At 71.7% G+C, this 57671-nt stretch carries 45 protein-coding genes, 6 tRNA genes and 1 riboswitch (1 of these 52 running past the window's edge); of the genes, 29 read left to right on the top strand and 22 right to left on the bottom strand.

Features of this window, described 5'->3' with window-relative positions; translation table 11 throughout:
- The 7 genes from purL to purM all read left to right on the top strand — a co-directional run.
- On the top strand, positions 1-1865 hold the 3' portion of the coding sequence (gene purL, locus ACIBL4_RS34585) for a phosphoribosylformylglycinamidine synthase subunit PurL (protein ID WP_399415735.1). Its footprint begins 394 nt before the window's first position; only the last 1865 of its 2259 coding nucleotides appear in the window; its start codon lies beyond the left edge, outside the window; the stop codon is at positions 1863-1865.
- 104 nt (positions 1866-1969) lie between these two features.
- Positions 1970-2470, top strand: a complete 501-nt coding sequence (locus ACIBL4_RS34580) for an ArsR/SmtB family transcription factor (protein ID WP_399415734.1) — start codon at positions 1970-1972, stop codon at positions 2468-2470.
- Positions 2471-2534: 64 nt separating this feature from the next.
- The gene (locus ACIBL4_RS34575; protein ID WP_399415733.1) at positions 2535-3368 is read left to right on the top strand and encodes a M23 family metallopeptidase; all 834 of its coding nucleotides are present in this window, start codon (positions 2535-2537) and stop codon (positions 3366-3368) included.
- Positions 3369-3378: 10 nt separating this feature from the next.
- Positions 3379-4176 carry a sterol carrier family protein gene (locus tag ACIBL4_RS34570; protein WP_399415732.1) on the top strand — a complete coding sequence of 266 codons (798 nt, stop codon included), beginning with the start codon at positions 3379-3381 and terminating at the stop codon, positions 4174-4176.
- A gap of 37 nt (positions 4177-4213) precedes the next feature.
- Complete coding sequence (locus ACIBL4_RS34565) at positions 4214-4993, top strand: META domain-containing protein (protein ID WP_399415731.1); 780 nt, start codon at positions 4214-4216, stop codon at positions 4991-4993.
- Positions 4994-5056: 63 nt separating this feature from the next.
- A complete protein-coding gene (gene purF / locus ACIBL4_RS34560) occupies positions 5057-6586 on the top strand; it encodes an amidophosphoribosyltransferase (RefSeq protein WP_399415730.1) in 1530 nt (509 codons plus the stop codon).
- Between the two features lie 45 nt (positions 6587-6631).
- Positions 6632-7699, top strand: a complete 1068-nt coding sequence (purM, locus tag ACIBL4_RS34555) for a phosphoribosylformylglycinamidine cyclo-ligase (RefSeq protein WP_399415728.1) — start codon at positions 6632-6634, stop codon at positions 7697-7699.
- Between the two features lie 93 nt (positions 7700-7792).
- Here the strand turns inward: purM and ACIBL4_RS34550 are convergent, their stop codons facing one another.
- Together ACIBL4_RS34550 and ACIBL4_RS34545 are read right to left on the bottom strand one after the other, a co-directional pair.
- A complete protein-coding gene (locus tag ACIBL4_RS34550) occupies positions 7793-8044 on the bottom strand; it encodes a DUF3073 domain-containing protein (protein WP_020277200.1) in 252 nt (83 codons plus the stop codon).
- A 299-nt stretch (positions 8045-8343) separates the two neighbouring features.
- A complete protein-coding gene (locus ACIBL4_RS34545) occupies positions 8344-9447 on the bottom strand; it encodes a Leu/Phe/Val dehydrogenase (protein WP_397624714.1) in 1104 nt (367 codons plus the stop codon).
- Positions 9448-9670: 223 nt separating this feature from the next.
- Between ACIBL4_RS34545 and ACIBL4_RS34540 the strand changes: the two genes are divergently transcribed.
- The gene (locus tag ACIBL4_RS34540; protein WP_399415727.1) at positions 9671-10516 is read left to right on the top strand and encodes a hypothetical protein; all 846 of its coding nucleotides are present in this window, start codon (positions 9671-9673) and stop codon (positions 10514-10516) included.
- 608 nt (positions 10517-11124) lie between these two features.
- Entirely contained in the window at positions 11125-11331 is a 207-nt protein-coding gene (gene bldC, locus ACIBL4_RS34535; protein ID WP_003949541.1) for a developmental transcriptional regulator BldC, read from the top strand.
- A gap of 462 nt (positions 11332-11793) precedes the next feature.
- Here the strand turns inward: bldC and ACIBL4_RS34530 are convergent, their stop codons facing one another.
- From ACIBL4_RS34530 to ACIBL4_RS34495, 8 genes are all read right to left on the bottom strand, one after another.
- Entirely contained in the window at positions 11794-11982 is a 189-nt protein-coding gene (locus ACIBL4_RS34530) for a DUF6274 family protein (protein WP_399415726.1), read from the bottom strand.
- Between the two features lie 211 nt (positions 11983-12193).
- A tRNA-Asp gene (locus tag ACIBL4_RS34525) sits at positions 12194-12268 on the bottom strand.
- 93 nt (positions 12269-12361) lie between these two features.
- Positions 12362-16330 carry an ATP-dependent RNA helicase HrpA gene (gene hrpA, locus ACIBL4_RS34520; protein ID WP_399415724.1) on the bottom strand — a complete coding sequence of 1323 codons (3969 nt, stop codon included), beginning with the start codon at positions 16328-16330 and terminating at the stop codon, positions 12362-12364.
- Between the two features lie 36 nt (positions 16331-16366).
- Positions 16367-16807 carry a hypothetical protein gene (locus tag ACIBL4_RS34515; protein ID WP_399415723.1) on the bottom strand — a complete coding sequence of 147 codons (441 nt, stop codon included), beginning with the start codon at positions 16805-16807 and terminating at the stop codon, positions 16367-16369.
- Between the two features lie 123 nt (positions 16808-16930).
- A tRNA-Phe gene (locus ACIBL4_RS34510) sits at positions 16931-17004 on the bottom strand.
- 24 nt (positions 17005-17028) lie between these two features.
- A tRNA-Asp gene (locus ACIBL4_RS34505) sits at positions 17029-17103 on the bottom strand.
- Between the two features lie 37 nt (positions 17104-17140).
- Positions 17141-17213: transfer RNA gene (locus tag ACIBL4_RS34500), tRNA-Glu, on the bottom strand.
- A gap of 79 nt (positions 17214-17292) precedes the next feature.
- Complete coding sequence (locus ACIBL4_RS34495; protein ID WP_399415722.1) at positions 17293-18867, bottom strand: metallophosphoesterase; 1575 nt, start codon at positions 18865-18867, stop codon at positions 17293-17295.
- An 83-nt stretch (positions 18868-18950) separates the two neighbouring features.
- Here ACIBL4_RS34495 and ACIBL4_RS34490 point away from each other — a divergent pair, with 83 nt between their 5' ends.
- The 5 genes from ACIBL4_RS34490 to ACIBL4_RS34470 all read left to right on the top strand — a co-directional run bounded on the left by ACIBL4_RS34490 (position 18951) and on the right by ACIBL4_RS34470 (position 23274).
- Complete coding sequence (locus ACIBL4_RS34490) at positions 18951-19301, top strand: metallopeptidase family protein (protein WP_059420586.1); 351 nt, start codon at positions 18951-18953, stop codon at positions 19299-19301.
- Positions 19302-19388: 87 nt separating this feature from the next.
- Positions 19389-19925, top strand: coding sequence for a hypothetical protein (locus ACIBL4_RS34485; RefSeq protein WP_399415721.1), 537 nt, complete (start codon positions 19389-19391; stop codon positions 19923-19925).
- Positions 19926-20258: 333 nt separating this feature from the next.
- Positions 20259-22376: a DEAD/DEAH box helicase gene (locus ACIBL4_RS34480; RefSeq protein ID WP_399415720.1), complete on the top strand. Its 2118-nt coding sequence runs from the start codon at positions 20259-20261 to the stop codon at positions 22374-22376.
- A gap of 157 nt (positions 22377-22533) precedes the next feature.
- Positions 22534-22606 (top strand) — tRNA-Lys (locus ACIBL4_RS34475).
- Between the two features lie 209 nt (positions 22607-22815).
- Entirely contained in the window at positions 22816-23274 is a 459-nt protein-coding gene (locus ACIBL4_RS34470; RefSeq protein ID WP_399415719.1) for a MarR family winged helix-turn-helix transcriptional regulator, read from the top strand.
- A gap of 20 nt (positions 23275-23294) precedes the next feature.
- Here the strand turns inward: ACIBL4_RS34470 and ACIBL4_RS34465 are convergent, their stop codons facing one another.
- Both ACIBL4_RS34465 and ACIBL4_RS34460 read right to left on the bottom strand, forming a co-directional pair.
- The gene (locus ACIBL4_RS34465; protein WP_399415718.1) at positions 23295-24155 is read right to left on the bottom strand and encodes an RNA polymerase sigma factor SigF; all 861 of its coding nucleotides are present in this window, start codon (positions 24153-24155) and stop codon (positions 23295-23297) included.
- A 329-nt stretch (positions 24156-24484) separates the two neighbouring features.
- A complete protein-coding gene (locus ACIBL4_RS34460; protein WP_399415717.1) occupies positions 24485-24979 on the bottom strand; it encodes a MarR family transcriptional regulator in 495 nt (164 codons plus the stop codon).
- Positions 24980-25133: 154 nt separating this feature from the next.
- Between ACIBL4_RS34460 and ACIBL4_RS34455 the strand changes: the two genes are divergently transcribed.
- The 5 genes from ACIBL4_RS34455 (at position 25134) to ACIBL4_RS34435 (ending at position 29335) form a co-directional block, all read left to right on the top strand.
- Entirely contained in the window at positions 25134-26312 is a 1179-nt protein-coding gene (locus ACIBL4_RS34455) for a PP2C family protein-serine/threonine phosphatase (RefSeq protein ID WP_399415716.1), read from the top strand.
- A 140-nt stretch (positions 26313-26452) separates the two neighbouring features.
- Positions 26453-27352 (top strand): STAS domain-containing protein, encoded by a 900-nt coding sequence (locus ACIBL4_RS34450; protein ID WP_399415715.1) that lies wholly within the window; start codon positions 26453-26455, stop codon positions 27350-27352.
- 83 nt (positions 27353-27435) lie between these two features.
- The gene (locus ACIBL4_RS34445; protein WP_399415892.1) at positions 27436-27822 is read left to right on the top strand and encodes an STAS domain-containing protein; all 387 of its coding nucleotides are present in this window, start codon (positions 27436-27438) and stop codon (positions 27820-27822) included.
- Positions 27822-28265, top strand: a complete 444-nt coding sequence (locus ACIBL4_RS34440; RefSeq protein WP_356928503.1) for an anti-sigma regulatory factor — start codon at positions 27822-27824, stop codon at positions 28263-28265. Before ACIBL4_RS34445 ends, ACIBL4_RS34440 begins: the two co-directional genes overlap by 1 nt.
- Positions 28265-29335, top strand: a complete 1071-nt coding sequence (locus tag ACIBL4_RS34435; protein ID WP_399415714.1) for a SpoIIE family protein phosphatase — start codon at positions 28265-28267, stop codon at positions 29333-29335. The genes ACIBL4_RS34440 and ACIBL4_RS34435 overlap by 1 nt, the downstream gene beginning before the upstream one ends.
- A 68-nt stretch (positions 29336-29403) precedes the next feature.
- Here ACIBL4_RS34435 and ACIBL4_RS34430 read toward each other — a convergent pair whose 3' ends face one another.
- The 3 genes from ACIBL4_RS34430 to ACIBL4_RS34420 form a co-directional block, all read right to left on the bottom strand.
- A complete protein-coding gene (locus ACIBL4_RS34430) occupies positions 29404-29982 on the bottom strand; it encodes a MarR family winged helix-turn-helix transcriptional regulator (protein WP_399415713.1) in 579 nt (192 codons plus the stop codon).
- 99 nt (positions 29983-30081) lie between these two features.
- Positions 30082-30723, bottom strand: coding sequence for a GTP cyclohydrolase II (ribA, locus tag ACIBL4_RS34425; protein ID WP_399415712.1), 642 nt, complete (start codon positions 30721-30723; stop codon positions 30082-30084).
- A gap of 166 nt (positions 30724-30889) precedes the next feature.
- Positions 30890-31405 carry a MarR family winged helix-turn-helix transcriptional regulator gene (locus tag ACIBL4_RS34420; protein ID WP_399415711.1) on the bottom strand — a complete coding sequence of 172 codons (516 nt, stop codon included), beginning with the start codon at positions 31403-31405 and terminating at the stop codon, positions 30890-30892.
- A 105-nt stretch (positions 31406-31510) separates the two neighbouring features.
- Here ACIBL4_RS34420 and ACIBL4_RS34415 point away from each other — a divergent pair, with 105 nt between their 5' ends.
- The 4 genes from ACIBL4_RS34415 (at position 31511) to ACIBL4_RS34400 (ending at position 35454) form a co-directional block, all read left to right on the top strand.
- The gene (locus ACIBL4_RS34415; RefSeq protein ID WP_399415710.1) at positions 31511-32671 is read left to right on the top strand and encodes a dihydrofolate reductase family protein; all 1161 of its coding nucleotides are present in this window, start codon (positions 31511-31513) and stop codon (positions 32669-32671) included.
- Between the two features lie 157 nt (positions 32672-32828).
- Positions 32829-32902 (top strand) — tRNA-Met (locus ACIBL4_RS34410).
- Positions 32903-33201: 299 nt separating this feature from the next.
- Positions 33202-33358, top strand: a riboswitch (cyclic di-AMP (ydaO/yuaA leader).
- 11 nt (positions 33359-33369) lie between these two features.
- On the top strand, positions 33370-34401 hold the full coding sequence (locus tag ACIBL4_RS34405) for a M23 family metallopeptidase (protein WP_399415709.1): 1032 nt from the start codon (positions 33370-33372) through the stop codon (positions 34399-34401).
- Positions 34402-34509: 108 nt separating this feature from the next.
- Entirely contained in the window at positions 34510-35454 is a 945-nt protein-coding gene (locus tag ACIBL4_RS34400; RefSeq protein WP_399415707.1) for an aldo/keto reductase, read from the top strand.
- A gap of 33 nt (positions 35455-35487) precedes the next feature.
- Here the strand turns inward: ACIBL4_RS34400 and ACIBL4_RS34395 are convergent, their stop codons facing one another.
- The 4 genes from ACIBL4_RS34395 to ACIBL4_RS34380 all read right to left on the bottom strand — a co-directional run bounded on the left by ACIBL4_RS34395 (position 35488) and on the right by ACIBL4_RS34380 (position 40913).
- Positions 35488-36891 (bottom strand): PrsW family intramembrane metalloprotease, encoded by a 1404-nt coding sequence (locus ACIBL4_RS34395; protein ID WP_399415706.1) that lies wholly within the window; start codon positions 36889-36891, stop codon positions 35488-35490.
- 75 nt (positions 36892-36966) lie between these two features.
- On the bottom strand, positions 36967-37800 hold the full coding sequence (trmB, locus tag ACIBL4_RS34390) for a tRNA (guanosine(46)-N7)-methyltransferase TrmB (protein WP_399415705.1): 834 nt from the start codon (positions 37798-37800) through the stop codon (positions 36967-36969).
- 402 nt (positions 37801-38202) lie between these two features.
- A complete protein-coding gene (gene lhgO, locus ACIBL4_RS34385; RefSeq protein ID WP_399415891.1) occupies positions 38203-39417 on the bottom strand; it encodes an L-2-hydroxyglutarate oxidase in 1215 nt (404 codons plus the stop codon).
- 74 nt (positions 39418-39491) lie between these two features.
- The gene (locus ACIBL4_RS34380; RefSeq protein ID WP_399415704.1) at positions 39492-40913 is read right to left on the bottom strand and encodes an MFS transporter; all 1422 of its coding nucleotides are present in this window, start codon (positions 40911-40913) and stop codon (positions 39492-39494) included.
- 827 nt (positions 40914-41740) lie between these two features.
- On the opposite strand from ACIBL4_RS34380, the gene ACIBL4_RS34375 reads away from it, so the two are divergent.
- Together ACIBL4_RS34375 and ACIBL4_RS34370 are read left to right on the top strand one after the other, a co-directional pair.
- A complete protein-coding gene (locus ACIBL4_RS34375; protein ID WP_399415703.1) occupies positions 41741-43858 on the top strand; it encodes an asparagine synthase-related protein in 2118 nt (705 codons plus the stop codon).
- 450 nt (positions 43859-44308) lie between these two features.
- A complete protein-coding gene (locus ACIBL4_RS34370; RefSeq protein WP_399415702.1) occupies positions 44309-47605 on the top strand; it encodes a BTAD domain-containing putative transcriptional regulator in 3297 nt (1098 codons plus the stop codon).
- Here ACIBL4_RS34370 and ACIBL4_RS34365 read toward each other — a convergent pair.
- Both ACIBL4_RS34365 and ACIBL4_RS34360 read right to left on the bottom strand, forming a co-directional pair.
- Positions 47602-49614, bottom strand: coding sequence for a sigma-70 family RNA polymerase sigma factor (locus ACIBL4_RS34365; protein ID WP_399415701.1), 2013 nt, complete (start codon positions 49612-49614; stop codon positions 47602-47604). The genes ACIBL4_RS34370 and ACIBL4_RS34365 overlap by 4 nt on opposite strands.
- 594 nt (positions 49615-50208) lie before the next feature.
- Positions 50209-50988: a TetR/AcrR family transcriptional regulator gene (locus ACIBL4_RS34360; protein ID WP_399415700.1), complete on the bottom strand. Its 780-nt coding sequence runs from the start codon at positions 50986-50988 to the stop codon at positions 50209-50211.
- A 375-nt stretch (positions 50989-51363) separates the two neighbouring features.
- On the opposite strand from ACIBL4_RS34360, the gene ACIBL4_RS34355 reads away from it, so the two are divergent.
- From ACIBL4_RS34355 to ACIBL4_RS34345, 3 genes are all read left to right on the top strand, one after another.
- Complete coding sequence (locus ACIBL4_RS34355; RefSeq protein WP_399415699.1) at positions 51364-52743, top strand: NAD(P)/FAD-dependent oxidoreductase; 1380 nt, start codon at positions 51364-51366, stop codon at positions 52741-52743.
- Positions 52744-52916: 173 nt separating this feature from the next.
- Entirely contained in the window at positions 52917-54581 is a 1665-nt protein-coding gene (locus ACIBL4_RS34350) for a SpoIIE family protein phosphatase (protein WP_399415697.1), read from the top strand.
- A 363-nt stretch (positions 54582-54944) separates the two neighbouring features.
- Positions 54945-55169 (top strand): hypothetical protein, encoded by a 225-nt coding sequence (locus ACIBL4_RS34345; protein WP_399415696.1) that lies wholly within the window; start codon positions 54945-54947, stop codon positions 55167-55169.
- A gap of 152 nt (positions 55170-55321) precedes the next feature.
- Here ACIBL4_RS34345 and ACIBL4_RS34340 read toward each other — a convergent pair whose 3' ends face one another.
- A complete protein-coding gene (locus ACIBL4_RS34340; RefSeq protein ID WP_399415890.1) occupies positions 55322-56587 on the bottom strand; it encodes an MFS transporter in 1266 nt (421 codons plus the stop codon).
- A gap of 122 nt (positions 56588-56709) precedes the next feature.
- Here ACIBL4_RS34340 and ACIBL4_RS34335 point away from each other — a divergent pair, with 122 nt between their 5' ends.
- Positions 56710-57258, top strand: a complete 549-nt coding sequence (locus ACIBL4_RS34335) for a MarR family winged helix-turn-helix transcriptional regulator (protein WP_399415695.1) — start codon at positions 56710-56712, stop codon at positions 57256-57258.
- Positions 57259-57671 lie beyond the last annotated feature (413 nt).

Below are 57671 nucleotides of genomic sequence, written 5' to 3'. Positions count from 1 at the left end.
CCATGGGCGCCCGCCCGGTGGCGGTCGTCGACCCGCTGCGCTTCGGCGCGGCCGACCACCCCGACACCAAGCGCGTGCTGCCGGGTGTCGTCGCCGGCATCGGCGGCTACGGCAACTGCCTGGGCCTGCCCAACATCGGCGGCGAGGTCGTCTTCGACTCCTGCTACCAGGGCAACCCGCTGGTCAACGCCGGGTGCATCGGTGTGATGCGGCACGAGGACATCCACCTCGCGAAGGCCTCCGGCGCGGGCAACAAGGTCATCCTGTACGGGGCTCGTACGGGTGGTGACGGCATCGGCGGCGCGTCGATCCTCGCGAGTGAGACCTTCGACGACGCCAAGCCGTCGAAGCGCCCGGCGGTCCAGGTCGGCGACCCCTTCCAGGAGAAGCTGCTCATCGAGTGCACGCTGGAAGCGTTCAAGGAGAAGTTGGTCGTCGGCATCCAGGACCTGGGCGCGGCCGGCCTGTCCTGCGCGACCAGCGAGCTGGCCTCCAACGGCTCCGGCGGCATGCGCGTGACGCTGGACGACGTCCCCCTGCGCGACTCGACGCTCTCGCCCGAGGAAATCCTCATGAGCGAGTCGCAGGAGCGCATGTGCGCGGTCGTCGAGCCGGAGAAGGTCGACCGCTTCCTGGAGATCTGCGAGAAGTGGGACGTCATCGCCACCGTCATCGGTGAGGTGACCGACGGCGACCGCCTGGAGATCTACTGGCACGGCGGCAAGATCGTCGATGTCGACCCGCGCACGGTGGCCCACGAGGGCCCGGTCTACGAGCGCCCGTACGCCCGCCCGTCCTGGCAGGACGCCCTCCAGGCGGACGACGCGAACAAGCTGCCGCGGCCGGCGACGAGCGAGGAGCTGAAGGACCAGGTCCTGAAGCTGGTCGGCTCCCCGAACCAGGCCTCCAAGTCCTGGATCACCTCCCAGTACGACCACTTCGTGCAGGGCAACACGGTCCTCGCCCAGCCCGAGGACTCCGGCATGATCCGGATCGACGAGGAGACCGGCCTCGGCGTGGCCCTCGCCACGGACGGCAACGGCCGGTACGCCAAGCTCGACCCGTACACGGGCGCGCAGCTCGCGCTGGCGGAGGCCTACCGGAACGTGGCGACGACCGGTGCGAAGCCGCTCGCCGTGTCCGACTGCCTGAACTTCGGCTCGCCCGAGGACCCGGCGGTGATGTGGCAGTTCGCGGAGGCCGTGCGCGGTCTGGCGGACGGCTGCCAGCAGCTTGGCACCCCGGTGACCGGCGGCAACGTCTCGCTCTACAACCAGACGGGCGAGGCGGCCATCCACCCGACCCCGGTCGTCGCGGTCCTGGGCGTCATCGACGACGTCACCCGGCGCACGCCGGTCGCCTTCCAGGAGGAGGGGCAGCTGCTCTACCTCCTCGGCGAGACGCGTGAGGAGTTCGGCGGTTCGGCCTGGTCCCAGGTCGTGCACGACCACCTCGGCGGTCTGCCGCCCCAGGTGGACCTGGAGCGTGAGCGGCTGCTCGCCGAGATCCTGATCGCCGCCTCCCGCGACGGCATGATCGACTCCGCCCACGACCTGTCGGACGGCGGTCTGATCCAGGCGGTCGTCGAGTCGGCGCTGCTGGGCGGCAAGGGCGCGCGTCTGATCGTCCCGGACGGTCTGGACGCCTTCACCTTCCTGTTCTCCGAGTCGGCGGGCCGCGCGGTCGTGGCCGTGCCGCGTTCGGAGGAGCTCCGCTTCAACGACATGTGCGGTGCGCGGGGCCTGCCGGCCACCCGTATCGGTGTCGTGGACGGCGACTCGGTGGACATCCAGGGCGAGTTCACGCTCCCCCTGTCCGAGCTGCGCGAGCTCCACGAGGGGACGATCCCGGCCCTGCTGGCGTAGTCACGCACGAAGGCCCCGCCCCGCCTGTCATGGCGACGGGCGGGGCTTTCGCATGTCCGGACGGGATCTTGCACGCAATTACGTAGTTCCGTAATATCCACGGTGTGGAACTGGAACAACGTGTCGCCGACCTCGAACGACGGCTGGCGGCCCTGGAGGGCGCCCACCGCGCCGGACCCCGCCTCGACGCGGGCGACTTCTGGGCCCTGAACGGGCTGAAGGAGCAGCTGTCCGAACTGGGAGCCACCGACGGCGGTGTCCTCTACACCGGCTCCGTACGCCTGCCGACGGGCGAGCAGTACGCGTGGCAGACGGGCGCCTTGACGGACGAGCTGCTCGAGGACGACTGGGCGCCGGTCGCCGAGTCGCTGGCGGCGCTCGGCCATCCGGTCCGGCTCCGGCTGCTCCGCGAGATCATCGGCGGCCGGCGCACCGCGGCGGAACTCGCCGAGCTGGAAGAGGTCGGCACGACCGGCCAGATCTACCACCACCTGCGCCAGCTGACCGGAGCCGGCTGGCTGCACACGACCGGGCGGGGCCGCTACGAGGTGCCGCCGGGGCGGGTCGTACCGCTGCTGGTGGCGGTGGCGACGGCACGTCCGTGAACGGCTGAACCCGCGACCGCGAACCCGTGACCGAGCACCCGTGACCGACCGAACCGGGGGAACGATGTCCGTACGCAAACTCGCCAAGGTCGCCTACCGCGCCCTGCAACTGGTGTTCCTCGGCCTGGTGATCGCCCATACCGCGCTGGACCTGGGCTATCCGTGGTGGTGGAACTTCCTGCCGATCGCCCTGGCCTACGCGATCCTCAGCGTGGCCCACCGGTGGGGCGGCGCGCCGGACAGTCCGCGCGCGGCCCGGGAGCCGGTCGAGGTCGGGCCGCCCGTCACCGGCCGCTGGACCGCGCAGAACAGCCCGGCCGACCGCGTCCCGAGCCACGGCACGCACGCCTACGGCCAGACGTACGCCATCGACGTCGTCGCCGAGCCCGAGCCGGGCGCCCGCCCGGGCTTCCGCTGGCTGTGGCCGCTCGCGCGTCGCAACAGCGCCTTCCCCGCCTACGGCGCGCCGCTCCTCGCGGTCGCCGACGGCACCGTCGTACGGGCCGCCGACGGCCAGCGCGACCACCTCAGCCGTACGTCGCCGCTCGCGCTGCTGTACCTGATGGTCCTGGAGGCGTCCGTACGCGACCTGTCCGGTGCCCGGCGCATCGTCGGCAACCACGTCGTCCTCGACCTCGGCGACGGCACCTACGCGCTCTACGCCCACCTCCAGCGCGGCTCGCTCACCGTCCGCGAGGGGGACCGGGTGACCGCCGGACAGCCGCTCGCCCGCTGCGGCAACTCGGGCAACTCCACCGAGCCCCACCTCCACTTCCAGCTGATGGACGCCCCCGACCCGGACACGGCCCGCGGCGTCCCCTTCACCTGGCGCGGCATCGGCGTCCCCCGCAACGGCGAAGCCTTCGAGACGCCCGCGGCGGCATCGCAGCCCGCATAGGCTGATCTCCATGCCCCCGGCCAAGAAGCGCGCCCGCAGCTACGACCCCGCCAAGATCCGCACCGCGGTGCTCACCCAGTTCGGGAACGTCCGCGAGGCCGTACACACCCTCACGGCCGACCAGCTCGCGCTGCCCACCCGGCTGGGGGACTGGACGGTACGGGAGCTCGCCGCGCACGTGACCATGGCCGTGGAGACCGTCAGCCGCAACCTGGAGCGCGAGGAGCCGGCGAAACCGGAGCTCGCCCTCCTCGACTGGCCCTTCGCCACCGCCGCCCGCGCCCGTGACATCGCCGACGGCACCCGCGACCTGGCCGCCGCCAACCCCGACCTCGACGCCCTCTACGCCCGCACCGAGGAGCGCCTCATGCGGAGCCTGGCGGGCGCGCCCGGCGCCCGCGTCCTGGCCGCCCGCACCGGCGCCATCACCCTCGCCGACTACCTGGTCACCCGCACCGTCGAACTCGTCGTCCACACCGATGACCTGAACGCCGCCGTCCCTGGCCTCGACATCCCCTACGACCGGCAGGCCCTGGCCGCCTGCACCCGCCTCCTCGCCGACGCCCTCGCCGTCAAGGCACCCGGCGGCTCCACCGAGGTACGGATCCCGCCCTACGCGGTGGTGCAGTGCGTTTCCGGCCCGAGGCACACCCGGGGCACCCCGCCCAGCGCCGTCGAGACGGACCCGCTGACCTGGATCCGGCTCGCGACCGGGCGGCTGGCCTGGGCACAGGCCCTCCAGGACGCCCGCGTGAGCGCCAGTGGCGAGCGGGCGGACCTTTCGGCCCACCTGCCGCTGATGGCATAAGAGGAACCGATCCCCCCGGGTCCCCCGTCGAAGTGGCATGGACAGGCACAAGCAGCGCATGACCCTGACGGCCGCCGCCATGCTCGTCCCGCTCATGGCGGCCTGCGGCAACGAGAAGGCGGACGGCGGCAGCGGTTCGGTCCGTGCCGGGAAACCGGTGACGGTGACGGGCGTGCGGTGGAACGTGGACAGCGTCACCGCCGACGGAAAGACCCAGAAGGCCCCCACCGGCGCCCACGTCACCATCGACAAGGGCCGGGCCGAGGGCAGCCTCGGGTGCAACAACTTCAGGGCCGACGCCACCGTCGAAGGCGACCGCATCCGGCTCGGTAGGACCATGTCCACCCAGATGGCCTGCGAGAACACGCCCATGGACTTCGAGCAGACCCTCGTCGGCACGCTCTCCGGCCGGGAGTTTCAGACCCGGGTGGACGGCGACCGCCTCACCCTCACCACCGGCCAGGGGGAGACCGTCCGCCTGACCAAGGCGAAGGACGCCCCGCTGAGCGGCACCAAGTGGACCGTCACGACCCCGGACACCGACGGCCGCGCCCACCTCACCTTCGACGCGAAGAAGGGCACGGTCTCGGGCAGCCTCGGCTGCAACAAGGTGAACGCCGAGGCCACCGTCCGCGACGGCGATATCACCCTCGGCCGCCCGGCGACGACCCGAATGATGTGCGAAGACTCACTCATGTCCGGCGAGAAGGCCCTGCTGCGACTTTTCGACGGGAAGCTGAAGTACGGAGTCGATCACCAAACTCTGACGCTGACCAGCGAAAACGGCACGCGTGTGCGAGCCGTCGCCGAGCGGTGATCCGCTGAAAAGTCCGGTATCCCCAATTCGGACCAGTGGACGACCTCGCCTACACTCGGTGGCGTGCCACGTGGTGACGGACGACTCAACCACGACCTGCTCCCCGGTGAGAAGGGCCCCCAGGACGCTTGCGGCGTCTTCGGTGTCTGGGCTCCGGGCGAAGAGGTCGCCAAGCTCACGTACTTCGGGCTCTACGCCCTCCAGCATCGAGGCCAGGAATCCGCGGGAATCGCGGTCAGTAACGGCTCACAGATCCTCGTCTTCAAGGACATGGGCCTCGTTTCCCAGGTCTTCGACGAGACCTCGCTCGGTTCGCTCCAGGGTCACATCGCGGTCGGTCACGCCCGCTACTCGACCACCGGCGCCTCCGTGTGGGAGAACGCCCAGCCGACGTTCCGCGCGACCGCGCACGGCTCCATCGCGCTCGGTCACAACGGCAACCTCGTCAACACCGCCCAGCTCGCCGAGATGGTCGCCGACCTGCCCAAGCAGGAGGGCGGCCGTACGCCGCGCGTGGCGGCCACCAACGACACCGACCTGCTCACCGCGCTCCTCGCGGCCCAGGTCGACGAGGACGGCAAGCCGCTGACCATCGAGGAGGCGGCCGGCGAGGTCCTGCCCCAGGTGCGCGGCGCCTTCAGCCTCGTCTTCATGGACGAGAACACCCTGTACGCCGCCCGTGACCCGCAGGGCATCCGCCCCCTGGTCCTCGGCCGGCTGGAGCGCGGCTGGGTCGTGGCCTCGGAGTCCGCGGCCCTCGACATCTGCGGTGCCGCCTACGTCCGCGAGATCGAGCCGGGCGAGTTCGTCGCCATCGACGAGAACGGCCTGCGCACCTCCCGATTCGCGGAAGCGAAGCCCAAGGGCTGTGTCTTCGAGTACGTGTACCTGGCCCGCCCCGACACCGACATCGCCGGCCGGAACGTCTACCTCTCCCGCGTGGAGATGGGCCGCAAGCTCGCGAAGGAAGCCCCGGTCGAGGCCGACCTGGTCATAGCGACCCCGGAGTCCGGCACCCCGGCGGCCATCGGTTACGCCGAGGCCTCCGGCATCCCCTTCGGCGCCGGCCTGGTGAAGAACGCCTACGTGGGCCGTACGTTCATCCAGCCCTCGCAGACCATCCGCCAGCTGGGCATCCGCCTGAAGCTGAACCCGCTGAAGGAAGTCATCAAGGGCAAGCGCCTGGTCGTCGTCGACGACTCGATCGTGCGCGGCAACACCCAGCGCGCCCTGGTCCGCATGCTCCGCGAGGCCGGCGCCGCCGAGGTCCACATCCGGATCTCCTCGCCGCCCGTGAAGTGGCCCTGCTTCTTCGGCATCGACTTCGCCACCCGCGCCGAGCTCATCGCCAACGGCATGACGATCGAGGAGATCGGCACGTCCCTGGGCGCCGACTCCCTGGCCTACATCTCCATCGACGGCATGATCGAGGCGACCACCATCGCCAAGCCCAACCTGTGCCGCGCCTGCTTCGACGGCGAGTACCCGATGGACCTCCCGGACCCCGAGCTGCTCGGCAAGCAGCTCCTGGAGACGGAGCTGGCCGCCGGCCCGGCCGCCACGGCCGCCGCCGACGCGATCCGCCGACCGTAGGCAGCCCGCACTACCTGCTGTACGACACGAAGGTTCTCATTAGCCATGTCTGAGACAACTGGTGCCAGCTACGCAGCCGCGGGCGTCGACATCGAAGCGGGCGACCGCGCCGTCGAGCTGATGAAGGAGTGGGTGAAGAAAGCCCAGCGCCCCGAGGTCCTCGGCGGCCTCGGCGGCTTCGCCGGACTCTTCGACGCCTCCGCCCTGAAGAACTACGAGCGGCCCCTGCTCGCCTCCGCCACCGACGGCGTCGGCACCAAGGTCGACATCGCCCGCCGGCTCGGCGTCTACGACACGATCGGCCATGACCTGGTCGCGATGGTCATGGACGACATCGTGGTGTGCGGCGCGGAGCCGCTGTTCATGACCGACTACATCTGCGTCGGCAAGGTCCACCCCGAGCGCGTCGCCGCCATCGTCAAGGGCATCGCCGAGGGCTGTGTGCTGGCCGGCTGCGCCCTGGTCGGCGGCGAGACGGCCGAGCACCCGGGCCTGCTGGGCGAGGACGACTTCGACGTCGCCGGCGCCGGTACGGGCGTCGTGGAGGCCGACCGGCTGCTCGGCGCGGATCGTATCCGGACGGGTGACGCGGTGATCGCCATGGCGTCCTCCGGACTTCACTCGAACGGGTACTCGCTCGTCCGGCACGTCCTGCTGGACCAGGCCGGTCTCGCCCTGGACACCCACATCGACGAGCTCGGCCGCACCCTCGGCGAGGAGCTGCTCGAACCGACGAAGATCTACTCGCTGGACTGCCTGGCCCTGATGCGCACCACCGAGGTGCACGCCTTCAGCCACGTCACCGGCGGCGGACTCGCGGCCAACCTCGCCCGGGTCATCCCAGACGACCTGCACGCGATCGTCGACCGCTCCACCTGGACCCCGGGCCCGGTCTTCGACCTCGTCGGCAGGACGGGGAACGTCGAGCGCCTGGAGCTGGAGAAGACGCTGAACATGGGCGTCGGCATGATCGCGATCGTGCCGCAGGAGTCCACCGAGGTGGCCCTGGCGACCCTGGCCGACCGCGGCGTGGACGCCTGGGTGGCAGGAGAGATCACGGACAGGGGCGAGCACACCACTGGTGCCGCCCTGATCGGTGACTGCGCGAACTGAGGCACGGGGGGCGAACCCCACGGGACCTTGCAGGCAGCACAGAACCCGGTCGGTGACCTTCGGTCACCGACCGGGTACATGCTCAGTGCAAGGTCAAGCGCCGCGACGGTGTTGCGAGGACTGGTCGTCCTCGTCTTCGTCGTCGTCCTCGTAGAGGTCGGCGTACCGTGCGTACAGGTCGTCGTCCTGATCATCGTCCTCGAACGGCCCGCCGTTAGGCGGCTGCGGATTCGAAGGCGATGCACCCAGCTCCTCGGCCAGGCGTGAGAGGTCAGTCCCACCGCTGTTGTACTTCAGCTGGCGGGCGACCTTCGTCTGCTTGGCCTTGGCCCGGCCGCGCCCCATGGCTCGACCCCCTCAACGACGGGGCTCGACGGCCCCAGAGTCTTGACACGCGTTCATGGTCCGGAACGGCCCCTCCGCAGAGAGACCGGTCCGTAGGGCTTCCACGGTACCTGAGCCCGCGCCCATACGGTACGTCGCCCGCATGACGTGCCCGCGCCCAGGACCTTCGAGGCGCCCCGTCCTCGCTGGTCAACCGCGATTTTAACCACTTATCGGCGGTCGACCCGCCGGTAGAAGTGAGAGTTCTCTCTAACTGCCCACCGGCGGGTACCGGCCAAACGTACGAGGGCGCTCCCGAATCAGCGCGCCCGGCGGGCCGCGGCCGCGTCGTGCATGCGCTGCTCGGCGATCCGGTCGGCCGCGGCAGCCGGCGGAATACCGTCTTCCTTCGCACGTGCGAATATGGCCAGCGTGGTGTCGAAAATCTTCGCCGCCTTCGCCTTGCACCGCTCGAAGTCGAAGCCGTGCAGCTCGTCGGCCACCTGGATGACACCGCCGGCGTTCACCACGTAGTCCGGCGCGTAGAGGATCCCGCGGTCGGCGAGGTCCTTCTCCACGCCCGGGTGGGCGAGCTGGTTGTTGGCGGCGCCGCAGACCACCTCGGCGGTCAGCACCGGCACGGTGTCGTCGTCCAGCGCCCCGCCCAGCGCGCAGGGGGCGTAGATGCCCAGACCGTCGATGCGGATCAGCTCGTCGGTGTCCTTCACGGCCATGACGTCCCGGTGCCGCTCGGTGATCCGCCGTACGGCGTCCTCGCGCACGTCCGTGACGAAGACCTCGGCGCCCTCCTTCACGAGGTGCTCCACCAGGTGGTGGCCGACCTTGCCGACGCCGGCGATGCCGACCCGCTTCGCGCGCAGTGAGGGGTCGCCCCACAGGTGCTGCGCGGAGGCCCGCATGCCCTGGTAGACGCCGTAGGCGGTGAGGACGGAGGAGTCCCCGGCGCCGCCGTTCTCCGGGGAGCGGCCGGTCGTCCAGCGGCACTCGCGGGCCACGACGTCCATGTCGGCGACGTACGTACCGACGTCGCAGGCGGTGACGTACCGGCCGCCGAGGGAGGCGACGAACCGGCCGTAGGCGAGGAGCAGCTCCTCGGTCTTGATCCGCTCCGGGTCACCGATGATCACGGCCTTGCCGCCGCCGTGGTCGAGACCGGCCATGGCGTTCTTGTACGACATCCCGCGGGCGAGGTTCAGCGCGTCGGCGACGGCCTCGGCCTCGTTCGCGTACGGATAGAAGCGCGTACCGCCGAGCGCGGGGCCCAGGGCGGTGGAGTGGATGGCGATGACGGCCTTGAGGCCGCTCGCGCGGTCCTGGCAGAGCACGACTTGCTCATGTCCCCCCTGGTCCGAGTGGAACAGGGTGTGCAGTACATCAGCAGGTGCGCCGGTTACGTCGGTCACTGTGGTGACTCCTGAGTAAATTGCGGCGGGTGGAGACCAGCTCCCGTGCGGGTGGCGGGGGCTGTTGGGCATGAGATTAGAGCCTGACGGGCCCGCGGACCGCACAGTGCTCAGGATCACCTCCGACCGGAGTACACCCGTGCGACGATTTGCATAGATTTCCCGCACGTTTGTGAGTGGGTTCCGCAGGTTTTCGCGACGATGGGCGGGGGAGGGAGCAGGCGTGCCCAAGGTGTCCTCGGTGATCGTCCCCTACGCGACCTATCTGCGCGTGTACGAACCGCTGGCCGCCTTCGCGGAGCCGGAGCGCAGCCACTGGGCCCGCTACGCCCGCCGTCCGGACCGTCCCTCGTACCAGGACGAACTCCGCCGCGCTCTGGCCGACTTGGCGCCCACTCCGCCGGTCCTGGTGCCGGTGCACGAGAGCGAGGACGCCTTCGTGCTGGAGGTCGACGGTGTCGTGTGCGTCTGCCCCTGGCGCACCCGGCTGCGCGGCTGGCAGGCCCTGGAGGAGCTCTCCGAGGAGCTCCCGCCGCCCGTCCTGGACGCGGTCCTGCCGCCCTTCCTGCGCCACCAGGCGGCCCAGGACTACGAGCGCTGGCTGGTGGAGAACCCGGACGCCCGGCCGTGGATCCGTACGGCGACCTGGCAGGTGCCGATCAGCTGGTTCGTGCTGGTCACCGACGAGGAGCGCGAGTACGACAAGGGCGACAGCGACGACAGCCCGCCGGTGCTGCGCTACCGCACGCCCATGGTCCAGGCCCGGCGGCGGGTGGCCCGGGGCCTGCGGGCCCTGAAGGAGGCCATGGACGAGGGGCCGCTGATCGACGGCCTGGTGGACGTCGGGCGCTGGCTGGAGGAGTTCCACCCGCGCTCGCTCGTGGAGCTGGACTACGGCGGCCTGGTGCACGCCGTGCCGGCCGGGACGCTCGAGGACGACCACTCGGCGGCGGACGTGGCCGAGGGGATCGCCGCGCTGCGCCGGGGCGACGGGGCGGCCGCCGGGGAGGCGTACGCCCGGCTGGTGACCCGGTGGCGTTCCGTACGGGATCTTCGGTCGGCGAACTGACCGCCGACCCGACCCCTGACCTTCCGTTCCTACGGACCGCTCGCGACCGGTCACGAACAGGCGTTTGACGTACCGCCCGTTTTGGGGTTACGTCCTCGCACCGACGTTGCTGAAGTGCGCTCTGCGTCTACTGACGCCTTGTCAACAACGGACGTAGGTTCCGATCCGGGCGTACCGCTCAAGTAGGCCAAACGTGACGGACTGCACGTACATGGCCCTTGCGCCCCTTGCCCCTCCTCATGCCAAAATAGGACAAGGAGTCCGGGGGGCTCCTTCCGTCCCGATGTGCTGCATTGTGGGCGGAATCTCAGCATTGCACGCTTTGGGGGGTCTGGTGACTCCTGATCGCCCTGTGACTGATCGTCACAGCGGCGTGACTGTCCGCTATGGCATGGTCCATCGGCTTCCGTCGCTGATGAACACCTGGGAGGGCAATTCCATCGGTTTGGCCGACGCGGCTGGACAGATGGTGTAGTTGTAGTGCCGAGGACAAGCCGTTCGTCCTATAACCGACTCGACTCGCGTCCGCCATTTCGGGCAACGCGGGTCAAGGTGCAGAATTTAGAGGAAAGAACCGAGAAGGTTCGGTTCTCCCGAGGAGGCCGCTCATGACCGCTCGCACCCCTGATGCCGAGCCGCTGCTGACCCCGGCTGAGGTCGCCACCATGTTCCGTGTCGACCCCAAGACGGTCACGCGGTGGGCGAAGGCCGGCAAGCTCACGTCGATCCGCACGCTCGGCGGGCATCGCCGCTACCGCGAGGCCGAGGTCCGCGCTCTGCTCGCGGGCATTCCGCAGCAGCGCAGCGAGGCCTGAACAACTGAATAACCGGGCAAACCGGCTGGTCCCCCATCAGCCGTGACGTCCGGAACCACAGCTCCAAGCGACGCGGGTCCTGCCCCAACAGGCCCCAGGCCCACGCCAGTCAGAGTTCTCCAGGCATACAACAGGGTGCGTCGTCGATCGCGCTGGACTCCGCCGGGTCCAGCGCGATCTTTTTTGTGCGCCGGCTGTCGGACTCGTGGCCCGTCTGTGAGCGGCCTTGTCGGAGTCTGGGGAGGGGTGTCGGGTCTCCTGTGTGCGGCACCGTCGAAGGGGTGCAATTGCACATATTAAATTGACCCTTTGTAGGTGGAGGGTAAGTACCGCACTTTTCAAAACTCATGCGGTGACACCCGTCACATACCGAGCGGCTTGTTAGCTCCGCTCCGGGTGCGGTAGTGGAACCGTTCGGCTCCAGCAGTCCGTGTGCGAACGGGTGTTGAGGTCGGCCTCCGGTCAGGCTCGCGCCGGGCTCTCGTTCTCGACGGCCCCCTGGGAGGCCTGGGCGGACTGGGCGGACTCCATGGCCAGCCGCAGCAGGTGATGGCAGATCGGACAGTGGCGAGTGAGATGCCGGTACGACGACGCGGCCGCCAGGTGCGCACGGAGCAGGGCCCGCGTCTCGTGCCTAGCCGATGCCGCCATACGCCACCTCCGGAAGGCCGAACGGGGAACGGCCCTGGTTTCTGGGTACCGAGGGATTGAGAGGCCGTCAAGACGGCGTGAGAGCCCGCGAGGGGGCCTGGCGCAGGCCAGGGGCGCATGGACGCACAAAGAAAGAGCCCGGATCCGATGATCCGGGCTCTCTCACGAAGAAGGGCCCGCGCCCCTTGCGGGGTGCGGGCCCTTCTCACTGCGGTCCTGACGGGATTTGAACCCGCGGCCTCCACCTTGACAGGGTGGCGAGCACTCCAAACTGCTCCACAGGACCAGGTTTCGCGGCGCGATTCGTGCGTTGCGCTGCGAGAAGAGACTCTACAGGAGGGTGGGGTCCTGGTCGAACTCACCCTGCGTGTGCCACCCGTTACGGCACCGCCGCGTCGATCGCCTTCACGATCCGCTTGTCGGAGACGGGGTACGCCGTGCCCAGCGCGTGGGCGAAGTAGCTGACCCGGAGTTCCTCGATCATCCAGCGGATGTCCAGGACCGACGACGGCACGGGCCGCCCCTGCGGCATCTGCTCCAGGAGCCAGGCGTACTCGTCCTGCATCTCGTGGACCTTCTGCATCCGTGTGGTGTCCCGCTGGACGTTCGTCGGCATCTGCTGCAGACGCCGGTCCGCGGCCACCAGGTAGCGCATCAGGTCCGGCATGCGACGCAGACCCGCCTCGGTCACGAAGCCGGGCTTCACGAGGCCGTCCAGCTGCTTGCGCACGTCCTGGAGGTTCGGCAGCAGCGCGGGGCTGCGTACGGCCTTCAGGCGGCGTTCACAGGCCTGCCAGGCGGCCAGGACCTGCTGCACCTGCCCCACCGTGCGGACGGTCGTGTCGACGATCTCGGCGCGCACCTTGTCGTACAGCTTCCGGTACGACTCCTCGTCCCACGCCGGCCCGCCGAAGTCCGCGATCAGCTTGTCGGCGGCCGCCATCGCGCAGTCGTCGAACAGCGCCTGGATGGAGCCGTGCGGATTCGCGGACAGCGCCAGCTTCTGCGGGTTCGTCAGCTTCTCGGAGGCGAACTTCGCCGGGTTCACCGGGATGTTGCGCAGGATCAGGCGGCGGGTTCCCTTCCACATGGCCTGCTGCTGCTCGGCCTCCGTGTCGAAGAGGCGCACGGAGACCGTGTCGCCGTCGTCGACCAGCGCCGGGTAGGCCTTCACCGGCTGGCCGGCCCGCCGGGTCTCGAACACACGGGTGAGCGTGGCGATCGTCCAGTCCGTGAGGCCCTTGCGCTCCAGGGACTCGCCGCCCTGGCGCTCCGCGGTGGCCGCTGCCGCCTGGGAGAGGGCCTTGCGGGCCTTCGGCCGGAGCCTGAGCTTCAGCGCCTCCAGGTCCTTGTCCTCGGCGAGCTTGCGGCGCCGTTCGTCGACGATCCGGAAGGTGATCTTCAGGTGGTCGGGGACCTTTGACCAGTCGAAGTCCTCGGCGTCGAAGGGGACTCCCACCATGAGCCGCAGCTCGCGGGCCATGGTCGTGGTGAGGGGCTCCTGAAGGGGGACCGCCTTGTCCAGGAAGGCCTTCGCGTAGTTCGGCGCGGGCACGTAGTTGCGGCGGATCGGCTTGGGCAGGGACCGGATGAGCTCCGTGACGAGCTCCTCCCTGAGGCCCGGGATCTGCCAGTCGAAGCCCTCGTCCGTGACCTGGTTGAGGACCTGGAGCGGGATGTGGACGGTCACGCCGTCGGCGTCCGCGCCCGGCTCGAACTGGTACGTCACCCGGAACTTGAGGTTGCCCTGGCGCCAGGTGTCCGGGTAGTCGTCCTTGGTGACCTCGCTCGCCTTCTCGTTGATGAGCATCTCGCGCTCGAAGTCGAGGAGGTCGGGCTGTTCGTGCCGCTTGTGCTTCCACCAGGAGTCGAAGTGGGCGCCGGATACGACGTGTTCGGGGATCCGCTGGTCGTAGAAGTCGAACAGCGTCTCGTCGTCGACGAGGATGTCCCGGCGCCGGGCCCGGTGCTCCAACTCCTCGACCTCGGTGAGGAGTCGGCGGTTGTCCGAGAAGAACTTGTGGTGCGTGCGCCAGTCGCCCTCGACGAGCGCGTTCCGGATGAACAGCTCGCGGCTGACCTCCGGGTCGATCCGGCCGTAGTTGACCTTCCGCTGCGCCACGATCGGCACGCCGTAGAGCGTGACCTTCTCGTACGCCATCACCGCGGCCTGGTCCTTCTCCCAGTGCGGTTCGCTGTACGTGCGTTTGAGGAGGTGGCCGGCGAGGGGTTCGACCCACTCGGGCTCGATCTTGGCGTTGACGCGGGCCCAGAGGCGGGACGTCTCGACGAGCTCGGCGGACATCACGAAGCGCGGGGGCTTCTTGAAGAGGGCCGAGCCGGGGAAGATCGCGAACTTGGCGTTGCGGGCGCCCAGGTACTCGTTCTTCCCGGTGTTCCTCCCGCCCTCCCCTCCGGCGTCCTTCACGTCTTTCATGCCGATGTGGGAGAGCAGGCCCGCGAGGAGGGAGACGTGGATGCGGTCGGCCGGGGCGTCGTCCTCGTTGAGGTGGATGCCCATCTGCTTCGCGACCGTGCGCAACTGGCTGTAGATGTCCTGCCATTCGCGGACGCGAAGGAAGTTGAGGTACTCCTGCTTGCACATCCGGCGGAAGGAGGACGAGCCGCGCTCCTTCTGCTGCTCGCGGACGTAGCGCCAGAGGTTGAGGTAGGCCAGGAAGTCGCTGGTCTCGTCCTTGAAGCGGGCGTGCTGCTGGTCGGCCTGGGTCTGTTTGTCTGCGGGGCGCTCGCGCGGGTCCTGGATGGACAGCGCGGCGGCTATGACCATGACCTCGCGCACGCAGCCGTTCTTGTCCGCCTCCAGGACCATGCGGGCCAGCCGCGGGTCGACGGGCAGCTGGGCGAGCTTGCGGCCCGTGTCCGTGAGTCGCTTGCGGGGGTCCTTCTGCGCCGGGTCGAGGGCGCCCAGTTCCTGGAGGAGCTGCACGCCGTCGCGGATGTTGCGGTGGTCCGGCGGGTCGATGAAGGGGAACTTCTCGATGTCGCCGAGGCCGGCCGCGGTCATCTGGAGGATGACGGAGGCGAGGTTCGTCCGGAGGATCTCCGCGTCCGTGAACTCCGGGCGGGCGTTGAAGTCGTCCTCGCTGTAGAGGCGGATGCAGATGCCGTCGCTGGTACGGCCGCAGCGGCCCTTGCGCTGGTTGGCACTGGCCTGGGACACCGGCTCGATGGGGAGGCGCTGGACCTTTGTGCGGTGGCTGTAGCGCGAGATGCGGGCGAAGCCCGGGTCGATGACGTACTTGATGCCCGGGACCGTGAGGGACGTCTCGGCGACGTTCGTGGCCAGAACGATCCTGCGTCCGGTGTGCGGCTGGAAGACGCGGTGCTGCTCGGCGTGGGAGAGCCGGGCGTAGAGGGGCAGGATCTCCGTGAAGCGGTAGTTCTTCTTGGTCAGGGCGTCGGCCGTGTCGCGGATCTCCCGCTCGCCGGAGAGAAAGACCAGGATGTCGCCCTTGCCCTCCTTCTGGAGCTCCTCCACCGCGTCGATGATCGCGGTGATCTGGTCGCGGTCGGCGTCGTCGCCGTCCTCCTCCAGGAGCGGCCGGTAGCGGACCTCCACGGGGTACGTACGGCCGCTGACCTCGACGATCGGGGCGTCGCCGAAGTGCCGGGAGAAGCGCTCCGGGTCGATGGTGGCCGAGGTGATGACGACCTTGAGGTCGGGGCGCTTCGGCAGCAGCTGGGCGAGGTAGCCCAGCAGGAAGTCGATGTTGAGGGACCGCTCGTGGGCCTCGTCGATGATGATCGTGTCGTAGGCGCGCAGCTCGCGGTCGGTCTGGATCTCGGCGAGCAGGATGCCGTCCGTCATGAGCTTGACGAAGGTGGCGTCCGGGTCGACCTGGTCGGTGAAGCGGACCTTCCAGCCGACGGCTCCGCCCAGCGGGGTGTCCAGCTCCTCCGCCACGCGCTCGGCGACGGTGCGGGCGGCGATACGGCGGGGCTGGGTGTGCCCGATCATGCCGCGGACCCCGCGGCCGAGCTCCATGCAGATCTTCGGGATCTGCGTGGTCTTCCCGGAACCGGTCTCACCGGCGACGATCACGACCTGGTGGTCGCGGATGGCGTCGGCGATCTCGTCCTTCTTCTGGCTGACCGGCAGCTGCTCGGGATATGTGATCTCGGGTACGCCGGCGCGGCGCCCGGCCATCCGCTCCTCGGCCTTGGCGACCTCCGCCTCGATCTCGGCCAGCACGGCGGCGCGGGCCTCCGGCTTACGGATCTTGCGCGCACCTTCGAGCCTGCGCCCGAGCCGGTGCGCGTCGCGCAGGGAGAGCTCGGTCAGGCGGGAGGCGAGAGCGCCGAGGGCGGGGGCGGATTGCGTAGACATACGGGATCCAGGATCTCATCCCCGGGAAATTCGTGGCTAACGCTTTTGGTCGCGGGGGTCGGGACGGGTGCCGCCGCCTGTGTCGACGGCGTCGACGATGCGGCGGATGCGCTCCTGCTCGGCCGCTTCGTCTGCCGGGTTGTAGTGCCGCACCTGATCCGACCAGCGGTCGTGGTCGTATCCGTCGCAGTGGTTGAAATCGGCGGCTGTGCTCCGCAGACGCTGCCACTCGCGCACTATCGCCGCACGCTGCCAGGCCTCGGGCTGCTTCACCCTGAGCAGCGAGTGAAGGAAGCCGGCCGAGTCGGAGACCAGGATGAGGAGCGACCGCATCGCAAAGGAGATCTCGCCGGTCGGGCCGACCTCGTCGTACACGCGTCCCAGATGGGTGTTGAGGAAGGTCTCCAAAGCCGTGACGTCCTCGTGCGTCAGGTCTTCGGCATAGAGGAAACCGTGCGTGGAGGACGGGTTCGTCATGCGGTGGGCACCTCCTGGAATGCCGGAACGAAAGCCGTGGGCGTGCCGGTGGGCGTAGGCGACACGAAAGAGCCCCTCTCCAGAGTTAGTGGAGAGGGGCTCAAGCCCTGGTGAGGGCTGCGGTGGCTGGGGCCGGGGTCGAACCGGCGACCTTCCGCTTTTCAGGCGGACGCTCGTACCAACTGAGCTACCCAGCCACGAGGTTTCACGTGAAACCTCAGCGGTCCTGACGGGATTTGAACCCGCGGCCTCCACCTTGACAGGGTGGCGAGCACTCCAAACTGCTCCACAGGACCAAGCGTGTCGTACGACAGTGTCGCACAGGGTGGTGCGTGCCCCCAACGGGATTCGAACCCGTGCTACCGCCTTGAAAGGGCGGCGTCCTAGGCCGCTAGACGATGAGGGCTATCGGCCCGCCTGGGCGCTTCTCAGCGCGTCGGGGACGTGAGAAGCATATGGGATGGCGGAGCTATCGCCAAAACGGTTTAGGGGGAGGCGGAGGGAGTGCCTTCCGACGGGGTGCTCGGGGACGGGCTCGCGCCCGGCTGGTTCTCCTCCGGGAGGTGGCGGCTGACCTCGGCCGTCGTGAGGCCGAGGCCGCCCAGTTCGATCTCGTCCCAGGCCTGGAGATGACGGGTGTCCCGGTCGAAGTACAGGATCGACGCCTCGATGGGGTCCGGGTGCTTGCCCTCGATGGCGCGCAGGCCGCTGCCGCCCGTGGAGCCCTCGATACGGAGCCGGGTGCCGTACTTCAGGATTTCCATCTCGTCGTGGTGGAGGTGGCCGGCCAGCACCAGTGGCACCTCGCCGTCGACCTCGCGGGCCGCCGACGGCTCGTGGGCGATGGCGATGTCCACCGGGCTGCCGGCCGTGCGCTGGTCGCGCAGGGCCGTGGCCAGGCGGGCGCCCGCCAGCTCCTGGGACTGCTGGTTGCCGGGCTGCTTCGAGCGGTCCGGAGTGAACTGGGGGTCGCCGATGCCCGCGAAGCGCAGTCCCTTGATCGTCTTGGCCCGGCCGTCGTCCAGGACGTGGACGTTCTTCAGGCCCCCCAGATAGCGCTGCGTGATCATCGAGTCGTGGTTGCCGCGGACCCAGACGTAGGGCGCCCCGAGGTCTTCGATGGGGTCCAGGAAGCCGTTCTCGGCGGCGGTGCCGTGGTCCATCGTGTCGCCCGAGTCGACGATCACATCCACCTTGTACTGCTCCACCAGCGAGGCGATGATCTTCCAGCTCGCCGGGTTCAGATGGATGTCGGAGACGTGCAGGACCCGGATGGTCGAGGGGTCGGGCGCGTAGGCCGGGAGGGTCGAGGTGGCGTCGTAGAGCTTGGTGACGTTGGTGACGAGGCGGGCCAATTCCTTCTGGTAGACATCGAATTCGGTGACGATGCTGCGCGCGTTGCCGACCAGGGAGGGGGCCGAGGTGAGCAGCCCGGAGAACTTGGGTTCCAGGACGGAGTCGGGGCGCCAGGTGGCGTACGCCGTGCCGCCCGAGGCGGCGAGGAGGGCGAGCGCGAGGCCGCCGGCCGCCAGGGCGCGGCGGGGGCGGCGGTAGACCGCGAGGCCGAGCGCGGTGGCGCCGCCGACGACCGCGACGCTCGAGCGGACGGCCAGGTCGAGGGTGCCGCGTCCGACGTCCTCGGTGACCTCGTCCTGAAGCCCGGAGAGCCGCTCGGGGTGGTCGACCAGGGCCTGGGAGCGCTCCGGGTCGAGCTGGTCGACGTTCACGTCCAGGCGGACGGGGGCGATGTGGCTGTCCAGCTGGAGGGCGCCCAGGGGCGAGATGTTGATCTTGGTGCCGCCGGTGAAGGAGGGTCGCAGCGTCATGGTGGTGTTCATGGGGCCGACCGGGACCCGGACATTGCCCACGACGAGCAGGCCCAGCCAGGCGCCGAGGAGGACGACGGCCACGAGTCCCACCGCACGGGTCCACGGGTGCGGCTGCGGCACGAGTTCGATCGTGGCCGGGGCCTGCCGGGAGCGGTAGCGGCGGGCGAGGGTGCGCGGGGCCTTGCGGATCGGGTTCAGGACACTCAGGACTGCGGCGGGGACGCGGGCCATTGGTCCCGTATGCCCAAGTCCCGGGCAGGATATGCGACGCCGGAAGGCTCTCGTACCGCCCGGTCGTGGCCGACAATGGGCCTGTGCTGGAGATGACGCGCGAGGAGTTCGAGGAGCTGGTCGCCGAGGCGCTCGACCGGATCCCGCCGGAGTTGACGCGACTGATGGACAACGTCGCGGTGTTCGTCGAGGACGATCCGCCCTCGGACGATCCCGAGCTGCTCGGGCTCTACGAGGGGACTCCGCTGACCGACCGGGGCGAGTGGTACGCCGGTGTGCTGCCGGACCGCATCACCATCTACCGGAATCCGACCTTGCGGATGTGCGAGTCGCGGGAGGACGTCGTCGCCGAGACGGAGATCACAGTGGTGCACGAGATCGCCCACCACTTCGGCATCGACGACGCGCGCCTTCACGCCCTGGGTTACGGCTGAGCGGGTTGTGAATACGGGGCGCGTGTCCTCTTGTGGGCGGCGGGAGTTGGAGATGTTGACTCCCTCACCCTTCCCGGAGGTGGCCCCGTGCGCCCCTTGTACGTTCCCGTCCGCCTGGCCGCCACGGTCGTGGCCGTCGCCGCTGCCGCCGGCTGTATGAGCGTCGGCGACGACGACGCGGGAGGGAGCGCCAGGCCGTCGCACTCCGCCGGGCGGCGCGGCGGGGAGGCCGACGGCGGGTCCGCGGCGGCGGGCGGCGGTACCGGGTTCGGTGCGGCGGCGGCCGACGGCGAGCGCGGGCACGGCAAGGGCAAGAAGGGGAAGAAGGGCAAGGGCGGCGGGGCGGGGGGACAGGCGTCTCCGGGCGTGTCGCCGTCCGCCGTGGTGAGCGCGTCCGCGCCCGGGCGCGACAAGCCGGGGAAGCCGGTCAAGCCCACGCCGAAGCCGCCGGCTCAGCCGACGCCCACCCGGACGGCCGAACCCGAGCCCGCGCCGACGCCGACCGAGGTGACGACATCGCCGGAGCCGACGGACAAGCCGGAGCCGTCGTCGTCGGCACACGAACCGCCGGGGCCGCAGCTGGGGCAGCGGGAGCCGGCACCGGAGGCGGGGGCACCGGCGTAGCCCTGCCGGCCGGTGCCGCCGGGCGGGCACCATCGGGCGGGAACAATTCCGGGAGGCGGTCGGTTGGCAGACCACGGGAGGTTCTCCGGGCCACTGGCCGGCGGAGCGTCCCAACTGTCTCCTGCGGAGTCCGGTTTGCCTTGAGGGGCCCGGAGTGCGTATGGTGGCAGATCGTTTGATCCCATCTTGCCCGGCGCCACCGCAGAGCGCGCCGTGTGGCGCGTACTCTCTCCCTTGCCGTGGTGGACCGCATTGAGGCGGTCGTATTGCGAATCGCGAATCACGGAGTTGACGGGCGCGTGCCGACGAGACTCCGGAAGGTTTCGCATTCGCATGTCCATCGCCAGTACTGATCACGTCGTCGTGCCCGAGAACGAGGCAGTCGAGGACGCCCCCGAGGTCACTTTCGCCGACCTCGGTCTCCCCGAGGGCGTCGTCCGCAAGCTCGCGCAGAACGGCGTGACCACCCCCTTCCCGATCCAGACCGCGACCATCCCGGACGCCCTGCTCGGCAAGGACATCCTCGGCCGGGGCCGCACCGGCTCCGGCAAGACCCTCTCCTTCGGTCTGCCCGCCCTGGCGACGCTGGCCGGCGGCCGCACCGAGAAGCACAAGCCGCGCGCCGTCATCCTCACGCCGACGCGTGAGCTCGCCATGCAGGTCGCCGACGCGCTCCAGCCCTACGGCGACGTCCTCGGCCTCAAGATGAAGGTCGTCTGCGGCGGTACGTCCATGGGCAACCAGATCTACGCCCTGGAGCGGGGCGTCGACGTCCTGGTCGCCACGCCGGGCCGGCTGCGCGACATCATCAACCGCGGCGCCTGCTCGCTGGAGAACGTGCAGATCGCCGTTCTCGACGAGGCCGACCAGATGTCCGACCTGGGCTTCATGCCCGAGGTGACGGAGCTGCTGGACCAGATCCCCGCGGGCGGCCAGCGGATGCTGTTCTCCGCGACCATGGAGAACGAGATCAAGACCCTCGTCGACCGGTACCTGAACAACCCGGTCAGCCACGAGGTCGACGCCGCCCAGGGCGCCGTGACGACCATGTCGCACCACATCCTCATCGTGAAGCCCAAGGACAAGGCGCCGGTCACCGCGGCCATCGCCTCCCGCAAGGGCCGCACGATCATCTTCGTCCGGACCCAGCTGGGCGCCGACCGCGTCGCCGAGCAGCTGCGCGACTCCGGTGTGAAGGCCGACGCGCTGCACGGCGGCATGACGCAGGGCGCGCGGACGCGGACCCTGGCCGACTTCAAGGACGGGTACGTCAACGTGCTCGTCGCCACCGATGTCGCGGCGCGCGGCATCCACGTCGACGGCATCGACCTGGTGCTGAACGTGGACCCGGCCGGCGACCACAAGGACTACCTGCACCGTGCCGGCCGTACCGCCCGCGCCGGGCGCACGGGCACGGTCGTGTCGCTCTCCCTGCCGCACCAGCGGCGGCAGATCTTCCGGCTGATGGAGGACGCGGGCGTCGACGCCACGCGCCACATCATCCAGGGCGCCGGCGCCTTCGACCCCGAGGTCGCCGAGATCACCGGCGCCCGGTCGATGACCGAGGTCCAGGCCGAGTCCGTGGGCAACGCCGCGCAGCAGGCCGAGCGTGAGGTAGCCCAGCTCACCAAGGAGCTGGAGCGGGCGCAGCGGCGTGCGAACGAGCTGCGCGAGGAGTCCGACCGGCTGCTCGCGCGGGTCGCGCGGGAGCGGGGCGAGGAGCCCCAGGCGGCGGTGTCCGGGGAGTCCGCGGAGGTTCCGGCCGGCGTCGAGCTGTCGGTGCCGGAGCAGCGGACCGCGCAGGATGTGGAGCGCGCCGAGGCTTCCTCCGCGCCGTACGAGCGTCGGGAGCGGCGCGAGGAGCGCGGCGGGGCCGGGCGTGACCGGTACGCCGACCGGGACCGGTCCTTCGACCGCGACCGCGGTGGCCGCTCCTCCGACCGTCGTGACGACCGTGGCGGGCGTTCGTTCGAGCGTCGTGACGATCGCGGCGGGTTCAACCGTGACCGGGACAGGGATCGCGACCGTGGTGGTCGTTCCTTCGACCGCGACCGTGACCGTGGCGGTTTTCGCCGGGACGACCGGGGCGACCGCGGTGAGCGCGGCGGCTTCCGTCGTGACGACCGTGGTGGTCGCTCCTTCGAGCGTCGTGACGACCGTGGCGGCAGCCGTTCGTTCGAGCGTCGTGACGACCGCGGCGGGCGTCCGTTCGAGCGTCGTGACGACCGCGGCGGCTTCCGCCGGGACGAGCGCACGGGACACCGCGGCAGCGACCGTCCCTTCAACCGTGACCGCCGGGACGACCGTCCGGGCTTCCGCGCCGGCGGGCACGACCGTCCCGGGCACGACCGTCCCGGGCACGACCGTCCGCAGGGCCGGCGTGACGACCACCGCGGCGGTGGTTCCTTCCAGCGCCGCGAGGACAAGCCGCGCTGGAAGCGCAACGGCTGACATCGACGCGTGACGAGCGCCGTGGCCCCCGTCCCAACGGGGCCACGGCGTTCCGCCGTTCCGGAGGGGGTTTTCACACCTCCGGCACGGCCGGGTCACCGATACCCGATCGGAGACTCGGCCTCGTCCGGCTATGCTCGTGGGGGCAACATCGCCTGGGCCCTTAGCTCAATTGGCAGAGCAGTGGACTTTTAATCCATTGGTTGTGGGTTCGAGTCCCACAGGGCCTACCGAAGGCGGGTGGGGAAACATCCCCCGGCCTGCTGCGCGGCGCCCGGGTCGGCTTCGGCCGGCTCGGGCGCCGCTGTGTTTTCCGGTGAGGTGCCGAGGCGGGCCGCCACCTCGCCCGTCGCCCGCCGAAGGTCCTTGACCTCAAGCGAGGTTGAGTTTCTACGGTCGGTCGGGTCGAAGTAGCCCAGACCAAGCGGGAGGACCTGCCGTGGAGTACTCACACAGCGATGCCGAACTGATCAAGCAGCCCATCGGCTACTGGAGCTGGGCCGCCTACAAGGCTGTCGTCAGCCGCACCCGGGCCGCCCTCGCGGGGATCGGCACCACACAGCCGCAGTGGTGGGTCCTCGCCCAGGTCGCACGAGCCGACCGTGCCAAAACCCGGCACGAGGTGTCCCGCCTCCTCGAGAACTACCTCGACACGGGCTCGGAAACCATGGAGCGGGAGATCGACGCCACCATCGCCCAGGGCTGGATCACCGAGGACTCCGAGGGGCGCCTGGCCCTCACGGAGGAGGGCAGGGCGTTCTACGACAAGGCCGCGGCGCTCCAGGACGAGCTGTGGGCGGAACGGCACGCGGGCATCTCCGACGAGGAGTACCTGACGACCCTCAAGGTGCTGCAGCGGTTCATCCACAACACGGGCGGCCGCGCCTGGCACCACTAGGGCGTGTCCCGCGTGTCCCCCTAGCCCGTCGCCAGCATCCCCGAGCGCAGGCGGGCCACCGTCCGGGAGATCAGGCGGGAGACGTGCATCTGGGAGATGCCGAGGCGCTGGCCGATGTCCGCCTGGGTGAGTTCCTCGACGAAGCGGAGGTGGAGGATGAGGCGCTGGCGCTCGTCGAGTTCGGCGACCAGGGGGGCCAGCGCGTGGAAGTTCTCGACGAGTTCGAGGGCCGGGTCCTCCTCGCCGATGAACTCGGAGAGCGTGCTGTCGCTGTCCTCCGAGTCGCCGGTGACCGCGGCGTCCAGGGACGAGGAGACGTAGCCGTTCGCCGCGACCTGGGCCTCGACGACCTCCTCCTCCGAGAGGTTCATCAGCGCCGCCAGCTCTCCGACCTTGGGCGCGCGGCCGAGGCGGGAGGCCAGTTCCTCGGTGGCCTTGGCGAGCTCCGTACGGGCCTCCTGAAGGCGGCGCGGCACATGCACGGCCCAGGACGTGTCGCGGAAGAACCGCTTGATCTCGCCGATGATGTACGGCACCGCGAAGCTGGTGAACTGCACCTCGCGGGAGACCTCGAACCGGTCGATGGCCTTGATCAGCCCGATGACGCCGACCTGGACGACGTCCTCCATGGACTGGCCGCTCGCACGGAACCGGCGGGCCGCAAACCGCACCAGCGACATGTTCATCTCGATGAGCGTGTTGCGCGCGTACTGGTGTTCGGGAGTGCCCTCCTCCAGCTCGGCGAGCCGCTCCAGGAACTGCCCGGTCAGCTCGCGCGCGTCCTGCGGGGCCAGCTTCTGCGGCTCGGCGATCTGCGGCAGCTCCTCACCGGTGTCGGTGCCGGAATCCGTCGTCGTGCCGATGCGCGTGGTCGCCGTCACGGGCCCTCCCTCGTCGTCCGGCCCGCTCTCGTCCCCCGTCAGGCCACCTCCAGGCCGCTACCCGCGGTCGCCCGGCTCATGCCCCGTGTTCTGCCCGCCGAGACGTTGACCACAGTCGGTGCAGGTCGGGGCGGTGACGGGGTACCCGCACGGTCGGCTCACGGTACGGGCAGGAAGGCGGGGCGGTGCGGCACGGAGGAGTTGGCGACGGGACACGTGGGGCGGACAGTTGTCGTTTGACAACTATAGTCGTGGGACAACAATCTAGCCGTGACGTGTGGGCGCGGGGGAGGATCCGGAATGTTCGTCCCGGTGCCACGACGGGCGGTTCAGGCAGTGCGGGTACCGGACGCGGTGGAGTCGTCGGTGTCGTCGTGTATCTGGGCCGCGGCCGCGTCGCAGAACGCCTCCAGCCCTTGCAGCAGCGCGACCCGCTTGGCGGCGGGCATCTGGTCGAGCACCGCGCGCAGCGTCTGCTCCCGGCGGACGCGCAGGTCGGCCAGGAAGGCGCGGCCCCGCCCGCTGAGGTGCAGCTGCACCTCGCGCCGGTCCGCCGCGCTCACCACGCGTTCGACGAACCCGGCCGCCTGGAGCCGGTCGCACAGCCGGCTGGTGGAGGGCGGGGTGGAGGCGAGGGAGTCGGCGAGGGTGCGCAGGTTGATGCCTTCGTGGTGCTCCAGGATGAGCAGCACGCGCAGCTGGGACGCCGAGGCGGGTGCCGTGGAGGCCCGGCCCCAGAGGACTTCCAGCAACTCCGCGGCCGTGGAGGTCACACGTGCGACCTCTGCTGGCTCAGGGCGGGGTCGGAGGGAAGTCACAGTCACACTCTCGCAGGCACCGGGATGGCCGTCAGCGTACTAGGCGTGCCGCGACCCAGGGCCGTCACCGGCCCCCCGGCCCGAGGGCCGTGTCCGAGGACCCCGGAGATGTCCGGAGTGATGTCCGACGAGGATCAAGGATTGGGCTTCGACCATCGTGATGACGATCGTGAACAGACTCGTCGCCGCCGAGCGCGCCCTGCGCACGGCGGCGCCCCACCAACTGCTGGACGCGGTCCGTCGTGTACTGACCGATCAGTACGCGGCGGACTCCGTCGAGTTGTACCTGGCCGACTACGGACTGACGGCGCTTCAGCCGGTGTCCGTGCTGCCGCACACCATGCAGCCGGTGTCCGTCGCCAACAGCCCGGCGGGCCGGGCCTTCGGCGCGCAGGAGCCGTACGTGGAAACGCTCCCGGGTGACCCGGCCGGCGGGGTGCGCGTGCATCTGCCGGTCACCGTGCGCGGCGACCGCCTCGGCGTGCTGACGGTGACCCTGCCGGGCGGCGAGCACGCCGACGGCCGCATCGGCGAACTGGCCGAGATCGCCGAGGTGCTCGGGCACGAGATCGTCGTGGCCGAGCGGGACACCGACCTCTACCTCCAGGCACGCCGCAGGGACCGGCTCACGCTGGCCGCCGAGATGCAGTGGCAGCTGCTGCCGGGCCGCTCCTGCGTCCGTCCCGAGTACGAGCTGGGCGCCCAGCTGGAACCGGCGTACGCGGTCTTCGGCGACAACTTCGACTGGTCCGCCACGGCCGACCGGCTCAGTCTCTACGTCACCAACGGCATGGGCGAGGGCATAGAGGCGTCCCTGCTGACGAACCTGGCGATCAACGCCCTGCGCAACGCGCGCCGGGCCGGTCTCCCGCTCGCCGACCAGGCGGCCCTGGCCGACCAGGCGGTGTACGCCCACTACCGGGGCCGCTGCTACCTGTCCGTGCTCATGCTGGACATCGAGCTGGCCACCGGGCGGGTCCGGGCGGTGGACGCCGGTTCCCCGCGACTGCTGCGGCTGCGCCGGGGCGTGGTGGAGCGGGTGCCCTTCGATGCCCAGCTGCCGCTCGGCATGTTCGAGGAGACCGACTACGTGGCCCAGGAGTTCACGGTCGAGCCCGGCGACCGGCTGGTCTTCGTCAGCGACGGGGTGTACGACGTCGCCTCCCCGGGCGGTGAGGCCTACGGGGACGCGGCCCTGGCCCGGGCGATCCAGTCGACCCGGCTGCTCCCGGCCGCCGAGGTCCCCCGGGCCGTCCTGCGCGAACTGTCCGGCCACCGCGGCAGGTCCGTCCCGGACGACGACGCCCTGGTGGTGTGCCTGGACTGGCGTGGGCGGTGAGTGCGGGGGCAGACGCAGGTCAGGAGGTGTGGATGAGCGGCTGTTTGGCGGGGCCGCACGACGGCCCTAATGTTTGTCATACGGCAAGTAACGGCTGAGGCGCCGTAGCGCGACCCGGGCCGTGCAAGGGAGCGATGCAAGTGTCGGTGTCGGAAGAGAACGCGGAACGAGAGCCGGCCGCGCAGCGGGTGAGTGCCTTCCTCGAACGGCGCCGGGAGCAGGTCGCCCAACGGTGGGCGGACGCGGCGCTGTTCCGCACGGTCTTCACCGTGTCCCGCGACGAGGCGGTGGAGGCGGGCAGGTCCGTGGCGGCGGCCCTGGCCGCGGTGGCGGCCGCCGGGCGGCTGGACGACATCCGTGCCTCCGGATTCGCGGCGGTGCGCGACCAGTTGGGCCGGATGGCGGCCTCCCGCGCCCGCATGGGCATCGACACGGACGGGCTCGCCGACGAGGTGGCCGCCCTGCGCGAACCGGTGACGGAGCTGCTGCGCGCCGAGTTCCCCGACCCGCACGCCCCCGAGGCCCAGGAGTGCGTGCTGGCGCTCACCGTGCTGATGGGCACGCTGCGTCTGGTCGTACTGGAGACGACGGTCAGCGCGGGCGAGGAGGTGATCGCACGGCAGCGCGAGCAACTGCACGAAGTCGCCACCCCGGTGATCAAACTCTGGGAGAGCACCGTCGCCGTACCGCTGATCGGGACGCTGGACAGCGCGCGCAGCCAGGTGGTCATGGAGAGCCTGCTGAACGCGATCGTCGCCGAGCGCGCCCGGTTCGCCATCCTCGACATCACCGGCGTGCCCACGGTCGACTCGCTGGTCGCCCAGCACCTGATGAAGACGGTGGCCGCGGCGCGGCTGATGGGCGCCGAGTGCATCGTCTCCGGCATCCGGCCCGCGATCGCGCAGACGATCGTCCAGCTGGGCATCGACCTCGGTACGGTGCTCACCCGCGCGAGCCTGGCGGACGCCCTGGCCTACGCGCTCGGCCGGCAGGGCGTCGAGATCGCGCCACTCCGGCCGGCCGACGCGGGCACGCGATGACGGGCCCCTCGGGGAACGGGCCCGCGGGATCCGGGCCCCCGGTCGCCGTGTCCTCGGGCGCCGGGCCGTCGGTCGCCGGGCCCATGGGCGGGCACGGCTTCACGGTTCCGGTCCTCCGGCTGGGGGACGTCCTGCTGGTCACCCTCCAGGGTGAACTGCACGACGGGATGGCCGAGCAGCTCCAGCAGGACATCACCGACCGCATCGCGCGCACCCGGGTGACCGGCGTGGTCATCGACATCTCCGGCGTGGACATCGTCGACTCCTTCCTGGGGCGGGTCCTCGCCGAGATCGCCGCCGGAGCCGGACTGCTGGCCGCCCGTACGGTGCTGGCCGGGATGCGCCCCGCGGTGGCGATCACCCTGGTCGAGCTGGGGCTCACCCTGCCCGGACTGCGGACGGCCCTGGACGTCGAACGCGCGATGGAGCTGCTCACCGCGGGTGAGCGGCAGGGCGAGGGGAGTCCGTGATGCGGGCCTCCCGCCATGCCGCCCCGGCCAGCCTGCCGATCGGCTCGGACGCCGACCTGGCCTGGGTACGGCAGCAGGTCCGGCAGGCCGCCGCCGAGCTCGGTTTCGGACTGGTGCAGCAGACCAAGCTCGTCACCGCCGCCAGCGAGCTGGCCCGCAACACCCTCGTCCACGGCGGGGGTGGCCATGTGGAGATCACCCCGCTGGAGACCGGGCCGTCGCCCGGTCTGCGGCTGGCCTTCGTCGACCACGGACCCGGCATCCGCGACCTGGACCGGGCGATGACCGACGGCTACACCAGCGGCGGCGGGCTCGGACTCGGCCTGAGCGGGGCCAAGCGGCTGGTCCAGGAGTTCGAGGTGGACAGCCGGCCCGGTGAGGGGACCACCGTCACCGTCACCGCCTGGGCCACGGTCGTGCCGTCGGCCCGGCCGGGGTCGTGATGAGCAGGGTGTGGGACGTGCCGGTCGACGACTCGACCCGGGTGCGGGACGTCCGGGTCGCGGCCGAGGCGGCCGGCGCGTGCGCCGGGCTCGGCCCGCACCGCATCGCGACCGCCGCGCTGGTGGCGACGGAGCTGGCGACCAACCTGGTGCGGCACGCGGACGGCGGGTACGTCCTCATCAACCTCGTCGAGAGCGCACCCGCCGACGGCCGGCGCCTGTCCGTGCAGCTCGTCGCGCTCGACCACGGCCCGGGCATCCCGGACGTCGCGGCGGCGATGCGCGACGGCTACACGACCGCGGCTTCCCTGGGCGCCGGCCTCGGTACGTGCCGGCGCATAGCGAACGACTTCGACCTGCACAGTGCCCCCGGCCGGGGCACCGTGGCCATGGCCCGTATCGACCATGAACCCCCCGCCGACCGGTATCGGGCGGCCCCGCGGGGTCCGCGCGCCGGTGGCGTGAACGTCCCCCTCGGCCGTGCCGAGTACTCCGGTGACGCCTGGAGCCGGGTCCGCACCGGTGACCGCCTGACCCTCCTGCTCGCCGACGGGCTCGGTCACGGACCCAAGGCCGCGGAGGCGTCGGGCGCCGCCGTGGACGCGCTGCGCGACGTGGCCGACCGGCCGCCCGCCGAGATGCTGCGGCATCTGGGCCGGTCCCTGCGCCGCACCCGGGGTGCGGCCGTCGCTGTGGCCCAACTGGATCTCGGGTCGGGGCGGTTGCACTTCGCCGGGATCGGCAACGTCGGCGCCCGGCTGCGCACCGACGGCAGCTGGAAGGCGATGCTGTCCCAGCCCGGCATCGTGGGCGCGCAGGCCCCGGCGTCCGTGTCCGTGCAGCGAGAGCCGTGGCAGGACGACAGCCTGCTGGTCCTGCACAGCGACGGCCTGCCCGGCCGCTGGACGCCCCCCGACGACACCGTGCTCCTCGGCTGCGACCCGGCGGTGGTGGCCGCGGTGGTCCTCCGCGACGCGGGCAGCGCGGCCCGCCCGGTGCGGGACGACACATGTGTGGCGGTGCTGGGCGGGGGCGAGGGCGGCGGGAGCCGTCACGGCTCGGGGGGTTGAGGGGCGGACCTGCCCTTGTTTTTGCGGCGCTACGGCGTCCTGTTTACGGCGCTACGGGCGTTACGGCGTTACGTCCCACCGGGCGGGTCGGTCCCGGGAGGAGGGCCGGCCGCGTCAGGTCCGGCGTCCCGCTCTGCCCCGTCGACGCGCGGGATCCCCGCGCCCCGTGCCGCAAGGAACCCCAGCAAGCCCCGGCTCAGCGCCACCCGTTCCGCCGGTTCCATCGCCGCCAGCGCCGTGGTCAGGGCACGTGTCCGGCGGTCGGCGACGTCGCCCAGGACGTGCTGCCCGTGCGTGGTGAGCCACAGCTGCACCTCGCGTCGGGTGTCCGGGTGCGGGGCGCGTTCCAGGAGCCCGGCCGCCGCCAGGCGGTCGCAGAGGCGGCTGGCGGTGGGGAGGCCGATGTCCAGCTGGTCCGCCAGGGCCGTCAGGTTCAGGCCGGGCGCCGCCTCCAGGGTGCGCAGCGCCCGCAGCTGGTGCAGGGACAGCCGCAGTGCAGCCTCCTGGGCGGCGACCGACCACAGGGCCGTCAGGCTCTCCACGGCATCGGCTATCTGTGCCGCGACGGCCTCCGGGCCATCGCCCGGTCCCCTCGCCCGGGGGTCGCCGGGGCCGCCGAGATCGGTCACGAAACGGTCACTTTCCATAAGCTCCGGGTACTGCAGAGGTCGCCCTCTTTCAAAGGCTGTACCCGATGAGCCGAGGGGCAAGCCGCCCCGTTCACGCACCCGGCCGGGCCGGGAGGCTCAGCCCGCGCTGAGCCCCGTCAGCGCGACGAGCGGCAGCGTGTGCTGGGTCTGGAGGACCTTCGCGCGCAGGTACCGGACGTTGTGCGCGGTGGTGAAGACGCCCGTGGGGACGCGGTCGCGGACGGCCACGCCCAGGTCGCGCAGCTGGGCGGCCTTGTCGGGGTTGTTGGAGAGCAGGTCGAGCTCGCCGACGCCCAGGGCCCGGAGCATCTGGGCCGCCGCCGTGTAGTCGCGGGCGTCCTCCGGCAGCCCCAGGGCCGCGTTCGCCTCGTAGGTGTCGAGGCCCTCGTCCTGGAGGGCGTACGCGTCGAGCTTGTTGTAGAGGCCGATGCCCCGGCCCTCCTGGCGGAGGTAGAGGAGCACGCCGCCGCGCTCGGCGATGCGCTCGACGGCCTCGCGCAGCTGCGGGCCGCAGTCGCAGCGGGCCGAGCCGAACACGTCCCCGGTCAGGCACTCGGAGTGCAGCCGCACCAGCGGAACCGGACCGGGCTCGCCCAGGACGACGGCCACGTGTTCCTGGCCGTCGGCCAGGCCGTGGAAGGTGACGACCTCGGCGTCGACCTCGTAGCCGTCGTGGAAGCGCAGCGGGACCCGGACGCGGGAGCGCGGGGTGGCGAGGACAGCGGGGGTGTCGGGCATGCGGGGCCTCCGGGTTCCGTTCCTGTTCGGCTGCACAGCCGTCGGCTTGCAGTCTGCTTCAGATTTGAAGCAGATCCACGTCCGGAACCCTACACTTGCTTTAAATTTGAAGCAATGAAAGGCGGTGAGATCGAGGTGTGTTGTGACGTGCCTCACCAAAGGCGGCTCACGAACAGGCCGTGGAGGACCTCCGTCGCCACGGCACGTCGTCCGACGCCGGCCGCGTCCCGTCCTCCTGGAGCCCCTGTGCGATCGCCGTGGAGATCTCCTCCAGTTGCTCCACCTGCTCCTCGCTGAGCCGGTCGAACAGGAAGCTCCGCACGGTCTCGACATGCCCGGGCGCTGCCCGGTCCAGTACGGCGAACCCGTCGTCCGTCAAGGCCGCGATGCTGCCCCGCTTGTCGTACCGGCAGGCCTCGCGCCGCACCATGCCGTCCTTCTCCAGCCGCGTCACCGCGTACGTCAGCCGGCTGCGCGTGATCTTCAGCCGCTCGGCGAGATCGGTCATGCGCAGCCGCCGCTCCGGGGACTCCGACAGGACCGAGAGGATGGAGTAGTACAGGTGCGGCATGCCGGCGTCCTGCTGGAGCTGCCGGTCGATCGCGTCCTCCAGGAGCAGCGAGGCGGCGATGTACGCGCGCCAGGCGCGTTGCTCCTTGGGGGTGAGCCAGCGAGTCGTCATGCACCCAGTGTAGGTTTGTTTCAAACTTGAACCAAGCCCGTCCCGTCAGTCCGCCGTCCCGTCAGTCCGCCGTCCGTCACGAGTTTCCACGAGCCGGGAGCGTCGATGCCCCACCCGTACGTCCTGCTGTCCGCCGCCGTCTCCCTCGACGGCTACCTGGACGACACCGGCCCCGAACGCCTGCTCCTGTCCAGCCCGGCCGACTTCGACCGGGTCGACGAGGTCCGGGCGTCCGTCGACGCGATCCTGATCGGCGCCGGCACCGTCCGCGCCGACAACCCGCGCCTGCTGGTCAACTCACCCGAGCGGCGCGCCGCCCGCACGGCGGCCGGCCTGCCGGAGTACCCCCTCAAGGTCACGGTCAGCGGCTCCGGCGACCTCGACCCGGCGGCACAGTTCTGGCACACCGGCGGCCAGAAGGTCCTCTACACCACCGACCAGGGCGCCGAACGCGCCCGTGCCCTCGGCCTCGCCACTGCCGATGGCACCGATGCCGCCGACGCCACCGACGTCGTCCCCCTCGGCGCCGACCTCGACTGGCGGCGGCTCCTCACCCACCTGCACGACGTCCGGGGCGTACGGCGCCTCATGGTCGAGGGCGGCGGCCTGATCCACACCCAGCTCCTCACCCAGGGCCTCGCCGACGAACTCCAGCTGGTCCTCGCCCCGCTCTTCGTCGGTGACCCCGGGGCCCCCCGCCTCTTCGGACCCGGCGGCTACCAGTCCGGCCGGCTCCGGCTGCTGGAGACCCGGCGGATAGAGGACGTGGTCCTCATGCGCTACGAGCCGACCGCTCCCGGCACCGGCCCCCTCCCCGTCGCCGCCGACCACCACTGGCTGGCCCTGGCCTGCGAACTGGCCGCGCAGTGCCCGCCGTCGGACACGGCGTTCAGCGTCGGCGCGGTGGTCGTCGCGGCCGACGGCACCGAACTGGCCCGCGGCCACTCCCGCGAGGGCGGCGACCCGCTCGTGCACGCCGAGGAGGCGGCCCTGGCCAAGCTCGACCCGGCCGACCCCAGGCTCGCCGGCGCGACGGTCTACAGCAGCCTGGAGCCCTGCGCCCGCCGGGCCTCCCGCCCCGCACCCTGCGCCCGGCTGATCCTCGACGCGGGCGTGCGACGCGTGGTCACGGCCTGGCGCGAGCCGGACACCTTCGTGGCGGACGCCGACGGCAGCGGCCTGCTGGCGGCCGGGGGAGTGGAGGTCCTCGTCCTCCCGGAGCACGAGGAGCGCGCCAAGGCCCCGAACCACCACCTGACGCCCTGAGCTCGGGCCGATCGGCCCACGGATCCTGCAGCCTGGCCGCCTCGCGGGTCGCGCTGCCTCCAGGGCCGCTACGACAGCGCGGACGGGCGACCCGGGCCGCTGAGTACCGGGTGTGCGCGAGTGGTCCCGCGGATGGCGTACACTGGAGTCACAACGACGCGGGGTGGAGCAGCTCGGTAGCTCGCTGGGCTCATAACCCAGAGGTCGCAGGTTCAAATCCTGTCCCCGCTACTGAAGGCCGAGGGCCGGAATCCGAAAGGGTTCCGGCCCTCGGTGTTTCCTGGGTTCTCCATTACTGCCGACATCACTGTCGGTGAGTGAATCACACCGCTCCGCATCACAACTGACACACCGTCAAAACCCGTGAGTCACTTGCGCAGCGGTCAACTCGCCCGTTTTAGGCCGGTCATGGCAGGTTGGTCCGCGCGAAAAAGGTTAATGATCAAGCGGAATCGCTGGAATACCCACCGCGCGTCTATTAACGTTCGATAACGCAGCGCGGTCGTCCCAGCCGTCACAGAAGGCGGCTCCGTGCGCACGCGCCGAATCCTGAAAGGGAACCGGGGAACCACCACTTGGGGTGAATCGAGCGGATGCCGCCGTGGAAGCACGGCCGGTATACGCGCGTAGGAGACCTTCCTGCTCCGAACCCGTCAGCTAACCCGGTAGGCGAGAAGGAAGGAAAGGAGTACGCCCACGTGGCGTCCAACCGGCCTGCCCCCGCGGCCCCGTCCGCGCCGAACCAGCGCGACACCGAAACCTTCGGCTACGGCGGTCACCACACCGACGAGGGCCCGTTCCAGGAATGGAACCCCACCGCGGAGTCCATCCGCCCCATCCGTGGCCGGCATCGCGTCACCAAGCAGCGCGGCGGAGGCCTCGCGCGCAGCTCCACCGTCCTCGGCGTCGGCGTCATAGCCGCCGTGGGCGCGGGCGGCATGGCCAGCGCCCAGACCGGCAAGCCGCCGGTGTCGATCTCCGTCCCGGACCTTCCCTCGGTGGGTTCCCTCATCTCGGACGACGACACCCCCGAAGGCTCCGCCACTCCGCTCAGCGACCTCGCCACGGCGTCCGCCGACACCGAGCAGGGCACCTCCGGCGCCGGTGAGGCACTGCGCGCCCGGATCATGGCGCAGGTCGAGCACCAGCAGGAACAGATCGAGACCAAGGCCGCGCAGGACGCCGCCGAAGCCGCCCGCAAGGAGGCCGCGGAGGCCGCCACCAAGGCCGAGCAGGAAGCCAAGGCCAAGGCCGCCGAAGCCAAGAAGAAGGCGGAGGAGGAGGCCCGGAAGAAGGCCGAGGCCGAGCGGCTCGCCGCCCTCGCCAAGCAGTACACGCTGCCGACCTCCGCGTACACCATCACCTCCACCTTCGGTCAGGCCGGCGCCTACTGGTCCTCCGGCTACCACACCGGCCTCGACTTCGCCGCCCCCACGGGCACGCCGATCAAGGCGGTGCACAGCGGCACCATCACCGAGGCGGGCTGGAACGGCTCGTACGGCTACAAGACCGTCCTGACCCTCGATGACGGCACGGAGATCTGGTACGCGCACCAGTCGTCCATCGGCGTCAGCGTCGGCCAGAAGGTCAGCACGGGCGACGTCATCGGCCGCGTGGGCGCGACCGGCAACGTCACCGGGGCGCATCTGCACCTCGAGGTCCACACCGGTGGCTCCAGCAACGGCATCGACCCGCTCGCGTGGCTGCGGGGCAAGGGCCTGAACGTCTGAGCGACGGCGGCGTTTCCGGTCTCGTGCGGGGTTTCGTGCGGGGCCGTTTACGGGAGTTTTGCGTCCGCTGTGGAATGGGCCTCCCCCGCACGGCCGTTGACACGGAGCATGACTTCTCTTCGCAAGCTCGGCTCCTCCGACCTCGAGGTCTTCCCGCTCGCCCTCGGCGGCAACGTCTTCGGCTGGACCGCGGACGAGGCACAGTCGTTCGCCGTCCTCGACGCGTACACCGCCGCCGGCGGCAACTTCGTCGACTCCGCCGACGTCTACTCGGCGTGGGCGGACGGCAACCAGGGCGGCGAGTCCGAGACCGTCCTCGGCAAGTGGCTGACGTCGCGGGGCAACCGCGCGGACGTCGTCGTCGCCACGAAGGTCAGCCAGCACCCCCAGTTCCAGGGCCTGTCCCCCGCCAACATCAAGGCCGCCGCCGATGCCTCCCTGCGGCGCCTCGGCACCGACTACATCGACCTGTACTACACGCACTACGACAAGCCCGACGTGCCGGTGGAGGAGATCATCGGCGCGCTCGACGAACTCGTGACGACCGGGAAGGTGCGGTACATCGCCGCCTCGAACATCTCCGCGGAGCGGCTGCGGGCCTCCCTGGAGTTCTCCGACCGCGAGGGACTCGCCCGGTACGTGGCCCTCCAGCCCCACTACAACCTGGTCTCCCGCGACACCTACGAGGGCGAGCTCCAGGACCTCGCCGCGCGGACCGGCCTGGCGGCCGTCCCGTACTACGCGCTCGCGTCGGGCTTCCTGACCGGCAAGTACCGGCCCGGTACGAGCGTCGACAGCGCGCGGGCGGGCGGTGCCGCCCAGCACCTTCAGACCGAGCGGGGCCGCCGGGTCCTCGACGCCCTCGACGAGATCGCCGCGGCCCATGACGTCCCCGTCGCCACGGTCGCCCTCGCCTGGCTGGCGGCCCAGCCGACCGTGGTGGCGCCGATCGCCTCCGCGCGGACGGTGGAGCAGCTGCCCGCGCTGATCGGGGTCGGGGAGCTGACGCTGACGGAGGCGGAGGCCGGGCGGCTCACGGAGGCTTCGGCCTGAGCGGTTCCGACCGGTGGCCGATTGGGGGGTCGGCTAGGACCGGTAGGGGTTGTACGCGGGGTACGGCGTCTCGTACGCGGGATACGGCGTCGGCGTCGGCGCCTGTGTCGGGGTCGTCGTAGGGCCGTACCCGTACGCCCCGTGCACCGGCCACGGCGGGGCCGCCACCGGTACCGGAGGGGCCGTGATGCGCGCGGCGTAGTCCAGCGCGGGACGGGCCGTCTCGCGGCGGCGCCACAGTTCGTCCAGCAGTTCCCGTTCCCGTACGACGAAGTCGGCACCGGCGCGGCCGCGCCGGCCCCGGTGCCGCAGGAACGCCAGGGACGTCGCGTACGCCTCGTAGCGCGCGACCTCCCGTGCCGCCGCCCGGCCCGCGTGGCGGCGGGCGTACTGGCGGGCGATCCGCCGGGCCCGCATGGAGCCGAGGGCGTACGGCTCGACCGGGGACAGCCACCCGGCCACGGCGTAGGCGGGCAGCTCCGCCCGTACGGTCCTCAGCTCCCGCTGCCGGGTCCAGATCACCAGCCACGTCAGCAGCCCGAAGATGGGCACCATGAACGCCGCGTACACGGCGAAGAACCCGTACTCGCCGAACGAGGACGAGCCGTTCCACGTCGCGTGCATGCCCATCGCGAGCAGCAGCCCCGAGAGCGGGAAGGCGACGCGGCGGATGTGCTGGCGGTCCGCCGCGAGCGCGGAGACGCCGAAGCCGATGCCGGTGAGGACGGTGAAGAGCGGGTGCGCGAACGGCGACATGATGATGCGCACGAAGAAGGTCGCCGCCGTGACGGAGGCGATGCCGGTGCCGCCGGTGAGCTGGTCGGTGCCGAAGGCGGTGCCCAGGTAGAGGATGTTCTCCGTGAACGCGAAGCCGGTGGCGGTGACGCCGGCTGTGACGACTCCGTCGAGGATGCCGGTGAAGTCGCGGCGGCGGAAGAGGAAGACCAGTAAGACGGCCGCCGCCTTGGCGATCTCCTCGACCACCGGCGCTATGACGGTCGCGCCGAGTGTGTCCGCGCTGGAGGGATCCGCCGTGGCCGTCGCTATCCACCGGGTCGCGAAGCTGTTGGCGACGATCGCTATCAGCGCCGCCGCGCAGGCGCCCCAGGCGAAGCAGAACAGCAGGTTCCGCCAGGGGCCCGGTTCGACCCGGTCCAGCCAGCGGAACGAGGCTATGAGCAGGGGCACCGGGAGCGTGGCCAGCCCCAGCCCGACCAGGAACCCTTCCGTGCCGGTCTCTTCGCGGACCAGGGCGAGGATGACGAGGCCGGATATCGCGAGCAGCGTGGTCAGCGCGCCGTAGCGCACCCATGTGCGCTGCCACCAGTGGGCGTGCCGCAGGGGTGCGGCGGCGGGTGCGCCGGTGAAGGGCCCACCGGTGGTGGGGCCGCTGGGGGGAACGCTGGGATACGAGGTGTGTGGGGGGCAGGTGGCCACGGCATTGACCCTAACGACGGATGGGCGCTGTCCGCAGGCGGGAGGGATACGGGTGCGGGTCCGGTGGGAGTGCGGTCAGGCGCCGGCGGGGGGTTGGTCCACGTGCTGTACGCGGCGGAAGAGGAGGTCGTTCACGACATGTCCCTTGTCCAGTCCCTGGCCCTCGAAACGGGTCAGGGGGCGGAAGTCGGGACGGGGCGCGAAACCTCCGTCCGCCTGCGTGTTCTCGAAGGCGGGGTGTGCCGTGAGTACGTCGAGCATCTGTTCGGCGTACGGTTCCCAGTCGGTGGCGCAGTGCACGATCGCGCCGGGCCTGAGGCGGGTGGCGGCGAGGGTCAGGAAGTCGGGCTGGATGAGCCGGCGCTTGTGGTGCCGCTTCTTGGGCCAGGGGTCGGGGAAGTAGACGCGCAGGCCGTCGAGGGAGTCCGGGGTGAGCATCTCACGCAGGAGGATGATCGCGTCGCCGTTGCCGACCCGGATGTTGGACAGGCCGTTCCGGTCGGCGAGATTGAGCAGGTTGCCCTGGCCGGGGGTGTGGACGTCGACGGCAAGGATGTTGGTGGTGGGGTCGGCGGTGGCCATCTGGGCGGTGGCCTCGCCCATGCCGAAGCCGATCTCCAGGACGACGGGGTTGTCGTTGCCGAACAGGTCGGGCAGGTCGAGGGTTCGGCTGCCGTCGATGTCGAGGCCCCACTTGGGCCACAGCCGCTGAAGCGCGTCCGCCTGGCCGGCTGTGACCCGGCTGCGCCGCGGCTGGAAACTCCGGATCCGCCGCTCGAAGTGCGACCCGGCGGGATCGGCCTTCGGCCCATCGGGAAAACGCGGCTCACCCTTGCCGCGACTGTGCCGGATGGAGGCACCGGGGGCGGGCGGCTGGGGGGCTTCGGGGGTATTCACGGAGTCAGACACAGTGAGACCGATTTTACGGCCGCGGTGTGGTTGCCGGGGGGCGGTGTGCCTGCGGCGGCCTGTGGCTGCTTCGGTGGGGGTGCGCGTAGCGCCTACCGGGGTGCGGTGGGTCGGGGCCGTGCCGGGGGTGTCCGTCCTCGGAACGGCGCGATGGGCTTGCGTACCGACCAACTCCTCGTTGACGCGCCAACCGCTGCGGGCGGACACCCCCCGACACGTCCCCTTCTCGCCGTCGGCGGGTGCGGGCGCGTCTCGCCCTAGCTGCGGGCAGTCGTGCCTCCCCCAGTGCCTTAAGGGCCTGGGAGGTTCCCCCAGGCGGCACGGGCGGGCGCAGCGGCACCCCGCACCGCCGGGCTGCGCAACGCCCCGGGCTCAGCAACAACACCGAGCACCTCGAAACTCTCAGAGCGCGCTCAGTGCCCTGCGTGCCACCTCCCTGCCGATCGGCAGGGACGCCGTGGCCGCGGGAGACGGCGCGTTCAGCACATGGACCGTGCGAGGGCCCTCGCGGAACAGGAAGTCGTCCACCAGCGTGCCGTCACGCAGTACCGCCTGCGCCCGCACCCCCGCCGCCGTCGGCACCAGGTCGTCCTCGGACACCCCGGGCAGCAATCTCCGCACCGCCTCCGTGAACGCCCCCTTGGACAGCGACCGCCGCAGCTCCCCCGCCCCGTACCGCCAGTGCCGCCGGGCGATCCGCCAGGAGCCCGGCCAGGCCAGTGTCGCCGCCAGCTCCCGCGCACGGACCGTCCCCCAGCCGTACCCCTCACGGGCCAGCGCCGGCACCGCGTTGGGCCCGATGTGGACACCCCCGTCGATCCCGCGCGTGAGATGCACCCCGAGGAACGGGAACGCCGGGTCGGGGACCGGATACACCAGGCCCCGCACCAGCTCCGGCCGGGCCAGCTCGTAGTACTCGCCCCGGAACGGCACGATCCGGACGTCCGGGTCGTCCCCGGTCAGCCGGGCGATCTCGTCGCTGTGGAGGCCCGCGCAGTTCACCAGCACCCGTCCGCGCACGACGTCCCCGGTGGCCGTGAGCACGGCGACGCCCCGCTCGGGGCGGCGGTCGACGCGCACGACCCGCGTGCCGTAGCGGATCTCCGCGCCCGAGCCGTGGGCCAGCTGGCGGGCGACCGCGACGAAGTCGCAGATGCCGGTCGTCCCGACGTGTATCGCGGCGAGGCCCCGCACCTCCGGCTCGTACTCCGCGATCTGGGATCCGCCCAGTTCACGGACCGGAATGCCGTTCTCCCGGCCGCGCTGCACGAGCGCGTGCAGGCGGGGCAGCTCCGCGCGGTCGGTCGCGACGATCAGCTTGCCGGTGACCGCGTGCGGGATGCCGTACTCGGCGCAGAACTTGACCATCTCCGCCGCGCCCCCCACCGCGTAGCGCGCCTTGAGGGAGCCGGGGCGGTAGTAGACGCCGCTGTGGATGACGCCGCTGTTGCGGCCCGTCTGATGCCGGGCCGGGCCCGGCTCCTTCTCCAGGACCGTGACCCGTGTGCCCGGTGCGGCGCGTGTGATCGCGTACGCCGTCGACAGGCCGACGATCCCCCCGCCGATCACCAGCACGTCACAGTCGTACGCGATCTCCGGCACCCGCGTCACCCGCACCACCTCCCGCTTCGATAGTGCACTGCGCCACTGACAATGCCTTCAAACGCGGGGAGGGCGGCATGCCTGCCCGGTTACGCCGGAGCCATCAGCAGCGGCCGTGCGCGTTCACGCAGCTCGACCACCCGTGGCTCGTCACCGTACGGCTCCAGCCGGTGCAGGAGGTCCTTGACGTACTCGGTGGTGCGGGCCGAGGAGATGCGTCCGGCGACCTCCACCGCCCGCACGCCCTGCTCGCACGCCGCGTCCAGGTTTCCCGACTCCAGTTCGGCGACCGCCGAGACGACCAGGCGCAGGCCGTGCGAGCGGACGAACTCCTCGGTGGGCTTCGACAGCGCCTGTTCCGTGAAGCGGCGGACCTGGCGGGGCGCCTTGAGGTCGCGGTAGCACTCGGCCGCGTCGGCGCAGAAACGGTCGTAGGAGTAGAAGCCGAGCCAGCTCGGGTCGTTGTCGCCGGGGCGGGCGCGCTCCAGCCAGCTCTCGGCCGCCTTCAGGGCGCCGCCGGCCGCCTGGGCGTCGCCCGCACGCGCGTGTGCCCGGGCCTCGACGAGGCGGAAGAAGCTCATGGTGCGGGCCGTGGCCAGGCCGCGGTTGCGTTCGAGGGCCGCCTGGGCGAGGTCCACGCCCTCGTCGCCGAAGCCGCGGTAGGTGGCCTGGAGGGACATGGAGGCCAGGACGTAACCCCCGAGGGGGACGTCCGCCGCCGCGCGGGCCAGGCGCAGGGCCTGGATGTAGTAGCGCTGGGCCGCTTCCTGCTGGCCCGTGTCGAAGGCCATCCAGCCCGCGAGCCGGGTGAGTTCGGCGGAGGCGCCGAAGAGGGCCCGGCCGACCTCGTCGGAGTAGGAGCCGAGCAGGAGGGGAGCCGCCTCCACCCTTAAGCACTCGGGGACCATCGAGGAACGCCAGTCGCCGCCGCCGTACTTGGAGTCCCAGCGCCGCGCGTCCTCGGCGGCCTCCCGCAGCTTCTGCACATCACTGTGGCCGACTTTGAGCGGTGCGCCGGAGTCCTCGCCGGGGCCCACGTCGCGCGCTACCGAACTGTCGGCCGGGGTTATCAGCCATCGTGAGGCGGGCGTCGCGTACGCGCTCACCGCGAACGATCCGGCCAGCGACTGCCAGATGCCGCCCCCGGCGCGGCGGCCCGCGAGGTCGAGACGGTACAGCTCCGTCGCGGACTTCACCGCCTGTCCGACGTCCCGCGGGAAGGCGAGGCCGACTTCGGGCGCGGGGTCCGCGTCCGCCAGGCCGATCTCGTGGAGCGGCACCGGGCGGCCGAGCTTCTGGCCGATGGCGGCGGCGATGAGGTGCGGCGCCGCACCCTGCGGCACCATGCCCTTCGACACCCACCGTGCCACCGACGTTTTGTCATAGCGAAGCGTCAGTCCTCGCTGAGCGCCAAGATCGTTGACGCGCCGCGCGAGGCCTGCGTTGCTGATTCCCGCGAGGGCGAGAACGGCGCCGAGTTTTTCGTTCGGCCCGCGTTGCTCCCTGGACATGCGCCACCCCTCGACACAGACGGCTGCCGACGTTGGCATAACCACGCGGCATTCGTAAACCCAGCGTAGTTCGCCGCATCCCAAGCGTTAAGGGGCATTGTTCCGGTTGGCGGGATTGTGGTCCGTACTGAAGTGCGGTTCAGATACAGCCTGTTGCGGTGTGCTCCCAGTGTGTGGCCGTGCGCCTGTCCGTGCGCTCTTCTCCGGCCATCGCGGGAGCGGTTCCATGGTCGTTGCGTGGGTCGGCCCGCTGTACTGGATCCAGTGGGCTGGGGGACACCGCCGCCTTCATCCCCGCGGGCGGCGGAACGGTCCGGGAGACGTGCTCCGTCTCCCGGACTGCGCGACCGCGCGGTGGTCCGCAGGGTCTGTACGGAGAGTGTTCGACGCTGCGCGCGGGATGGGGATTTGGCCGAAAATCGACCCCGTCGATGGTGGGGTATCAGGCCTCCTACCACGGCAGTTGAGGGCGCATCGGGCGTATTCGGGGCGTGCATCGGGGGCGCATTCGCGCCGCAGTCGTACTGGTGACGTGTCGCTGACATGTCTTGCCTCCTGGCCGTCCCTTCTGTTCTTGCCGCTTCCGCCGCCGTCTTCCCTATCCGTTTCCACTGCCGCCGTCCCTGCGGTCTTCCCCGCCCGTCTCTTCTTGTGGCATGGGGGAGTTGGGGGCGTTCGGGAGTGTTCCGGGCGGCGTGGGTGGCTCCGCCGGGGCGCGTTCGGCGGAGCGCAAGCGGCGCGGGCGCACTCTGGAACGCCTCCTTCATGGCAGCATGGTGAACCGGTTCGTACGGTGCACTGGTTGTCCACAGCCTGTGGAGGCGGCGATGCGGTGGTTGGTGGGATGGAGCAGCACCGCCGCGGGAGCCGTCGCTGCCGGCTCGGCGGGGGCCACGGGACCCGACGGCGAGACCCTGCACCCGGTGGGCTCCCAGCTCCTGTGGGGCGACCCCGATCCGCTGTGGGCGGTCGGTGACTGGCGCCCCGACGAAGTGCGGGTCGTGAAGGCCGACGACCGGACGCGCATCGCCGTCCTCGGCATCTGCGGCGCCACCGACGAGCAGCTGCGCGTCGCGCTGTTCGCCGCGCGCGGCGGGGCACTTCGGCATCTGACCGCCTGGCCGGGGAGTTATACGGCCATCGTGCAGGTCGGCCGGAGGGTGACCGTCTGCGGCGATCTCGCGGGCGCGCGGCCGGTGTTCTACACCCCCTGGGCCGGCGGCACGGCGTATGCGACGGCCGCGCTGCCGCTGGCCGACCTCATCGAGGCCAACCTCGACTTCGGGCACCTCGCCGCGCTGCTGGCCGCCCCTGACGTGCCCGCGGCACTTCATGACTCCACGCCGTACGACGGCGTGAAGCGCATTCCGCCGGGGCATGCGCTGATCCTTCGCGCGGGGGCGCGTGAGATCGCCGGGTACGAGCCGGTCGCCTCGCTGGCGGTGGCGGCGCCCTCGGCCGACCCCGACAGCGCGGTCGACGCCGTGCGCGACGCGCTCGTGGAGGCCGTACGGACCCGGCTGTCCGCGCCGCGGCACGTCCCCGGGGCGGACATCGACCCCGGGCCCGTGCCTGGCATGGGGCCCGCCGAGCGGCGTGCCGCGCGCGGGATGCCGGTGCCGGGGATCGGGGCGGACCTGTCCGGCGGGCCCGCCTCGGGGACGCTGGCGCTGCTGGCCGCGGGGCTGCCCGGGAGGCCGGGCACGGTGCTGGGGCACGGCACGGGCGCGGGGGAGCGGCTGCTGGCGGTCACGTTCAACGACCTGGCCGTCGGGGGGCGGGAGGCCGAACTGGAGCGGGCGGGCGCGCTGGCCGCGAACCCGCGGCTGCACCATGTCGTCGTCGCCGGTGGCGAGGACACCCTGCCGTACGCCGACCTGGAGGGCCCGCTGACCGACGAGCCGGGCGCGTCCCTCGTGACGGCGGCACGGCACCGGGCACGGCTGGCGGCTGGCAGCGCGGACCACTTCACGGGCTACGGTGCGCGGCAGGTCCTGGACGCCCATCCCGCGCGGCTGGCCGACCTGCTGATGGACCGCAAGCGGCGCCACCTGGTGCGGCCCGTCGCCGCGCTGGCCAGGACGGACGGCTCGGTGCTGGTCCCCGCGCGCGTGTACGCGGCGGCGCGACGGCTGTCCCGTACGCCGTACCGGACGGGGCTCGAATCCCTGGCCGAGCGCCTGCTCGAGCACCGTACGGACGACGGCCCGGACGCGCCCGGGGGCGCGGTGGAGGCCTCGCTCGCCGCGCTGACCTGGGGGAGACCCGGGCCGGCGGCGCGCTGGCTGACCGGTGAGGCGCTCGCTGAAGTATCGGTTCGTCTTCAGGCGGCGACGCACCGGTCGGAGCTGGTGGGGCCGGGGCAGCGGCCGGGTGACTTCCGCGCGCGTGCGGCGCTGGCGCGGTATGCGGCGGACCTGCGGGTGCTGGAGCAGGCCGCGGAGATCCGCTTCCAGCGGCTGCACGCGCCGTTCCTCGACAACCAGGTCGTGCGCGCGGCGCGGGCGCTGCCCGAGGCGCTGCGGGTACGGCCGGGGGCGAGGGCGGCCATACTGCGCACGGTGCTGGAAGGGGCCGGCGTACGGGACCTGCCGCCCGGGTGGGGCGTCCCGACCCAGGCGACGGCGGCGGCCGCGGCGCGTACGGGGCTGAGGGTGGCGGCGGACTCCCTGATCGCCCTGTTCGACACGCCGCTGCTGGCGGAGGCGGGGCTGGTCGAAGCCCGGGTGGTCCGCAAGGCCCTCCGTTGCGCGGCGGCGGGCGAACCCCTCCCTCTGGACGGCCTCGCCGACCTCGTCTCCCTGGAACTGTGGCTCCGCCGCCTGCTGTCCCGCCGCGGCACGTGCTGGACGGGCACACCGGCCCGCCAGCGAGCTGTACCGTCGGGGATCGCGCCGCAGCGGGGGGCGTTGGGGGCGGGGGCCGCCGGGGTGCGGCGCGTGTAACGCCTACCGGGGTGCGGTGGGTCGGGGCCGTGCCGGGGGTGTCCGTCCTCGGAACGGCGCGATGGGCTTGCGTACCGACTAACTGTCCGTTGACGCGCCAACCGCTGCGGGCGGACACCCCCCGACACGTCCCCTTCCGTGCGTCGGCGGCTGCGGGTGCGTGCCGGCTTGGCTGCCGCAGGCTGCCGTGCTGCGGGCCGCTGTCCCGCTGAGCTGCGGGCAGTCGTGCCTCCCCCAGTGCCTTAAAGGGCCTGGGAGGTGCCCCCAGGCGGCACGGGTGGGCGCAGCGGCACCCCGCTCCGCCGGGCTGCGGATCCACCCCGCCCCGGCCGGAGCGCCGGGCACCTGGCAGCGCCGAGTCGTGCAACGCCCGCCATCCCCGCCGGCCTCGGAAACACCCGGCCCCGAAAACCCCACAGCCCTCGCACCCACCCGGGCGACAATGACCCGGTGCGGTACAGAATCCTGGGCATCACCACGGCAGAGGACGAGCACGGCACACCCGTACCCGTCGGCGGCCCCCGCCTCCGCGCCCTGCTCACCGCCCTCGCCCTACGCCCCTCCCGCGTCACCACCCCCCAGACGCTGATCGACGAGGTGTGGACGGACCACCCGCCCCAGGACGCCCACGCCGCGCTCCAGGCCCTCATCGGCCGTCTCCGCCGCGCCCTCGGCAAGGACGCCGTGACCTCGGACCCGGGCGGCTACCGCCTCACGGCCACGCCGGACGACATCGACCTCTTCGTCTTCGAACGGCTCCTCCGGCACGGCACCGACGCCCTCGCCGCCGACGCCCCCGCCCTGGCCGAACGCCACCTCGACGACGCCCTCGCCCTCTGGCGCGGCCCCGCCCTCGCCGACCTCCCCGACCGCACCGCCGCCACCCGCCCGGAGGCCGCGCGCCTGGAGGCGACCCGGGCCCGGGCCGAGGCCCGCCTACGGCTCGGCCGCGCCCCGGACGTCGTACCGGAGCTGCGGGAACTGACCGCCGTACACCCGTACGACGAACCACTGCACGCCCTCCTCATCCGCGCCCTGCGCGACACCGGCCGCGAGGCCGACGCCCTCGCCGCGTACGAGTCGGCCCGCCGCGCCCTCGCGGAGGGCCTCGGCACCGACCCCGGCCCGCAACTCCGCGCCCTCCACACCGAGCTGCTCGCGTCGGCCGCGATGAGCGGGAAGCCGGCGCCCGCTCCGCCCGAGCGCACCGGGAACATCCGTCCCCGCCTGACCTCGTTCGTCGGCCGGGAACCCGAGATCGACGCCATCCGTTCAGACGTGCACAGGGCCCGCCTCGTCACCCTCACCGGACCGGGCGGCTCCGGAAAGACCCGTCTCGCCGAGGAAGCCGCCGCCGGGCTCCCGCAGGCGTGGCTGGCCGAGCTGGCCCCGCTCGACCGGCCGGAGGCGGTGCCGGGAGCGGTGGTCAGTGCGCTCGGTCTGCGCGAGACCGTGCTGATGACCAGTGAGCTGACGGCCCTGCAGGACGACCCCGTCGCCCTGCTCGTGGAGTACTGCGCGCCGCGCAGCCAACTGCTGATCCTTGACAACTGCGAGCATGTCATCGGCGCCGCCGCCCACCTCGCCGAGACCCTGCTGACCCGCTGCCCGGGGCTCACGATCCTCGCCACGAGCCGTGAACCCCTGGGCGTGCCCGGTGAACTGGTGCGTCCGGTCGAGCCCCTGCCGCCGGACCACGCCCGCCGGCTGTTCGCGGAGCGTGCCGCCGCCGTGCGTCCCGACGCGGACGCCGTTCTCCGTGACGAGCGGGCGGTGGCGGAGATCTGCCGCCGCCTGGACGGGCTGCCGCTCGCCATCGAGCTGGCCGCTGCCCGGCTCCGGCTGCTCACGCCCCGGCAGATCGCCGACCGGCTCGACGACCGCTTCCGCCTTCTCACCTCCGGGAGCCGTACGGTCCTGCCCCGCCAGCAGACCCTGCGGGCCGTCGTCGACTGGTCGTGGGAGCTGCTCGACGAGGCCGAGCGGACGGTGCTGTGCGAGGTGTCCGTGTTCGCAGGCGGCTGGGACCTGGCGGCGGCGGAGGCCGTGTGCACCGGGCCGGCCGCCGAGCTGCTCGGGGCCCTCGTCGACAAGTCCCTCGTCGTCGCGGCACCCTGTGAGCCGGACGGTTCGCAGGGCTCGGGCGGCATGCGGTACCGGCTGCTGGAGACCATCCACGAGTACGCCGTCGAGCGCGCAGCCGAGGCTCCGCAGCTGCGTGCCGCGGCCGAGCGGCGGCACCGGGCGTGGGTGCGCGCACTCGTCCAGCAGGCCGAGCCGCTGCTGCGCTCCGCCGGGCAACTGCCGTGGGTCTCCCGCCTGGAGACCGAGCTCGACAACATCCGCGCGGCCCTCGACCGTGCCCTGACGGCCGGGGACGAGGAGCAGGCCGGCGCCATCGTCCTGGCCATCGGCTGGTTCTGGTGGTTGCGCAACTACCGGCACGAGGGGCTGGAGTGGCTCGACCGGGCCCTGCGGCTCGGGGTGGAGAAGGACGCCGCCGCCGGGCTGCTGCCGTCCGGCGGGGAGCCGGACCTGCCCGATCCCGTCGACCACTTGCTCGCCGCGCCGGACGGGGAGGCGGGGCATCCGCTGCACGCCCTGCGGATGGATCTGCGCGTGCTGCATGTGTTCTTCATGACCGAGGCCGGGCCCATACAGGCGTTCGTCGACGAGCGGCGGCCGTATGTGGAGCGGGTGTGGGCCTACTTCCGGGAAGGGGGCCCACGGGCGGCCCGGATCCCGGGCATCGTCTGCCCGATCGTCTCCTCCTACCTGGGCGACCGCAGCGACCTCCGGGCCGTCATGGACTCCGCCGTCGCCAACTGCCGTGCGCACGGCGGGGACTGGGAGACCGCCGTCGCCCTGATGTTCCGTACGCACATGGTCGTCGACGGACCCGGCGGCCTGGACGGCGTGGACGAGGACCTCGCGGAGCTGCGGATCCTCAGCCGCCGCGCCGGTGACCGCTGGCTGCGGGCCCAGGTGTGCGGCGCGGCCGGTGAGGCGGCCATGGCCCGCAGCCGCTTCGAAGAGGCCAAGGGGGAGTACGAGGAGGCGCTGCGGCTCGCCTACGAGGTGGGCGCCTACGCCGAGTCGCCGTTCCTCATCGCCCGGCTCGCCGAGATCGCCTACCGCGCGGGAGACCGCCCGGCCGCGCTCGCGGGGCTGGACGAGGCGACCGCCGCGGCCGACCGGTACGGCGTGGCGGATTCCAGGGCGTTCGTCCTGGTGTTGCGGGCCCAGATGGCGTCCGAGGAGGGGCACACCGCCCGGGCGCGCGAGCTGTGCGACCTGGCGCGCGCGGACGCCGCGCGCGGCACGCCGCCGCCCCAGTTCGTGGTGATGCTGGATCTGGTGGACGCCGTGGTCACGGCGAGCGAGTCCGGCCCGGGGGCCGCCCTGGCCAAGCTGACCGGCGCGCTTCACGAGGCCGTGGACAAGCGGTGCTCCGACACGGTCCGGGCCGCGGTCGTGGACAGCGCGGCGGGACTGCTGGCCGATCTCGGCGACTTCCCGCGCGCGGCACGGCTGCTCGGTGCCGGCGACCACTGGTGGGCCGGCCGCCCCCGCCCCATGCCGGAGCATGCCCAGGTGGAACGGGCCGGGGCAGCCGCGCGCGCCGCCCTGGGCCCTGCCCGCTGCGAGTCGGAGCGCGCCGCGGGCGCGGCCCTCGCGGCGGACGACGTCCTGCGCGAGCTGGAGAAGGCGCGGAGTGCGTACGCCACCGGGCCGGAAAACCGCTAACCGCAGGTGAACCTGGACTCCGCCCAGTCCGCCAGGGCCAGGTTGTCGAGGGTGCCGTGCGGTTCCATCACCAGCCGTACGGTGCTGCGGCCGGTGAGGTTCACCCGGACGGGGACCGCCGGGTCGCCGCCCTCCACCAGCCCGGACCGCCACAGCCGGGCCCCGTCGGCGTAGACGGAGAAGTACACGTTGCCGAGCTTCAGCGCCATGTCGTCCGCCCCGACGAGCGCCTCGTACGAGGAGCAGGGGCGGTTGAGGTCGATGGTGACGGAGGAGCGGCCGTGCACGGTGACGCCGTGCGTGTACCGCCGGTCGCCGGCCGACAGGCCGTACCGCTGCCAGACCCAGCTGCTCTCGCCGATCCGCATCTCGGGGGCGGTGTCGTCGCCGCTGATGTCGTACGACAGTTCGCTCCACTGGTAGACGGCCGGGGCGGGCGGCCTCTCGGTCGGGGGCGGGGGCGGGGGCGGGGGCGGTGTCGGGGTGGGCGTGGGCGTGGGCTTGGGGGGCGGTGTCGGCCTCGGAGGCACGGGCGGTGAGGTGGGCTTCGCGGTCGGGGCCGGGGAGGGGGTGGACGACGACGGGCTGGTCCTGGGTGTCGGTGCCGACGCCGGCGTCCCGGCCCGCGCGGGCACGATCGCCGGTGACCGCGGTCCGGGCTCTCGCTGCGAAGGAGAGGGCGTGGGCTCGGCGGGCCGGGACGCCGGCGAAGTCGGGGTGGGAGCCGGCCTCGCCTCGTCCTTCGGCTTCTCGTTGCCGGTCAGCGCCAGCACCACCGCGGCCCCGACGGCCACGGCGACCACACCGGCCGCGATACCGGCCTTCACCGGTGCGCCCACCCCCTCGGAGGCCGCACCGCCTCCGGCTCCACCGGACGAGCCGCTCCCCGCAGCCCCACCGGCCGAACCGGCGCCCGCCGCCCCGCCCGCCGACCCGCCCGACGAGCCCCCGCCCGCCGCTGCGCCCGCGGCTCCGGCCGCCCCCGCTCCCGCGCCACCGGCGATGAGCCCGGCCGCCTTGGCGTACCCGGCGGCGCCGAACCAGCCGATGACCGCGAGCGGCACCACTGCGGGGATACCGCCGGCGACCTCCTCGATCTGCGTCGCGGCCAGCCGGCACTTGACGCACTCCTCCAGGTGCTTGCGCAGTCCCCGCTCGGCGCGCGTGCGCAGTCGGCCGCGGGCGTACGTGCCGAGCTGGTCGGCGTAGCGCGCGCATTCCTCGTCGGCGGTGAGCGTGGCGCTGACGTGGGCCTGGAGGTAGGCCTGTTTGAGGCCCTCGCGGGCCCGGCTGGCGAGCACGCGCGTGCCGTTGGCGTCCAGCCCGAAGAGCGTGGCGACCTCGCTGGGCGACTCGTCCTCGACCTCGGTGTGCCACAGCACGGCCTGCCACCGCTCCGGCAGCGAACGGAAGGCCCGCATGGCCATTGACCGCTCGGCGTCGTGCATCGCCCGTACGTCCGCGCCCAGGTCGAGCGTGTCGTCGTCGGACACGTAGGAGCCGCGTGCGGACTGGGCGGCGAACACCGCGAAGTCGTCGACGAGCTGCTCCCGGCGCGCCGACCGCGTCCAGGAGGCGGCGACGCGCCGGACGGAGGTGAGCAGGTAGGCGCGTACGGCGTGCTCGGGTCCGGAGCCGGCGCGTACCGCCTGGAGCATGCGGGCGAAGACCTCGGCGGTCAGGTCGTCTGCGGTGTGGGCGTCACGGCAGCAGGTCCGGGCGTACCGGCGCACGGCCTGCGCGTGGCGCCGGAACAGCTCCTCGTACGCCGTGTCGTCGCCCGAGCGCATCCGGCCGATGAGATCGGCGTCGGAGGGCGGCAGCTCGCGCGGCGGCGGCAGGACGCTGTCCTCACGCCGGGCGCGCTGCGGCGGGACCGAGCCGTCGGCGGGACGCCCGCCCGGCGGTACGGCCGCGCGTCCGCCCTGGCTCGGCACCTGCGGCGGGACCGGGCCGCCGGCTGTGGCGTCCCCGTTACCGCTCGACTCGTCCCGCCCGTCAACGCTCATCGCGGAAAGCCCCCGCCAGCCGGCCAACACGTCCAGACCACCGGGTCAGAGTGCCATATTGGCTTTTCGTCAGAACCCCGGAACTCGGACGATCACTCATCCGTGGGGATTTGCCGCACGCCAGTACTAGCCGTCACGCATTCGGGGAACGAGCCCCTGTCGCCCGAACCGGGCTCGGAAGCGACGTGACCGCTCCGGCGGCTGGTCCCGACCGCCAGAGCCGACGACTTCGATGAACGGGTCCGATCCGCCAGACCAGCCGACCGGCAAACCGACGACACCGACCGACCGCCCCGCCGGTTTCCGGCAGTCCGTTCTGGTCGACCACTCCGGCCGACCGCCCCGCCGGCTCCGGCTGCCCGTTCCGGTGGACCGGATCAGGACCGGCTGGCCGACCGGCCAAGCCGATCAGCCAAGCCCACAAGCCAAGCCGATCAACCCAGCCGACCGGCAAGCCGACCACACCGCCCGATCGCTCCGCCCGCTCCGACTGCCGAGTCCGGCTGCCGATCCCGGCTGCCGATCCCAGCTACCGAGTCCGACTGCCGATCCCGGCTGCCGATCCCGACCGCCCGTTCCGCCAACCCGCCCCGATCACGCCGGACGCGACCGCAGTCCCTCCAGCAGGATGTCCAGCAGTCGGGCCGACGCGGCCGCCTGCTGTGCCGCGTCCGGCAGCGAAGGCGCCGCCGTCGCGATCACCAGCAGTACGTCCGACACCGACACGTCCGCCCGCAGCTCACCCGCCGCACGCGCCCGCTCCACGAGCTGGCCCACGACCTCGAGCAGCGACGACGCCCCGGCGTCGTCCTCCGCCGCGACCGCCGGCGCCGGCACCGAGGCGACCGCCACCGGCTCCTCCGGCACCAGCCGCAGCTCCCCCGGGCCCGGCTGCGTCCGCTGCTGCGGCACGCGCGCGTGACCGGCACGGTCCTCCTCGACCGAGACCCGCAGCACCTGCGGCGGCAGCAACCGCCCGGCGCCGGAGGCCACCGACGTCCGCAGGAAGCGCGACAGCGCCGACCACGGTTCGTCCTCCTGCCCGAGCGCCGCACGCGCCTGGTCGGTCAGCCGGGAGGTCTCCTCCTCGGCTATCCGCCGCACCAGGACGTCCTTGCTCGGGAACCGCCGGTACACCGTGCCCACGCCGACCCGCGCGCGTCGCGCCACGTCCTCCATCGGCGCGCCGTATCCCAGCTCGCCGAACACCTCGCGCGCCGCCCGCAGCACGTGCTCCAGATTGCGCTGTGCGTCCACACGCAGCGGCGTCGTCCGCGCTCCGTTCCCGCGTCCGTTGCCCGCCGTCGCGCTCATCGTCACGCCACCCGCTGCGACAGCGGACGCGGACGACCAATGAGAGTCCTGAACATGCATATGCATTCCCCCGGTAATGACGTCTCCCCCCGGAGACACTCCCCGCCATACGATGCCGGGACGGAGGACCAGGCCCGGGTCCCCGGGCCGCCCGTCGCGGTCCCGGCGAGCGCATCCCCCTACACCCCGTCGACACACGAACATAGTTGAGAGGGAGTCAATTCAGAAGGGGCACGTTCCGCACGGAGCGCCCACCGATCGGAGTACGGGTCGCAAACGTCCTGAATGTGCCCCCGAGCGCCCCCCGCACCACCCCAGCTGACCTGCGAGTATTCCCCGCAGCCTGCCTTTCCGGCCAACTCCGCGCGCTCTCCCGCTCCGGTCACACAATTCGTCGAGGCTGTGGACAAACGCAAGCGGCGGGTGCGTCATGGGATGGTGAAGGAACGTGCGCGCATTCTCGTTGTCGGTGGTGGCTACGTCGGGATGTACACGGCCCTGCGCCTCCAGCGCAGACTGAAACGGGAACTGGATCGGGGCGAGGTGGAGATCACGGTCGTCACCCCCGACCCGTACATGACGTACCAGCCGTTCCTCCCCGAGGCCGCCGCGGGCGCCATCTCCCCCCGCCACGTCGTCGTACCCCTGCGCCGCGTCCTCGACCGGTGCCGCGTCCTCATCGGCGAGGCCACCGCCATCGACCACGCCAAGCGCACCGCCACCGTCACCACCCTCGCCACCGAGGAGGAGGGCACGGGCGGGCAACAGCTGACGTACGACGAACTCGTCCTCGCCCCCGGCTCCGTCTCGCGCACCCTGCCGATCCCTGGCCTCGCCGACCACGGCATCGGCTTCAAGACCGTCGAAGAGGCCATCGGCCTGCGCAACCACGTCATCGAGCAGATGGACATCGCCTCCTCCACCCGCGATCCCGCGATCCGCGACGCGGCCCTCACCTTCGTCTTCGTCGGCGGCGGCTTCGCAGGAGTGGAGGCGCTCGGCGAACTGGAGGACATGGCCCGCTACGCCGCGCGCTACTACCACAACGTCCAGCCCGAGGACATGAAGTGGATCCTCGTCGAGGCCTCGGACCGCATCCTGCCCGAGGTCGGCGAGGAGATGGGCCGCTACACCGTCACCGAACTGCGCCGCCGCAACATCGACGTACGCCTGCAGACCCGCCTGGAGTCCTGCGCGGACCGGGTCGCCGTCCTCAGCGACGGAGCCCGCTTCCCCACCCGTACGGTCGTCTGGACGGCCGGCGTCAAACCCCACCCGGTCCTGGCCGCCACGGACCTGTCCCGCAACGACCGCGGACGGCTCAGGTGCACGGCGGAACTGGCCATCGAGGGCACCACGCACGCGTGGGCTGCCGGAGACGCCGCCGCCGTCCCCGACGTCACGGCCGGTGAACCCGGCCGTGAATGCGCCCCCAACGCCCAGCACGCCCTGCGCCAGGCCAAGGTCCTCGCCGACAACATCGTGCACACCCTGCGCGGCGAGCCCCCGCAGACGTACGAACACGCCTACGCCGGCTCGGTCGCCTCCCTCGGCCTGCACAAGGGCGTCGCCCACGTCTACGGACGCAAGCTCAAGGGCTACCCGGCCTGGTTCATGCACCGCGCCTACCACCTCAGCCGCGTGCCCACCTTCAACCGCAAGGCGCGCGTGCTCGCCGAATGGACCCTGGCCGGGCTCTTCAAACGCGAGATCGTCTCCCTGGGTTCACTCGAACACCCCCGGGCCGAGTTCGAACTCGCGGCCGGTGGAAAGCCTTCTCAAGACCCCCCGGTGAACCCGAAGGGGTCGTCCTGACCGGACCCAGGAACTCCTCCGGCCGGCCCGGCGTCTGACGGATGCCGGTCCGGTCCGCTCACTGCCAGACTGGTCCACCACCGCGGGCGTGCCACCACGTGCCCCGGTGCGGGCCCCCGGGGCCCCGGCCGGTTCCGGTGCCGGCCGCCGACGACTACACGAGGCAAGGATTCGTGAACTTCACGCGCTGGAGCGCCCGGCTCCCCGGAACGCAGCGCCGCGCCGCAGCGCGGACCGAGCAGACGGCCTCCCCGGACCGGCGGGGGGAAGGTTCCGTACCCGCCGCCCGTGCCGAACAACTGACCGATGAGCCCCCGTCCGTACCCGCCGTCGACGAACTGCGGGTGCGCGAGGTCCTCGACCGCGTCCCGTCCCTCGTCGCCCTGGTCCACGGCCCCGACCACCGCATCGCCTACGTCAACGACGCCTACACCACCGCCTTCGGCGTACGCCCCCTGGGCGAACGCGCCCGCGAGGCCCTCCCCGAACTGGACGCGCTCGGCCTGTTCCCCCTCCTGGACCAGGTCCAGCGCAGCGGCAAGCCGCGTACGGTCAAGTCCCGCAAGGCCCCCGACGGCCGCTCCTACACCTTCACCTGCACCCCGGTCGCCCAGGGCGACGGCAAGGGCGGCAGCGACGGCCGGGGTGTCCTCGTCTTCGCCACCGACGTCACCGACCACGCGGAAGCCGCCGAACGCCTGCGCGCCAGCGAACGCCGCCAGCGCGAAACGGCGGTGACACTCCAGAGATCACTGCTCCCCCAGGAGCTCGAAGAACCCGACGACCTGCGCGTCGCCGCCACGTACCACCCCGGCGGCACCGAGGCCGCCGTCGGCGGGGACTGGTACGACGTCATCACGCTGGGTGGCGGCCGCACGGCCCTCGTCATCGGCGACGTCATGGGCCGCGGCGTCCGCGCGGCAGCGGTCATGGGTCAGCTCCGCACGGCGGTCCGCGCCTACGCCCGCCTCGACCTGCCCCCGCACGAGGTCCTCCAGCTCCTCGACGGCCTGGCAGCCGAGATCGACGCCAACCAGATCGCCACCTGCGCGTACGCGGTCCACGACCCGAACGAGGGCAAGCTGGTCTACGCCTCGGCGGGCCACCTGCCCATCCTCGTCCGCGACGAGAACGGCGCGGTCCTGCGCGCCGACGAACCCACCGGACCGCCGCTCGGCACCGGCGGCTGGATGCACTCCTCGGGCTCGATCCCCCTCGGCCCCGGCTCCACGGCCGTCCTCTACACGGACGGTCTGGTGGAGCGCCGGGACGCCGACCTGGACGAGGGCATCGCCGCTCTGGAAAGCGCCCTGGCCGGCGCCACCGGCACACCCCAGGTCGTCTGCGACCGCCTGGTCCGCTCCGCCGGCGTGACCCCCGACCACGACGACGACGTGGCCGTCCTGGTCCTCCAGCACCCCGCCCGCACCGGCCCGGAGAGCGAGCTGTTCCGCAACGCCGCCCTGGATCTCCTGGGCGGCGTGGAAGCGGCCCCCCGCGCGCGTGCCTTCGCCTCCGGCGTCCTGACCAGCTGGCGCTTCCCCGCCGACCTGCACGACCTGGGCGTCCTGGCGACCAGCGAACTGGTCGCCAACTCCCTCCAGCACGGCACCCCGCCGATGCGCCTGCGTCTGCGCCGCACCGATCGTCGCCTGATCATCGAGGTCACCGACGGCGACGACCACCTGCCCAGGCGCCGCCGCGCGGAACCGGGCGACGAATCGGGCCGCGGCATCGCCATCGTCGCCACGATCGCGTCGAACTGGGGCTGCCGCCGGACCCCGGGCGGCGGCAAGGCGGTGTGGTGCGAGTTCGCCCTGCCGCGCGGGGGGATGTGACGAACGGCGACGCCCGCACCGGCATCGGAGGCCGCCCCCCGGCCAACCGCGTCACCAACCGCCGTGCGGCGCAGGTGATCCTTGACCGTGTCAGGGCGACGGCGGTGACCGCCCAGGGCAGGTGCTGAGCGGCCGTACTGCGCGCAGGACACCCGCCGCGCCCTGGCCGGGCAGCCGGCGTGTGCCGTGGCCGGTGAGATGCTCGGCCAGTACGACGTCGGCGGGCCGTCCGGTGCGCTGCCCCGGCCCCGCGTGCCGTCGTCCCTCCGGCAGGGCCGGCATGGACGCCGGTGCGGTGCTGATCCACGTCGAGCCCGACGACCCGGTGCCCCGGCAGCGCTCCTGGCCACCGCGGTGGGCCTGGTGGCCCTGGCCCTCGCCGCGGTGCTCGCCGCCACCCGCAGCCAGACCCGCATCCTGCGTCGCTACCTCGCCCGGCTGATCGCCGTGGGCATCCCACCGCGCTGGGCACGCCAGGTGCTGCTCTGCCAGCACGCGGCCCTCACCGCCGTGAGCACCCTGCTCGGCATGATGATCGCCGTGTTCCGACCGTCGTCCTCGCGGCGCGGATCTCCGGCTTCGTGCTGAGCGTCCCGTGGTGGCAGCTGGCCGTCCTCGCCGCGGCTACCTCGCCGCGCTGCTCGCCGCGGTCCACTCGGCCCACCGGCTGCGCGTGACCGAGGCGCGATCGGCCTGACCCGGACAGCCCGGCCCGGGCACACGCCGACGGCGCGGGTGCCTCACACGTCCGCCGACACGGACGCCCCACCCCGCGCCACGACCCGGCTCTTTCGGAGCCACGGCTGATCCTGCACGTCGGTCAGCTGCCGCCCCAGACGCACGGCGAGAACGGTGATCCCCAGCGAGAACAGCAGGAACGCCACGATGTACGGCGCGTGCAGCGAGGCCCCCAGCGGCCCGCCCACCGCCGGCCCGACGGCCAGCGCGAGCTGCTTGACCAGGGCGAACGCGGAGTTGTACTGCCCGGCCATCCCCTCCGGCGCCAGATCGGCGACCAGCGGGGCGACCGTCGGCGACAGCATCGCCTCACCCAGCCCGAACAAGGCGTACGTCGAGACGAACGCGGCCGTCGCCATCTCCTGGCTGCCGTGCCCGAGCCCCGCGTACCCGGCGACAGCCCACGCCACGGCCCAGATCAACCCGACAGCAGCGATCACTCGCGAGCGCCGACGCCGCTCCACGAACCGCAGGACGGCGAACTGCGCCACGACGATCACCAGCGTGTTCGCCGCCAGGGCGGTCCCCAGCGCCGACGTCGATATCCCGGCCGCCTCGACCCCGTACGCGCTCAGCCCCGACTCGAACTGCCCGTAGCAGGCGAAGAACAGCACGAAGCCCAGCACGCACAGCTGCACCATGGCCCGGTTGCCCAGCAACTGCTTCCAGCCGCCCCGCCCCGACGTCAAGGGCGCATCCTCGATCCGCGGCGCGTGCGGCACCCGCACCGTCGCCATCACCACGACCAGCAGCAGGAACATCGCCGCCTCGATCGCGAAGAGCAGCGTGAAGGAGGCGGCGCTCGACGTGTCGACGAGATGCCCGCCGATGAGGCCACCGACCCCGAGCCCGAGGTTCTGCAGGAAGAACTGCATGGCGAAGGCCCGCGACCGCGTCTCCGCCGACGAGCAGTCCACGATCATCGTGGCCAGCGCCGGCTGCATCACGGCCTGCCCGGCCCCCAGCAGGGAAGCCGACACCAGAACGGCGGCCGCACTGCTCGCGACCCCCAGACTCAGCGCCCCCAGGGCGGCGGTGACCAGGGCGGCGAGCAGCACCGGCAACGGTCCACGCCGGACGATGGCCCGCCCGGCGAACGGCAGCACGACCAGCGCCGCCACAGCGAAGACGGCGAGCACGAGACCCGCCGTCATGGCTCCCAGTCCCCGCACCTGCGCCACATAGACGTACAGATACGGGACGGTGAAGCCGAGCCCGAACGCGCTGAGTGCGTTGCCCACGTGGATCCGGCGCATCGCTGCGCCCATCGCCCTGGTCACGTTCACCTCTCTCACTAGTTAGACGTGAAGACTTCGAAACTAAAGTTCGAAGCTAAAGAGTACATATCAAAGGACTTCAAGGCAAAGAACGGCCGTGCCATACTGCGCCCATGGGCGACACCCCCGGCCCCAGCGAGCCGACCCTCGAAGAACAGATCGCGGCGTACCAGCGCGAGTTTCAGGACCTCGACCCCCAGGTGGAGCAGATCGTCTCGGCCCTGTCCCGCCTGAACCGCCGTATGAACGTCGCCTACGGCCGTCAGACCGCGGCCCTCGGCATCAGCAACGCCGAGTGGGAGGTCCTGAAGGCCCTCGTCCTCTCGGGCGCCCCGTACCGCCTGGGCCCGAGCGACCTCGCCAAGCGCCTCGGCCTGACCCCGGCCGCCATGACCCACCGGATCGACCGCATGGTCGGCGAAGGACTGGTCACCCGGGAGCGGGACGAGTCCAACAGGGTCCGCGTCATCGTGGAACTCACCAGCGGAGGTCGTGAGAAGTGGCTGGAGGCGATGCGCCTGGCGTCGGTCTTCGAGGAGGACCTGCTGCAGGACCTCTCCCCGCAGGAGCGCACCGCGCTCGGCGAGGTCCTCACCCGGCTCCTGCGCCGGGTGGAAGACGCCCAGCCTGACGCCGGCGGCCGCCTCTCCGACCTGGACTGACGCCCGCGCAAAAGATCTTGACAGGGGTCACTTGACAGCCCCATCCCTGATCCGTAGAGTTCTTCGGGTTGCCGCGGAGCCGTAACGGTTCTGCGACAGCACTTCCGCCGCATGAGCGGCACCCAACCACTAGCAAGATCGCTCCCAACGGGATTGATTTCGGCGTGCTCGAATTCAATTCGAATTGGGACTCGACGCTCTGATCGACTCCGCACTGGCTTCGATTTTGGAAACGCCGAGAGAACGCGCTAAGGTTGGACACGTCGGAACGGCCCAGCGGCCGGGAAGACGAACCCCGCTGACTGGGGGTCAGATCGAAGAAAAAGATCTGATAGAGTCGGAAACGCAAGACCGAAGGGAAGCGCCCGGAGGAAAGCCCGAGAGGGTGAGTACAAAGGAAGCGACCGTTCCTT

Source organism: Streptomyces sp. NPDC050416, from assembly GCF_044458845.1.
Lineage (GTDB): Bacteria > Actinomycetota > Actinomycetes > Streptomycetales > Streptomycetaceae > Streptomyces.
This window is presented reverse-complemented; position numbering and strand designations above follow the sequence as displayed.

Coding starts and splice junctions, on each gene's coding strand:
- ACIBL4_RS34575 (WP_399415733.1), top strand. CDS start 2,535: ATGTCCGTACGCAAACTCGCCAAGGTCGCCTACCGCGCCCTGCAACTG.
- ACIBL4_RS34570 (WP_399415732.1), top strand. CDS start 3,379: ATGCCCCCGGCCAAGAAGCGCGCCCGCAGCTACGACCCCGCCAAGATC.
- ACIBL4_RS34565 (WP_399415731.1), top strand. CDS start 4,214: ATGGACAGGCACAAGCAGCGCATGACCCTGACGGCCGCCGCCATGCTC.
- purM (WP_399415728.1), top strand. CDS start 6,632: ATGTCTGAGACAACTGGTGCCAGCTACGCAGCCGCGGGCGTCGACATC.
- ACIBL4_RS34550 (WP_020277200.1), bottom strand. CDS start 8,044: ATGGGGCGCGGCCGGGCCAAGGCCAAGCAGACGAAGGTCGCCCGCCAG.
- bldC (WP_003949541.1), top strand. CDS start 11,125: ATGACCGCTCGCACCCCTGATGCCGAGCCGCTGCTGACCCCGGCTGAG.
- ACIBL4_RS34530 (WP_399415726.1), bottom strand. CDS start 11,982: ATGGCGGCATCGGCTAGGCACGAGACGCGGGCCCTGCTCCGTGCGCAC.
- hrpA (WP_399415724.1), bottom strand. CDS start 16,330: ATGTCTACGCAATCCGCCCCCGCCCTCGGCGCTCTCGCCTCCCGCCTG.
- ACIBL4_RS34515 (WP_399415723.1), bottom strand. CDS start 16,807: ATGACGAACCCGTCCTCCACGCACGGTTTCCTCTATGCCGAAGACCTG.
- ACIBL4_RS34495 (WP_399415722.1), bottom strand. CDS start 18,867: ATGGCCCGCGTCCCCGCCGCAGTCCTGAGTGTCCTGAACCCGATCCGC.
- ACIBL4_RS34480 (WP_399415720.1), top strand. CDS start 20,259: ATGTCCATCGCCAGTACTGATCACGTCGTCGTGCCCGAGAACGAGGCA.
- ACIBL4_RS34455 (WP_399415716.1), top strand. CDS start 25,134: ATGACGATCGTGAACAGACTCGTCGCCGCCGAGCGCGCCCTGCGCACG.
- ACIBL4_RS34445 (WP_399415892.1), top strand. CDS start 27,436: ATGGGCGGGCACGGCTTCACGGTTCCGGTCCTCCGGCTGGGGGACGTC.
- ACIBL4_RS34440 (WP_356928503.1), top strand. CDS start 27,822: ATGCGGGCCTCCCGCCATGCCGCCCCGGCCAGCCTGCCGATCGGCTCG.
- ACIBL4_RS34435 (WP_399415714.1), top strand. CDS start 28,265: ATGAGCAGGGTGTGGGACGTGCCGGTCGACGACTCGACCCGGGTGCGG.
- ACIBL4_RS34430 (WP_399415713.1), bottom strand. CDS start 29,982: ATGGAAAGTGACCGTTTCGTGACCGATCTCGGCGGCCCCGGCGACCCC.
- ribA (WP_399415712.1), bottom strand. CDS start 30,723: ATGCCCGACACCCCCGCTGTCCTCGCCACCCCGCGCTCCCGCGTCCGG.
- ACIBL4_RS34420 (WP_399415711.1), bottom strand. CDS start 31,405: ATGACGACTCGCTGGCTCACCCCCAAGGAGCAACGCGCCTGGCGCGCG.
- ACIBL4_RS34415 (WP_399415710.1), top strand. CDS start 31,511: ATGCCCCACCCGTACGTCCTGCTGTCCGCCGCCGTCTCCCTCGACGGC.
- ACIBL4_RS34400 (WP_399415707.1), top strand. CDS start 34,510: ATGACTTCTCTTCGCAAGCTCGGCTCCTCCGACCTCGAGGTCTTCCCG.
- ACIBL4_RS34380 (WP_399415704.1), bottom strand. CDS start 40,913: ATGTCCAGGGAGCAACGCGGGCCGAACGAAAAACTCGGCGCCGTTCTC.
- ACIBL4_RS34375 (WP_399415703.1), top strand. CDS start 41,741: ATGCGGTGGTTGGTGGGATGGAGCAGCACCGCCGCGGGAGCCGTCGCT.
- ACIBL4_RS34365 (WP_399415701.1), bottom strand. CDS start 49,614: ATGAGCGTTGACGGGCGGGACGAGTCGAGCGGTAACGGGGACGCCACA.
- ACIBL4_RS34360 (WP_399415700.1), bottom strand. CDS start 50,988: ATGCATGTTCAGGACTCTCATTGGTCGTCCGCGTCCGCTGTCGCAGCG.
- ACIBL4_RS34355 (WP_399415699.1), top strand. CDS start 51,364: ATGGTGAAGGAACGTGCGCGCATTCTCGTTGTCGGTGGTGGCTACGTC.
- ACIBL4_RS34340 (WP_399415890.1), bottom strand. CDS start 56,587: ATGGGCGCAGCGATGCGCCGGATCCACGTGGGCAACGCACTCAGCGCG.
- ACIBL4_RS34335 (WP_399415695.1), top strand. CDS start 56,710: ATGGGCGACACCCCCGGCCCCAGCGAGCCGACCCTCGAAGAACAGATC.